This is a genomic window from Asanoa hainanensis (genome assembly GCF_900188485.1).
Taxonomy (GTDB): domain Bacteria; phylum Actinomycetota; class Actinomycetes; order Mycobacteriales; family Micromonosporaceae; genus Asanoa; species Asanoa hainanensis.
In genome coordinates this window covers 1-57671 of record NZ_FZPH01000029.1, presented here as the reverse complement: position 1 = coordinate 57671, position 57671 = coordinate 1, and the positions used below count along the sequence as shown (strand labels likewise).

Here is a 57671-nt window from a genome sequence, read left to right as displayed (position 1 = left end):
CGCCGACAGCGGTGGCCGCCGGCGCGCGCCCGAGCAAGAGGGCGTCGACCAGCCGGCGGGCGGACAGACTTCCTCCTGGGCGCAACGCAACCAGCCGGGTCGTCCGGCCGAGCCGGGTCCGGCCGCTCCCAGCGGCGGGCCGGCCCGCAGCCGTTTCGCGGGCGAACCGCCGGCGGGCGAGCACTCCGGTGGCTGGAACCTGCCCGGGGCCACCCCACCCGGGCGAGGTGGGCCGCCGCCGGGCGGACCGACAGCCACCGGCGGCCTGTCTCCGGTGATCACACCCCCGGTGGTGCCGGGCCGTGAGCCCGGACCGGGGCGTCGTGCCGCCCCAGACCGCCCGGCGGGTGCGCCGGAGACGTTCGGTGGGCGGCAGGGAGAACCCACTGACGGAACTTTCGCCGGTCGCGGTCGGCCTGGTGGTCCGGGCGCGCCGACCGGCCGTGGCGGCGTCGCGGGCCCTGATGCGCCGGGCGTCGGAGTCGCGGGGCAGCGGCCGGACGCGCCGGGCGGTCGCGGGCGACCGGGCGGTCCGGCGGGTCGCGGCGGTGTCCCGGGCGAGGTGCCGCTAGGCGACGGCGCTGTCGGGTCCGGCCCGGCCTTCGGTGGTCGCGGACGAGGCGGCGAGGTGCCGGTTGGCGACGGCGCTGCCGGGTCCGGCCCGGCCTTCGGTGGTCGCGGACGAGGCGGCGAGGTGCCGGTTGGCGACGGCGCTGCCGGGTCCGGCCCGGCCTTTGGCGGTCGCGGACGAGGCGGCGAGGTGCCGGTTGGCGACGGTGCTCCCGGGTCCGGCCCGGGCTTCGGTGGTCGCGGACGCGGCGGTGGCCCGGGTCCCGACGAGGCTGGTCCCGGAGGTGGGCGACCGGAGACATTTGGCTCTCGCGGTCGGTCCGGAGATCCGAGCGTGCCGCCGGGTGACGGTGCCGGTCGGCGTGGCCGACCCGCCGGCCCGGCTGACGGGCCGGGCCGCGCGGAGGCGTTCGGCGGCCGTGGTCGATCCGGCGGTGCGGGCGCACCGGACGGCACCGGTGACGTGGTCGCGGGTGATGGTCTCAGCGGGCCCTCGTTCGACGGTTTCGCCCGGCCCAGCGGTCCACTCGGGCAGGTCGAGCCGGCCGGCGGCGGCAATGCCCCGACCGCCCGGCCGGTCAGCGGCGCGCGCAGCCGGTTCCGTGCCGGTGCGGGCGACGAGTCCCCAGCCGGGCGGCGGGCCGCTCCTGACGACGCCCTGCCCGCCGGGCGGCGGGCCGCCCCCGACGACGCGCCGCCGGCTGGACGGCGAGCCGCTCCCGACGACGGGCCGGCTGGACGGCGAGCCGCTCCCGACGACGGGCCGGCTGGACGGCGAGCCGCTCCCGACGACGCGCCGGCTGCGGCAGCAGGTCCGCGCGGTCGGCACGGCAACGCGGCCGAGGTCGCCGGTGCGGCGTCGGGTGGTCTCCTGGGCCAGGACGGCGCCGGGCGGGGCAGCCGGCACGGCACGGCGAACGACGACGCGGTCAACGGCACCGGTGACGTGACCTCCGCGACGCCGGCCGGTGGCCGGCGGCGGCGAGCCGGCGAGACCGACACGGGGTCGCCGGCCGGTGCGCGAGGCAGATTCAGCGACGACGGAGACCCGGCAGCGGGTGGCGCGCGCGGCCGCTTCGGCGACGGAGCGCGTACGGCCGACGCGACCGGCGGACGGCGTGCCGCCCCGGACAGTCCAGCCGACGGTACGGGTGGCGCGTCCCGCCTCCGGGTGCCGGGTGGACTTGGTCGCCAGGGCCCGGCTGACGGTCCGGACGGCACAGGCGCCGTTCGTCCACCGCAGGGACTTGACCAGGGCGCCCGGAGTCGTCGAGGGGCACCGGACGGCCCCGACGGCACCGGCGCGGTGCGCCCGCCGCTAGGACCGGAACAGGGCGAGCGCGGTCGGCGCGGTGGCCCGAACGGTCCCGCGGGCTCGGACGGCCCGGGAGCGGTCCGCCCTGACCAGGCCGGCATGCCCAGCGGCCCCGGCGCTCGTGATGGCCGCCGTGGCCAACCTGACGCGGCCGACGGCACCGGGGCCGTGCGCCCCGGACCGGACCGGGCCGGATCTCCCCGTGGTTCGGGCAACCCCCGCCGTGGCGGCCCGGACCCGACCGGCGCCACCCGCCCGCCGACCGGACCAGCCGGACCGGGGGGACCAGCCGGACCAGCCGGACCGGCCGGCCCGCCCGGAGCCAACCCCGGCATGCCCGCGGGCCCAGGCGCGCCGACCGGACCGGCCGCACGCGGCGCGGTTCGCCCCGGCGGCGGGCGCCCTCCGCAGGCCGGCGGCCCAGGCACACCGGACGCGGCGGGCACCGCCCGCCCACCAGCCGCTCCCACCCAGCCAGGCCCCGACGGACCGACCTCGGGCTCAGGCGTACCCGGCGGCCCGGGTGGACCCGACGGCGCGCGTGGCCCCAGCGGCCCGGGTGGCCCCGGCGGCCCGGGTGGCCCTGGCGGACAAAACGGACCCGGCGGCCCGGGCGGACCTGGCCGGCCAACCGGCCCGGGTAGCCCTGGCGGACCCGGCGGCCCAGGCGGATCCAGCGGCCCAGGCGGACCCGGCCGGCCAGCCGGCCCAGCCGGCCCGGGCGCACCCACCGGACCCAACGGCCCGGGCGCCCGACCCGGCCGAGCCGGCGTGCCCGGCCCAGCCGACCCGACCCCGGACGCCCCCGGCATGCGCCCGCCGTCCCCACCCGTGCGCGCGGCGGCAGCCGCAGCGGTGGTCGCCCCACCCGGCGCCCGCCCACCGGCCGCCGCAGGCGCGGCCCGCCCACCGGCCCAGGCCGCCCCTCCGGGCGACCCGGTCCGCCGCTCGGCGTCCGTCCCGGTCGTCACCCCGGAGACCAGCCAACCGATCGAGACGGAAGGCCAACCGGAAGGCCCCCGCAAGAGCACCCGGGTGACTCCGGCCCAGCTCAAGGAGCAGTTCCGGGAGCCACGCAACATCCGGCTCGGCGTACTCGCGCTCGGAATTCTCCTGGTTCTGGTGGCTCTGCCGATCTATTCATGGTCCAAGGCCGAGGCGCGGGACCCCGTCTTCGCGTCGCTGGACACCCTCGCCGTGCCCGACTGGGCCAACACCAAGCCCGTCGACCAGATTGACGGCAACCGCTGGTGCCTGGAGGAGTGCCGGTTCCGGGAGCGCACCACCCACTCGGACAACGCGCCTGAGGAGACCGCCAAGGCGTACCACGATGCCCTGATCGCGAACGGTTGGCAGACCTGGAAGCCGGCCAAGTGCCCGGAGACCAAGGTCGACGGCAGCTACACGTGCTGGACCCGGGACGAGCTGACCATGGATCTGTGGGTACGCGCGCCCGCCTGCGGCAACGTGCCCATCGGCGTGCAGCCGGAGCCGGGTGCCACCCAGAGTGCCGCTCCGCCGGGGCTGAATCCCGAGGACTGCAAGGGTTCCGACGTGTCCATCAAGGTCCGCAACGCCATCGCGGACGAGCGCACCGGGCCGCAGCCCGACGTCAAGCCGGGCGAGGTGGGCGAGACGCCGTACGGGCTCGTCCCGACGGCCGCACCGTCGTGAGGCCGTAGGGCGTTACGGACGGTAGGGTCTGCACGTTGGCGCACGGGGTACGTCGTGGAGGAGGTTCGGGTGGACGGTGGAGAAGTCGCGTGGCTCGTCGTGGCCGGCGCGTTCCTGATGCTGGTGCTGGTGCTCGCGGTGCCCATCCTGCGGCTCCGTAAGACGATCGACGCCGCGACCAACGCGATCAACGATCTCAACGACCGCACCGCTCCGATCCTGGCCAACGCCAACACGACGATCGAGGGGGTCAACGTGGCGCTCAGCCAGGTGCACACCTCGCTCGACGGTGTCAACGTGCAGCTCGCCAAGATCGACACGATGACCGGGCACGCCCAGAACGTCACCGCCAACGTCGCCAACCTCGCCACGGTGGTCTCGGCCGCCGCGGCAAACCCGCTGGTCAAGGTCGCCGCCTTCGGCTACGGCGTGCGCCGGGCCGCCTCCGCCCGCCGCAACGCGGAGGAGGAGCGTGAGGTGCGCACCACGCTCAAGCAGCAGCGCCGCGCGGCCAAGCGGGCCACCACGCGCTGATCGTCGCGCCGCGAGGAAGGATGGAACCATGAAGCGTTTGCTCTGGCTGGGTGTCGGCCTCGCGGTGGGCGCCCTGGTCGTGCGCAAGCTGACCCAGAAGGCCAACGAGTTCACCCCGAGTGGCATCGCCGGCTCGGTGAGCCAAAGCGCCGGCGGCCTGGTCGAGTCCGTGCGGGCCTTCGTCGAGGACGTACGCGTCAACATGGCCGAGCGCGAGGAGCAGATCCACGAGGCCTTCGCCAACGGCGTCGCCTTCGACGACCAGTTCGAGGACCTGCGGGGCGACGACCTCGAGGTCCAGTTCGACGAGCCGATCAACGGCCCGCACCAGCGCCAGCGCCCCAACTGAAACGCCAGAACGCCATAACCGAGGAAGGCACCAGATGAAGACGGCGGAGATCAAGCGGCGGTTCCTCGCGCATTTCGAGGCCAACGGTCATGCCGTGGTCCCGAGCGCCCCGCTGCCCGCCATCGACGATCCGAACCTGCTGTTCATCAACGCCGGCATGGTTCAGTTCGTGCCCTACTTCCTGGGCCAGCGCACCCCGCAGTGGGACCGCGCGACGAGCGTGCAGAAATGCATCCGTACCCCGGACATCGACGAGGTCGGCAAGACCAGCCGGCACGGCACGTTCTTCCAGATGAACGGCAACTTCTCGTTCGGTGACTACTTCAAGGCCGGCGCGATCCCGCTGGCGTGGGACCTGGTCACCAAGCCGATCAGCGAGGGCGGGTTCGGGCTCGACCCGGAGCGCATCTGGGCCACGGTCTACCTCGACGACGACGAGGCGATCGAGATCTGGAAGCAGACCGGCATCCCGTCGGAGCGCCTGGTCCGCCGGGGCAAGAAGGACAACTACTGGTCGATGGGCATCCCGGGCCCGGCGGGTCCGTGCTCGGAGCTCTACTACGACCGCGGCCCGGCATACGGCCCCGACGGCGGCCCCGAGGTCGACGAGGACCGGTTCCTCGAGTTCTGGAACCTCGTGTTCATGCAGTACGAGATCACCAACGTGAAGAGCAAGGAGGTCTTCGACACTGTCGGCGAGCTCCCGGCCAAGAACATCGACACCGGCATGGGCCTCGAGCGAATGGCCTCGCTGCTGCAGGGCGTCGACAACCTGTACGAGATCGACGAGGTCAAGCCGATCCTCGACCGCGCGGCCGAGCTGACCGGCAAGCGCTACGGCGCAGGCAGCGGCCACGTCGCGGCGGAGTCGCACCCCGACGACGTGCGGCTGCGGGTGATCGCCGACCACGTGCGCACCTCGTTGATGCTGATCGGTGACGGAGTCACCCCGTCGAACGAGGGCCGGGGCTACGTGCTGCGCCGGATCATGCGCCGCGCGATCCGGTCCATGCGGCTGCTGGGCTGGCAGGAGCGCTCGCTGCCCGAGCTGCTGCCCGTCGCCCGGGACTGCATGGCGCCGTCGTACCCGGAGCTCGCCGCCGACTTCGGCCGGATCGCCGACTACGCGTACGCGGAGGAAGAGGCCTTCCTGTCAACGCTGCGGGCCGGCACGACGATCCTCGACACCGCGGTCGCCGAGACCAAGCAGGCCGGTGGCACGACGCTCTCCGGCGACCAGGCGTTCCAGCTCCACGACACGTACGGCTTCCCGATCGACCTGACCCTGGAGATCGCGGCCGAGCAGGGCCTGCAGGTCGACGCCGACGGCTTCCGCCGGCTGATGGCCGAGCAGCGCTCGCGCGCCAAGGCCGACGCCCAGGCGCGCAAGACCGGCCACGTCGACCTGTCCGCCTACCGCGCGGTGCTCGACGCGGGTGGCCCGGTCGAGTTCACCGGGTACGCCGAGGTGAGCCGCGAGTCGCGGGTCCGGGCGGTGCTCGACGGTGGCGGTCGCGCGGTGGAGGTGGCCGGCGAGGGCGACACCATCGAGCTCGTGCTCGACGTGACGCCGTTCTACGCCGAGGGCGGTGGCCAGCAGCCCGACATGGGCCTGGTCACGGTCGGCAGCGGCCAGGTCGAGGTCTTCGACGTGCAGTCGCCGGTGCCCGGGCTGGTCATCCACCGCGCCAAGGTGGTGCGCGGCGAGGTGCGGGTCGGCGAGGCCGGCTTCGCCGAGATCGACATCACCCGGCGCAAGGCCATCTCGCGCTCGCACACGGCGACCCACCTGGTCCACCAGACCATGCGCAACTTCCTCGGCGAGTCGGCGACCCAGGCGGGCTCGCTCAACGCGCCGGGCCGGCTGCGGTTCGACTTCAACACCCCGGCCGCGGTCCCGCCGAGCGTGCTCAACGACGTCGAGCAGCAGATCAACGAGGTGCTGCTCGGCGACCTCGAGGTGCACGCCTTCATCACCTCGCAGGCCGAGGCGCGCCGGCTGGGCGCGATGGCGCTGTTCGGCGAGAAGTACGGCGACGAGGTCCGGGTCGTCGAGGTCGGCGACTACGCCCGCGAGCTGTGCGGTGGCACCCACGTGGCGCGCTCCGGCCAGCTCGGCCTGGTCAAGATCCTTTCAGAGGCGTCGATCGGCTCCGGCGTACGCCGGGTCGAGGCGCTGGTCGGCATCGACGCGTTCCAGCACCTCGCCCGCGAGCACCTGCTCGTGGCGCGGCTGGCCGAGCTCTACCGGGTGCCCGGCGACCAGGTCGCGGAGCGCGTCGCGCAGACGATCAGCCAGCTCCGCGACGCCGAGAAGGAGCTCGAGAAGCTCCGCGGCCAGCTCGTGCTCGGCGGAGCGGCGGCACTGGCGGCGGGCGCGGTCGACATCCGCGGCGTCGCGTTCGTCGGCACCGAAGCGCCCGAGGGCGCCGCTGGCAACGACGTGCGTACCCTCGCGCAAGAGATCCGTGGCAAGATCGACCCCGCGCGGGCCGCGATCGTCGCGGTGGCAGCCAGGTCCGGTGGCAAGGCCTCGCTCGTCGTGGCGGCGAACGCGGCCGCCAAGGCGCGCGGCCTGTCGGCCGGCGATCTGGTCAAGGGCGCGCTGTCCGGGCGGGGTGGCGGCAACGCCGACCTGGCCCAGGGTGGCGGCGTGCCGGCGTCCGAAGCGGCCAACCTCCTGGCCGCCGTGGAAAAGGCTATTGACGGAGCGTGACTTTCTGAATGCCTTTCACCGGGGTGTACGACTCGGTGTCGATGTAGGTAACGTGCGTGTCGGGGTCGCGATGTGCGACCCCGACGGCATTCTCGCTACGCCGTTGGTGACCCTGCGTCGTGACATGGATGCCGGAGAAGAAGCTATTCCTGCAGATATCGCCGAACTTGCTCGACTTGTCGAGGAGCACGCGATCATCGAAGTGGTGGTCGGTCTGCCCGTCACGTTGGGTGGCAAGGACGGACCTGCGGCGGTCGGTGCGAGGGCCTATGCTCACCGGTTGGCGACGGTCATCGATCCGGTGCCCGTTCGGCTGGCGGACGAACGGCTGTCCACAGTCGTCGCGACCCGTAGGCTCGCCGAGCGTGGCGTGCGGGGCCGGCGCCAACGTGCGGTGGTCGACCAGGCGGCCGCAGTGGAGATCCTGCAGGGCTGGCTGGACGCGCACCGGAGGCGAACGTGACGATCGACGATCTTGACCTCGCGTTCGAGGACAGGGCCGACAAAGGTCGCCATCGACGTGGCTACCGAGAGAGAGCCGCCGGCAACGGCCAGAAGAAAAAGAAGCGCAAGGGCGGTGGCGGCAAGACCGCGGTCGCCTTCGTGATGGCCTTCGTGCTGTTGGGCGCGCTGGGCGCCGGCGCCTGGTACGGCTTCGACCGGATCCAGGGCTACTTCACCACCCCCGACTACGACGGCACCGGCACGGCCGAGAAGGTCAACGTCGAGGTCAAGCAGGCGCAGACCGCGACCGACATCGCCAACACCCTGGTCAAGGTCGACGTCGTGAAGAGCGCCAAGGCGTTCGTCGAGGCGGCCGACGCCGACAGCCGCAGCAAGAACATCCAGCCGGGCGTCTACGGGCTCAACAAGCAGATGAGCGCGAAGGCCGCCCTGGCCGTGCTCGTCGACCCGAAGAAGAAGATCGTCAACGGCGTCACCGTGCCCGAGGGCCTGACGATGCTGTCCACCTTCAAGCGGCTGTCCGAGCAGACCAAGATCCCGGTCAAGGACTTCCAGGCGGCGGCCAAGAACGTCGACTCTTTTGACATTCCGGACTTCTGGTTCAAGCGCGACGACAAGAAGCCCGTGGTCAAGTCGCTCGAGGGCTTCCTCTTCCCGGACACCTACGAGCTTCCCCCGAAGCCGACCGCCAAGCAGGTCCTCGACATCATGGTCGACCGGTTCCTGACCGTCGCCGGCGAGATGAAGTTCACCGACAACGTCGAGAAGGACCGCGGGATCTCGCCGTACGAGGCGCTGATCGTCGCGTCGCTCGCCCAGGCCGAGGCCGGCAACAAGGACGACCTCGGGAAGATCGCCCGGGTCGCCTACAACCGGGTGTACGTCAAGGACATGCCGCTCCAGTTCGACGTGACGCTCAACTACGGTCTCGAGATCGCGGGCAAGAAGACCAAGGCGTCCAAGGACATGGACGGCGATGACTACGCCGACGCGAGCAACAAGTACAACAGCCACTACTACAAGGGCCTGACCCCGACGCCGATCGACAACCCCGGCAAGGAGGCGCTGGAAGGCGCGATGAACCCGCCGGCCGGGCCGTGGCTGTTCTTCGTGGCGATCGACAAGGAAGGCCACTCGGCGTTCGCCGAGACCGACGCCCAGCACGAGGCGAACAAGGTCAAGGCACGCGAGGCCGGGATCATCAATTGACGCGTGCGGCAGTCCTGGGCAGGCCCATCGCCCACTCGCTCTCTCCGGTGATCCACAACGCCGGGTACGCGGCACTGGGCCTGACCGACTGGTCGTACACCGCGATCGAATGTGACGAGGCCGGCCTGCCCAGCCTCGTCGCCGGTCTCGGCCCGGAGTGGGCGGGCCTGTCGCTGACCATGCCGCTGAAGGAAGTCGCGCTGACGGTGGCGACGTCGGTGGCCCCGCTGGCCGCGACGGTGGGCGCGGCCAACACGCTGGTCCGCCGGGACGGCGGCTGGCACGCCACGAACACGGACGTCGACGGCATGGCCGACCTGCTCACGTCTTCGGGCGTCGACGGCGGCGCGCGCTTCACGGTCCTCGGCGCCGGCGGCACGGCCCGCGCGGCCCTGGCCGCGGCCTCCCGACTGGCGGCGTCGTCGGTCACGGTGGTGGCCCGACGCCAGTTCGCGATAGAGGAGCTCGCGGCCGCCGCGGCCGAGCTGGGCCTGCCGTTGGTACCGGCCCTGTGGCCGGACGCTCACACGGCCCTCGACGCCGACGTGGTCATCTCCACGGTCCCGAAGGGCGTCGCGGACCCCTTGGCGGTCGACGCGTCGTGGCGCGCGGACACGGTGTTCTTCGACGCCCTCTACGACCCGTGGCCCACGCCACTGGCCGACTCGGCCGAGCGGGCCGGTTGCCGCATCCTGTCCGGCCTGGACTTGTTGCTGGCCCAGGCACTGGGCCAGTTCCGCCTCTTCACGGGCGCCGAACCGCCGGTCGAAGCGATGCGCACGGCGCTCGCCCGGGCCAGATCCTGACGGCAGGATCACGAGCGAAGTCTTGGCTCGGGTCCGTGGCGGGCGAGACCGTCGCCCGGCCAGAGAACGCTCCGCTTGATTGCGCAGCCGTACCGGGTCGTGCCGGGACTGGATTGGTCCTGATTCGCACTGGCGGCAGGCGCGAACGTTGCCCGCCGGAGACAACTCCGCTTCGCTGCGCTGTCTGGCCCGCGTCGGGTCGCGCGGGGCAGATCTAGGAAATCAGTTGCTGCTAGAGCAGCGTGGAATTACCTAGATCTGCCAGCCGGCCGCAGGCGCGGCGGCGTTTCGCCGCGCGGCGCGCCGTAGCGGACCAGGGCCACGCCCTTGCCCGCCCTCCATCTCCGAAGATCAACAACCGCGCGGGCTGACCTAGGCAGGCGCGGCGCCCATCCACGATGGCCCGCGTCGCCTGGCGGGCTCCTGGCGCCGACGCTCCCCGGCTGACTGCGAAGCGCGGGTGTCATGCTTGATCCTGTGTAGTACATCGACAAGCTGGCCCGGTCTGCGCATGATCGGGTGCAGCAGGTCTGGGAGACACACCATCGGCTCTCCAGACCACGCGCACCCGATCATGGGAACGGGCGACCTGGTCCCAGATCTCGCGCACCCGATCACGAAGGCCGCCAAGGGGTTGAGGCTGTGCGCATTCGACCGGGTGCGCGGTGGGCTGGGTTGTAGGTCTCGTGGATCCGGTCGTGAAGGCGGCCGGCTGGTTGAGGTTGTGTGTCCTCGACCGGGTGCGCGGTGCGCTGGCCTGCGGGTCTCGCGTATCAGATCGGGCGGCGTTGTCGCCGCGGAGTATGCGAACTGACTGCCGCCTTCGCCTGAGTTGAGTCTGTGTGCGCTCGGCTGGTTTGCGGGTCTCGCGTACCCGATGGCGAAGGCGGTCCGCCGGCTTCCGGGCCAAGCGGGCCCATTCGGGAAGCGGGCGACCGCGTCCCAGGTCTCGGGTATCCGATCATGGAAGTCGGTCGGCGCGGGATGTCTCACCGGGTTCGTTGCCCGGGTTTTGGGACTGGGTGGCCGGATGGTGGGCGGTCCACGGCCGCGTGTCAGACTTGGGCCGTGTTGCGCTGGTTGACCGCAGGTGAATCGCACGGGCCCGCTCTGGTCGCTGTGCTCGAAGGCGTGCCGGCCGGGGTCGAGGTGACCACCGCGGAGATCGGTCGTCAGCTCGCTCGGCGGCGGCTCGGCTATGGTCGCGGTGCGCGGATGTCCTTTGAACAGGACGTTGTCGAGATCCTCGGTGGGGTGCGGCACGGGCTGACGCTCGGTAGCCCCGTGGCCGTCAAGGTCGGCAACTCGGAGTGGCCCAAGTGGGAGACCGTCATGGCGGCCGACCCCGTGGAACCCGAGATCCTCGCCAAGCTTGCCCGCAACGCGCCGCTGACGCGGCCTCGGCCGGGGCATGCTGATCTTGCCGGGATGCAGAAGTACGGGCACACCGACGCGCGGCCGATTCTCGAACGGGCCAGCGCGCGGGAGACCGCGGCCCGGGTCGCGGTCGGCACCGTCGCGAGGGAGCTGGTGCGGCAGGCGCTCGGCATCGAGATCGTGTCGCATGTCGTGGAGCTCGGCAGCGTCGCCGCGAAGCCGGGGTTGCACCCGCGGCCCGAAGACGCCGAGCGGATCGACGCCGACCCGCTGCGGTGCCTCGACCCGGACGCCAGCGCGCGGATGGTCGCCGAGGTCGACGCCGCCAAGAAAGACGCCGACACGCTCGGGGGCATCGTCGAGGTCCTGGCGTACGGCGTGCCGCCGGGGCTCGGCAGCCACGTGCAGTGGGACCGCAAGCTCGACGCCCGGCTGGCCACCGCCCTGATGTCGATTCAGGCGATCAAGGGTGTGGAGATCGGTGACGCGTGGACGCAGGCGCGGTCCCGCGGATCCAAAGCCCACGACGAGATCATTCCTACCGCCAACGGGGTCAAGCGGGTCACCGACCGGGCCGGTGGCCTGGAGGGTGGCATCACCACCGGCGAGCCGCTGCGGGTCAAGGCCGCGATGAAGCCGATCTCGTCGCTCAACCGGGCACTGTCCACCGTGGACGTCGTGACGGGTGAGGCGGCGACCGCGATCAACCAGCGGTCCGACGTGGCCGCGGTGCCGGCCGCCGCGATCGTGGCCGAGTCGATGGTCGCGCTGGTGCTGGCCGAGGCGGCCACCGAGAAGTTCGGCGGCGACTCGGTCGCGGAGATCCGCCGCAACCTGGCCGGCTACCTGGAAAACCTGGTGATCCGATGACCGGCCAACCGCGGGCGATCCTGGTCGGCGCGCCCGGCTCCGGCAAGACCAGCACCGGGCAGGCCCTGGCCGCCCGGCTCGGTGTCGCCTTCCGGGACACCGACGCCGACATCGAGCAGACCGCCGGCAAGCCGATTCCCGACATCTTCCTCGACGAGGGCGAGCAGCATTTCCGCGCACTCGAAAGGGCCGCCGTCGCGGCCGCGGCGAGCGACTTCGACGGCGTGCTCGCCCTCGGCGGTGGCGCGATCATGGCCGAGGAGAACCGCGCCGCGCTCGCCGGGCACCAGGTCGTGCACCTGGTGGTGAGCCTCGGCGAGGCGGTCAAGCGGGTCGGGCTCAACTCCGGGCGCCCGCTGCTGGAGATCAACCCGCGGGCCACCCTGCGGTTCCTGCTGGACCAGCGGATCCCGCTCTACGAGTCGGTCGCGACGATCACGGTCGAGACCGACGGGCGTACGCCGGACGAGGTGGCCGAGGAGATCGCAGCGTTGCTCAAGCCTTGAGCAGCTCCGCCAACCGGTCCGGTGCCGACAGCATCGGCCAGTGGCCGGTGGGCAGGCCCCGGATCACCACGTCGTCGTCCATCCCCGCGAAGAACGGGTGGCCGGCGGCCCGCAGCTCGGCGATCTGCTCGGGCGAGAACGTGCACGCGATCAACGTCGCCGGCGGGTTGAGGGTGCCGCCGCGGTGCAACGGCTGGGCCACCGACGCGTACGGGTGGGCCGTGGATCGCTTGCGCAGCAGGGCCAGCGCCTCCTCGTCCAATCCCGCGAGCAGCTCCGGATCGTTGGCCGGCTCCCACGGGCGGGGCGGCACCGGCTCGGTCGACGAGGGCGGCGGGCCCATGTCGATCTGCCGCGTCCCGTCCGGCAGCGGTCCACTGTCCACATAGATCACCCGCGCCACCGGGATCCGGGCGGCGGCCGCCGTCACCGGCAACCCGCCGTAGCTGTGTCCAACCAGGACGACGTTGTCGTGCCCTGCCGCGGCCTCGATGATGTCGGACACGTGCCGCTCCAGGTCGGCGTCCTCACCCGCCCGCTCGCCGACCCCGGTCAGCGTCACCGCGATGGCCTCGTCGCCGGCTGACCGCAACCGCTCCGCCACGCCGTCCCACACCCAGCCACCGAGCCACATACCTGGCACCAATACGAAGGTCTCCGTCATGTGCTGAAGCGTAAAGTGGCATCCGGACACTTTCGGTCCGGATAAGGAGCGTGACGGGTGTCACATCCAGCCTCGCGGGTGCTGGGCATGCTCGAGCTGCTGCAGACCCACCATCACCTGACCGGGGCCGACCTCGGCGCCCGGCTCGGCGTCGACGAGCGCACGGTCCGCCGCTACGCCACCACGCTGGCCGATCTCGGCATCCCGGTGGTCGCCGCCCGTGGCCGCTACGGCGGTTATCGGCTGAGCCCGGGCTACAAGCTGCCGCCGCTGATGCTCACCGACGACGAGGCGGCCGCGGTGGTGCTCGGGCTGATCGCGGCCGAACACCTCGGGCTCACCACCGAGGCGCCCGCGACCGGGCTCGCGCTGGCCAAGATCCGCCGGGTGCTGCCGACGAACCTGGCCGAGCGCCTCGCGGGCGTACAGGAAAGCCTCGGTTTCACCGTCGACCGCAGGGTGACGGAGGCGCGGCCGGCGACCACGACGTTGCTGACGCTGGGTGCCGCCGCGCGGTCCACCCGCCGGGTGAGTCTCACCTACCGGTCGTGGCAGGGTGCCGTCTCGTTGCGCGAGGTCGACCCCTATGGCCTGGTCTTCCACGCGGGCCGCTGGTACGTCACCGGGTTCGACCACCGGCGCGCCGAGGTCCGGACGTTCCGGCTCGACCGGATCACCGCCGTGGACATCGGGGAGGCCACCTTCGTGGTCCCGGACGGGTTCGACGCGGTCGGGCACGTCACCCGATCGTTGGCCGGCGTCCCGTACACGTGGGAGGTCGAAGTGCTCTTCGAGGCCGAGATCGCCGCGGTACGCCGCCGGGTGCCGGCGACTGTAGCGGAGATCACCGAGACGGGCGACGGCGTACTCCTGAAGGCCCGGGCCCAAAGTCTGCCCGGAATGGCGCAAATGTTGGCCGGTCTGGGGTGGCCGTTCCGGATCGTGGGCCCGCCGGAACTGCGGGATGCGGTGCGGGAGCACGCGGAGCGACTGACCGAGCACGCCCTGCGGTGAATCTCCACAGAGGACAGCCCTGACCCGATTGGGATCGAGCAAACGGGCGATCGGCGGCCCACGGGACGGGTGTTAAAATCTTTGGAGATTGGCGTAAAGCGGGCGCGTCCGACAATTCGGGCAGGGCTCTCTCATTCGAGGATCGAGGCGCATGGGCAACCAGCGGTCCATCACCGTCAACGGTGACCTGGGAAGTGGCAAGAGCACCGTGTCGGTCGGTCTGGCGGAGCGGCTGCACGTGCGCCGGATCAGCGTCGGAGACCTCTACCGCGACATGGCCCGCGAGCGTGGGATGACCGCGCTCCAGCTCAACCTGCACGCCGAGCTCGACGACGTGATCGACGGCACCGTCGACTCGATGCAGCGGGAGATCGCCGAGTCCGACGAGCGGGTCATCATGGACAGCCGCCTGGCCTGGTTCTTCTTCACCGACGGCTACAAGGTGCATCTGATCACCGACCCGACCGTGGCGGCCCGCCGGGTGCTCGGCCGGCCGGCCAGCGACGTGGAGAACTACGCCACCCTCGAAGAGGCCAAGGACCAGCTGCGCAGCCGCAGTGAGAGCGAGCGCCAGCGGTTCCTCACCCGCTACCACGCCGACAAGCACGCGCTGCGCAACTACGACCTCGTCCTCGACACCACCCGCGCCCGGCCCGACGAGGTGATCGACCTGGCGGTGGCGGCGATCGAGGGCCGGATCGGCGCCGAGACCACGCCGCTGCTGCTGCTCGACCCCGCCCGCATCTACCCGACGGGTGACATCGGCGCCCTGCGCGGCATGGACGACGCCGAGGCCGCGGCTTTGTCGGGGCCGGACGCGCTTTCGCCGATTTCGATCGGTTACGCCGACTCGCGTTTCTTCGTCGTCGACGGCCATCGCCGGCTCAGTGCGGCGTTGCGGGCCGGGTTCCGGCTCGTTCCCGGCACGCTGCTCGCGCAGGACAACGACCCGGTGGTCGGCGGGCTCACGGCCCGCGAGTTCTTCGCGTCGACGGTGACCATGAGCAAGGTGTACGACTGGCAGGAAGCGCACGGCACCGAGCTCGAGATGCCGGCGCACGCCCTGGGTGACCCGGCGCCGGTGCACTCCTGATTTCTGTCGTACCCGAGGCCTAAGGTCTTGGCATGACTGAGCGCGCCGATCTGCTGGCTTCCCTTCAGCGCCACCGTGGGTTTTTGCTGTTCACCGTTCGCGGGCTCAGCGACGAGCAGGCGCGGTCGACGCCGACGGCGAGTGCGCTCTGCCTAGGTGGGCTGCTACGGCACGTCGCCAACACCGAGCGGAGTTGGTGCGCGTTCGCAGCCGGTGGTGCTTCGGGGATGGCGGCGTTGCCGCAGGTCGACTGGGCGACCGCGTTCGAGATGCCTTCGGGTGCGACCTTGGCCGACGTGGTCGCCGTCTTCGAGGCCGCGGCGGCCGAGACCGACCTGCTGGTCGAGAAGCTCGATCTCGACCAGGCACACGAGCTACCCAAGGCGCCCTGGTTCGAGCCGGGCGCCTCCTGGTCGGTGCGCCGGGTGTTCCTGCACCTGATCGCCGAGATCGCCCAGCACTCCGGGCATGCCGACATCATCCGCGAGACCATCGACGGCCAGAAGACGATGGGCTGAGCCCTGGTGGACCGTGCTTTGTTCGCGGCGCGGTTCGCCGACGCCGCCGCCTTTGCCCGGGAGTTCGCGCAGCGTTACGTCATGGAGGAGCTGCCTTCGTCGCTGGTGTTCCGGGTGCGGCTCAACCAGTCACACGACGGCCATCCGCCGCGGGCCGGCGAGATGCGGTTCCCGGGCGACTCCGGGCTCGACCGGGCTCGCGCGCTGTTGCGGTGCGACGCGGAGACGGCGGTGGCCGAGTTGTGGCGCGATGGTCGCGTGCCCGAATGGGTCAACCTGGCCGTCGTCGGTGAGACCGGTGCCGCGACGGTGATCGAGGTTGTCTGTTGTGGTCGGTTCACCGCTGACGAGGCCGTGCTTTACCACGCCCGAGAAGGCTGGCCGCCGTTTCATGCGCTCGGGCCGGGTCTCCCGCGCGATAGGAGTTCGGTCAGCATTCATGATCGCTTCGAATGTTGGGATCGCCTCGATCTGGAGCAGTTGGCGGCTGTTGGCGACCGGGTGCGGTTCCTCACGGTGTGGACACCCGAGGTGGGCGCGGAGTCGTTGCCGGAGCTGCCCGAGATGGACGCCCTGCATCACAACGCGTTCGCCGACGGGCTGTCGGCATACAGCCGTTTTCCCGGGCTGAAGCACGTGACCATGCGGCTCGCGGCGCCGGAGTCGTTCCGGGTCGTCGACTCGGGCGAGCCGCTGCGGTCGCTGGGGTCGTTGACGGTCTCCAACCTGCCCGCGCACGACTGGGGGCACCCTTCGTTGGCCGCGGTCGCGCCGGCGGTGACCCGCGTCGAGCTGCACGGTGCGGGGCGGCTTCGGCTCGGCGCGTTCGGCGCCGCGGTCCGCTCGATCACGCTCAGCGGCGACACGGTCGGCGGCCCGGTCGAGCTGCCGCCCGGCCTCGACAGCCTCAGCCTGCATCTGCGCGACACCACCGACCGCGACGTCATCGCGCTGCTGGCCGCCGAGGTCGACTACCTGGACCTGAGCGGCACCACCGTCACCGACGCGATCCTGGCCGCGGCGGGCCGATCCGCGCGGCGACATCTCAACCTGGTGCGAACCGGGCTCGACCTGGATGCCGTGGCGCGGTTCCGGGCCGACCACCCGACGCTCGACGTTTTGCCGGCGGAGTTCCAGTACGACGCGACTATGCTCGGCGCCGATGGATGAGATCACCCGTATTCCGGTCGGTGGTGAGCAGGCCTACGACGTGGTCGTCGGTCGCGGGCTCACCGACCAGGTCAGTGCCCTGTTGCCGGGCGCCGACCGGGTCGCCGTGCTCGCCTCCGCGCCGCTGTCCGGCCGCGCCGACGCGGTCGAGGCCGCGCTCTCGGCTGCCGGGCGGCTGGTCACCCGCATCGAGATACCCGACGCGGAGAGCGGTAAGACCGTCGAGACCGCGGCCGAGTGCTGGGACCAACTCGGCGCGGCCGGCTTCACCCGGTCCGACGCGGTCGTGGCCGTGGGTGGCGGTGCGGCGACCGACCTGGGCGGCTACGTCGCGGCCGCCTGGCTGCGCGGGGTGCGCTGGGTGCCGGTGCCGACGTCGTTGCTCGGCATGGTCGACGCCGCGGTGGGCGGCAAGACCGGCATCAACACGGCCGCCGGCAAGAACCTGGTGGGTGCGTTCCACCCGCCGGTCGGCGTCCTCTGCGACCTCGACACCCTCGACACGCTGCCGCCCAAGGACCTCGCGGCAGGCCTGGCCGAGGTGGTCAAGTGCGGCTTCATCGCCGAGCCGGCGATCCTGGACCTGATCGAGCGCGACCCGCTCGCCGCCGCCGACCCAACGAGCCCGGCGGTCCGGAGCCTCATCGAGTACGCGGTCCGTGTGAAGGCCGACGTCGTCGGCGGCGACCTGAAAGAGTCAGGCCGCCGCGAGATCCTCAACTACGGCCACACCCTGGCCCACGCGATCGAGAAGGTCGAGTTCTACACCTGGCGCCACGGCGACGCGGTCTCCGTCGGGCTGGTCTACGCGGCGGAGCTCAGCCGGCTGGCCGGCCGCCTCGACGCGGCCACCGCGGCCCGCCACGGCGAGATCCTGTCGGCGCTGGGCCTGCCGACCCGCTACGCCGCCGGCGCCTGGCCCGACCTGCTCGCCGCGATGCGCGTCGACAAGAAGGCCCGCGGCTCCCGGTTGCGCTTCGTGGTGCTCAACCACCTGGCCGAGACCGACCTGCTCGAAGGCCCGTCCGACGACCTACTCGCCGAGGCCTACGCCGCGGTCGCCAACTGAAACCCAAGCGGCGCCGCCGCCGTGCGGTCAAACGACCATCACCTGGGTGTCGCCGTCGGGTCAGGTGGTCGGGGCCGGGACGTTCGATTTGCGCCGCGCGCGGTGCGGTGGCCTTGGCCGAGGCCCCCGTGGCGGTCGCCCATGGGGGCTGATCCGCAGCCACGCCGTCAGGTCGCCAGGGCAGGATCTTCGACTGCTGCGCGGGCCGGGAGCTGTGTGGTGGCGTGGTTGTCGAGGCTTACCCCGCGTTCGCCCACAGAGTCCGAGCGCGGCGCGGCCGGGATCTTCGATTGGCCACGCGGATCGCGCCGCGTTGCTCTGTCTTTCTTGTCGGCGTCGGCGTCGCCGGCTGAGGTCTTGGCCGCGGCACCGCCGTGCGGTCGGGTCTCCGGAGCCTGCCTCAACGGCCGCGTCGCGGTGTGATGCTTCTTCGTCGGTTCAGGTTGGTGATGGGGCGTCCCATATGAGTTGGGCGCACGTGCGGTACGTGTTGAAGTAATCGATCGCGTCCTGGCGCGGTAGTAGCGGGATCATGCGGTCGAGGTTGTCGAGGCAGCGGCCGAGTGCGTCCCAGCTTTTCGCGTCGAGTTGGCCGTCCCGCTCCAGCCATCCTTCGACACAGCCCGCGACGGAGGAGTCGACCAGGACCAGGTCTACGCCGCCGAAATCTGCTCCGCGGAGGCCGTCCGGGAACGGCAGTGCCCGGCAGTGCGCCCAAAGCTGGCGCACCTCTTCCACGTGCTCCACCTGTCGGATTGTCCGCGACCAGTCAGCCCGCGACTAGATCCTTTTCTTGCGGTTGGTGCTGCTCCAGGAGCGGTGCCGGATTGTGCGGGGTGATCGGTAGGAAGGCCAGCAGGGCCAGGGCGATCCAGACGTAGAGGTTGCTGCCGAGTACCGCCGCCAGTGAGCGGCCGCCGTCTGACCACAGCCACACCGCGCTCGTGCACAGCAGCACGTAGGCCGCGATGACCAAAATCCGAGCGCGGCCCGAGCGCCAGGCCAGGTAGAGGGCCGGCAGTAGCCAGACCAGGTGGTGGACCCAGGTGACCGGGCTGACGAGGCAGGTCGCTACGCCGGTCAGGGCGAAACCGGTCGTGTGGTCGCCCGCCCGGGCCGCCCGGCCCGCACGCACCATCCACAATGCACAGACGGCGAGCACCAGCAGAGCCCACGACCAACCCGGTAGGTCCGCTCGCGCCAGAACACCGCGCAGGGACTGGTTCGACACGTAGGACAGGTCGCCCACGCGGCCTGTGTTCCACAGCGCCTCGGTCCAGAACGTGCGCGACGCCGACGGGGCGATCGCCGCCGCCAGCAGGATCGCCCCAGCAACCGTCGAAACCGCGATCAGGAAGGCGCGCCACTGCCGGGCCAGCGCCAGGTACAGCACGAACAGGCCTGGCGTCAGCTTGACCGCCGTCGCTATGCCGATGCCGACACCGGCCCGCGGGCCCCGGCGCAGGTCCCACCAGACCAGGGCCAGCAGCACCAGGTTGACCTGGCCGAAGCTGACCGTGTCGCGGACCGGCGCGAGAAAGACACAGAGCAGGGCGACCAGCAGCCAAGGGCGCCCGAGGCAGCCGACCAGCCACCGGATGACCAGACCGCCGGCCACCACGTTGAGCACGATGCTCACCGCGATCGCCGTGTGCCAGGACAGCGGCGCCAGCGGCGTCATCAGCATCGCCGCGAACGGGGGGTAGGTGAACCCGTACACCGTGCCGGGGCGCAGGTAGTCGTAGAGATCCCCGCCGCCCACCCAGTGCTGGACCGCGCCGTAGTAGACGCCCACGTCGAAGAAGCCGCGCCGCCCGGGCACCAGCAGCACCCACAGGACAGCCAGCAGAGCCAACAGAGCCAGCGAGCGGCGGGACGCGGTCATCCCGCCAACCCCGGCGCCAGGTCGTCGTCCGGCGCGGTGGCGAAGGCCGCCATCACCAGCAGCGCGATCGCCAGCACCCCGCCGGTCACCGCGAAGCCGAGAGGCCCCAGGCCGTGCGGCGCGAAGCCGTCCGGCAGCACCACCAGGGCCAGCACGGCGGACGCGGCGGCGGCGAACCGGCCCGCCCGACCGAACGGCGCGGTGGCGGCCAGCGGAACCACAGCCCAGAGCAGGTACCAGGGCCGCACCGCCGGCCCGAACACCACGACGCCACCGAGCACCAGGCCCACCCCGTGCACCGGGCCGACCGACCGGCGCCGGTGCCAGACCAGCAGCGCGGCCGCCACCGCGGCGCACATGCCGGCAACGCGCCAACCCGTCATCGGCGCCGTGCCCAGCCCGGCGTCCAGCGCCGACAGCAACGACCCGGTCGCCCGGCCGAGCGCGCTGGTCAGCGACCAACTGTCGGCGGTAACGGGCGTGCGCAACGCACCCACCCAGCCGAATCCGGTGCCGGCGAGCCAGGTGACGCCGACCGCCGTACCCCCGGCGACCAGGATCGTTCCCCCGAGAGCGCGCACCCGCCCGGCGGAGGCGGCCCAGACGACCGCGACCGCCGCGAGCCCGACCGCCGCCGGCACCTTAACCAGCGCGGCGAGGGTGACCAGAACGGCGCCGAGCACGGGCCGACCGGCGACAGCCAAAGCCAGCCCAGCAGAAAGCAAACCGACCAGCACCGCGTCGTTGTGCGCGCCACCGACCAGATGCAGCAGCACCAGCGGGTTGAGCACCGCGAGCCAGAGCGCGGCCCCGGGCGCCACACCGAAGCGCCGGGCCAGCGGTGGCAACGAGTAAGCGAGCAAGGTCACCCCGCCCAGGGCGACCAACCGCATCAGGAGTACGCCCAGCGTCACGTGCCCGCCGACCAGGGTGGCCACCGCGGTGGCCAGGAGCAGGAAGGCCGGCCCGTACGGCGTGGCCGTGTGCTGCCAGATCGCCGGCACCTCGGCCGCGAACGGCCCACCCAGGACGGCCGGCCCGTCGCGGTAGACGTCGAGCCCGGCGCCGACCATCGCGCCCTGGGCCAGGTAGCTGTAGACGTCCCGGCTGAACACCGGCGGGGCGATCAGCAGCGGCGCGGCCCACATCAGCAGCGTGGCCAGCAACTCCTCGGACGAAGCGGAGGCCGGGCGCTGGCGCACCAGCCGACCCAGCCGCCACCAGGCGACCACCAGCAGCACCAGGCCGAAGTAGGCCACGGCGATCCCGGCGGTGAAGAGGTCGACGGGAAGATCGGGACGGGCCAACGGGCCCGACGCGGGCCCGGCCCCGGAGCCCAGACCGCCCAGGGCCACGCAAACAGCGCCGGCCACTCCCCAGGCGCGACATCGTCCCAGCTGGCCGGCATCAGGGTTGGTGAGGACCGGCGCGGACACCCGACGAGGATGGCAGTCGTTGATGGCCGGTAGACTCGTCTGGTCTGTCCGCCGAGTGAAGATCAAGGCAGGAAATGGCCACCACCAACGACCTGAAGAACGGTCTGGTTCTCAACCTCGACGGCGAGCTCTGGTCCGTCGTTGAGTTCCAGCACGTCAAGCCCGGCAAGGGTGGTGCGTTCGTGCGCACCACGCTCAAGAACGTGCTGTCCGGGAAGGTCGTCGACAAGACCTTCAACGCGGGCACCAAGGTCGATACCGCGACCGTCGACAAGCGCACGATGCAATACCTCTACGCCGACGGCGAAGACTTCGTCTTCATGGACCTGGACACCTATGACCAGATCCACGTCAACGGCGGCACGGTTGGCGAGGCGTCCAACTACCTGCTGCCCGAGGCCGAGGCGATGGTCGCGACCCACGAGGGCGTCCCGCTCTACGTCGAGCTGCCGACCAGCGTCGTGCTCGAGGTCACCTACACCGAGCCCGGCCTGCAGGGCGACCGCTCGACCGGCGGCAACAAGCCGGCCACGGTCGAGACCGGCGCGACCGTCAACGTGCCACTGTTCATCACCACCGGTGAGAAGATCAAGGTCGACACCCGCGACGGCCGTTACCTCGGCCGCGCCTGATGGCTGAGGGCCCCAAGACCTCGATGCCCGCGCGCCGCAAGGCGCGCAAGCGGGCCCTCGACGTGTTGTTCGAAGCCGACCTTCGGGACCGGCCGCCGGCTGACGTCCTCACGGACTACGTCGCGCGGCTGGAACGCCCGTTGCCCGGTCACCTGGACTACGCGATCGGCCTGGTCAACGGCGTCTCCGCGCACCTCGACCGGATCGACGAGCTGATCGCCAGCTACGCCGAGGGCTGGACGATCGACCGGATGCCGGTGGTCGACCGCAACCTGGCGCGGATCGCGGTGTACGAGCTGCTCTACGTCGACGAGATCGACGACGCCGTCGCGATCACCGAGGCGGTCGAGCTCGCCCGGCAGATGTCGACCGACGACAGCCCGCGGTTCCTCAACGGCCTGATCGGTCGAATCGCCGAGTACGCATCGCGCTAAAAGAGCCACACGTCAACAAAGGCCCCTCCCGCAACGGGAGGGGCCTTTGTCAACAGGAGATCAGGAGGCGAAGAACGCCCGCGGGTCGGCGACCAGGACGCCGTGCTCGTTGAGGCGCTCGATCAGGCCCGACGGCGACGAGTCGTAGACGATCGCGAGCGCGCGGAGGTCGTCCGCGCGGATCGAGAGCACCCGGCCGTTGTAGTCGCCGCGCTGCTGCTGGATGGCGCGCGCGTAGCGGGCCACGTAGGCGAGCTCCTCCGAGGCCTCGTCGTAGAGGCGCTCGAGGTCGAGCACGATCTTGTTGGTGGGCTCGTGGCGGACACCGCTGCCGTCGGGCAGCAGCTCCGAGACGGGCACCCGGTAGAAGTCGGCGAGCTCGGCGAGGCGGGAGACCGTCACGGCCCGGTCGCCGCGCTCGTAGGAGCCGACGACGACCGCCTTCCAGCGACCGTTCGACTTCTCCTCCACACCTTGCAGGGAGAGGCCCTGCTGCTGGCGGATGGAGCGCAGGCGCGCGCCCAACGACTTGGCGTACTCAGAAGGCATTGACGACTCTCCCAGTGCTGGCACCCGGGGTTCTCCCCAGCTATCGCTACGGAGCGTGACGGTACGGGGAATGAGAGAACTGGTCAAGTGCTCATTACCCATTACTTGGGATGACTGTCGTGTCTTGTCCGAATTTTCCTGCACCATGCATCAACGACTCGCGACAGTGTTACGCACGGCACGCTGCGCTTACGCGCACGGTCCCCGCTGGTAACGTGATCGACGGTTCGCCGAAGACATCCTTTAACGACCCGTCCCGTGAGGCGGGGAAGGAGGTCCGCCGTGGCCTATCCTCAGGCCGCTTCATCCTCGACGACGTCCGGTTCACCACCGACTGTGAAGGTCATCCTCACAGAGACGGATCTGCAGCGGGTCGTCGACCGCATCGCGCACCAGATTCTCGAGAAGACCGACGGTGCCGACGGCACTGTCCTGCTCGGCATCCCGACCCGCGGAGTCCCGCTGGCCCGCCGGTTGGCCGCCCGGATCGCCGCCTTCGAGTCGGTCGACGTCCCGGTCGGTGTGCTCGACGTCACCCTCTACCGCGACGACCTGCGGCTCAAGGCCACCCGCGCGATCGGCCCGACCGACCTGCCGCCCGGTGGCATCGACGGCCGGCGGGTCATCCTCGTCGACGACGTGCTGTTCTCCGGCCGCACCGTGCGGGCCGCGCTCGACGCCCTCTCCGACCTCGGCCGGCCCAGCTCCGTGCAGCTCGCCGTGATCGTCGACCGGGGGCACCGCGAGCTGCCGATCCGGGCCGACTACGTCGGCAAGAACATCCCGACCGCGCGCACCGAGATCGTCAAGGTGACGCTGGCCGAGACAGACGGCATCGACGAGGTCAAGCTGCTCGGCGAGGAGACGGGGACCAAATGATCAAGCACCTGCTGTCGGCCGCCGACCTCGACGCGCAGCACGCCACGCTGGTCCTGGACACCGCCGCCGAGCTGGCCGCCGTGTCCGGCCGCGAGGTCAAGAAGCTGCCCACCCTGCGTGGCCGCACCGTCGTCAACCTCTTCTACGAGGACTCGACCCGCACCCGGATCTCGTTCGAGGCCGCCGCGAAGCGGCTGAGTGCCGACGTCATCAACTTCTCCGCCAAGGGTTCCAGCGTTTCCAAGGGCGAGAGCCTCAAGGACACGGCGCTGACCCTGCAGGCGATGGGCGCCGACGCGGTGGTCGTGCGGCACCCGGCCTCCGGCGCGCCGCACCGGCTGGCCAGCTGGGTCGACGGCTCGGTGGTCAACGCCGGCGACGGCACCCACGAGCACCCCACCCAGGCGCTGCTCGACGCGTACACGATGCGGTCCCGACTGGGCCGGGTCGCCGGCCTGCACGTCGCGATCGTCGGCGACGTGCTGCACAGCCGGGTCGCGCGGTCCAACGTCCTGCTGCTCACCACGCTCGGTGCCAAGGTCACGGTGGTCGGCCCGCCGACGCTGATCCCGGTCGACGTCGGCCCGGCGCTCTCACCGGACCTGCGCGTCTCCTACGACCTCGACGCGGTGCTGCCGGACGTCGACGTGGTGATGATGCTGCGCGTCCAGCGGGAACGGATGAACGACTCCTTCTTCCCGTCGACCCGGGAGTACGCGCGCCGCTACGGCCTCGACGCGACCCGGATGCGCCGGCTGCCCGAGCACGCGATCGTCATGCACCCCGGCCCGATGGTCCGCGGCATGGAGATCACTCCGGAGGTGGCCGACTCGGCCCGCTCCACGATCGTCGAACAGGTCGCCAACGGCGTCTCCGTCCGGATGGCCGTCCTCTACCTGCTCCTGGGGGGCAAATGAGCAGCACCACGTACCTCATCAAGGGCGTCAGCGTCCTCGGCGCCGAGCCGACCGACCTGCTGGTCCGCGACGGCCTCATCGCCCCCGAAAGCGAGGCCCGTGGAGCACAGGTCATCGACGCCGACGGCCTGGTCGCGCTGCCCGGCCTCGTCGACCTGCACACCCACCTGCGCGAGCCCGGCCGCGAGGACGCCGAGACCGTCGAGTCCGGCTCGCGTGCCGCGGCGCTGGGCGGCTACACCGCCGTCTGCGCGATGGCCAACACCTCGCCGGTCGCCGACACCGCAGGCGTGGTCGAGCAGGTCTGGCGGCTCGGCCGCGAGGCCGGCCTGGTCGACGTGCAGCCGATCGGCGCCGTGACGGTCGGCCTGGCCGGTCAGCACCTCGCCGAGCTCGGCGCGATGGCCACCTCCGCGGCCAAGGTGCGGATCTTCTCGGACGACGGGCACTGCGTCTCGGACCCGCGCCTGATGCGCCGCGCGCTCGAGTACGTGAAGGCGTTCGACGGCGTGATCGCCCAGCACGCCGAGGAGCCCCGGCTCACCGAGGGTGCCCAGATGCACGAGGGTGAGGTCTCCGCGCGGCTCGGGCTGACCGGCTGGCCGGCGGTCGCCGAGGAGGCGATCATCGCCCGGGACGCGCTGCTCGCAGAGCACGTCGGCGCCCGGCTGCACGTCTGTCACGTGTCGACCGCCGGCTCGGTCGACGTGCTTCGCCAGGCCAAGGCGGCTGGGGTACGGGTGACCGCCGAGGTCACGCCCCACCACCTGCTGCTGACCGACGAGCGGGCCACCTCGTACGACCCGGTGTTCAAGGTCAACCCGCCGCTGCGTACGCAGAACGACGTCGCCGCGCTGAGGCAGGCTCTGGCCGAGGGCCTGATCGACATCGTGGCCACCGACCACGCGCCGCACGCGGTGGAAGACAAGGAATGCGAGTGGGGGTACGCACGCCCCGGCATGCTCGGCCTGGAGACCGCGCTGTCCATCGTGCTCGACGTGCTCGGGCCGGACTGGCCGCTCATCGCCGAGCGGATGTCCCGGACCCCGGCCCGGATCGCGGGGCTGACCGACCACGGGCACCTGCCCGCCGCCGGCGCGCCCGCGACGTTCACCCTGGTCGACCCGGCGGCCCGCTGGCAGGTCGACCCCACGGCGTCGGCATCCCGATCCCGTAACACCCCGTACGCGGGCATGACCCTGCCCGGCCGGGTCGTCGCGACGTTCCTGCGCGGCGAACCGACGGTGCTGGACGGAAAGGCAACGAAATGAGGCGCCCCGCGCTGCTCGTCCTGGAGGACGGGCGGACGTTTCACGGTGAGTCCTACGGCAGCGTGGGCGAGACCTTCGGCGAGGCGGTGTTCACCACCGCGATGACCGGCTACCAGGAGACGCTGACCGACCCGTCGTACCACCGGCAGGTCGTGGTGCAGACCGCGCCGCACATCGGCAACACCGGCGTCAACGACGAGGACGACGAGTCGTCCAAGATCTGGGTCGCCGGGTACGTCGTGCGTGACCCCGCCCGGCTCGCCTCCAACTGGCGGCGCACGGGCGACCTGGAGGACCGGCTGGCCGCCGAGGGTGTGGTCGGCATCAGCGGCGTCGACACCCGGGCGCTGACCCGGCACCTGCGCGACCGGGGTGCCATGCGGGTCGGCGTGTCCAGCGTGACCGACGACCCCGCCGCGCTGCTGCGCAAGGTCCAGGAGGCGCCGGAGATGGTCGGCGCCGACCTGTCGGCCCAGGTGACCACGGCCGCGCCGTACACGGTGCCGGCGGTTGGCACGCACGAGTTCACCGTCGCGGCGGTCGACCTCGGCATCAAGCGCAACGTCGCGCGGCGGCTGGCCGCCCGGGGCGTGACCACCCACGTGATGCCGGCCGGCTCGACCATCGACGACCTGCTGGCCACCGGCGCCGACGCCGTCTTCTTCTCGCCCGGCCCGGGCGACCCGGCCACCGCCGACGGCCCGGTGGAGCTCGCGCGCGAGGTGATGCGGCGGCAGATCCCGCTGTTCGGCATCTGCTTCGGCTCGCAGATCCTCGGCCGCGCGCTCGGCTTCGGCACCTACAAGCTGGCCTTCGGGCACCGGGGCAGCAACCAGCCCGTGCTTGACCGGACGACCGGCAAGGTCGAGGTGACCGCGCACAACCACGGGTTCGCCGTGGACGCGCCGCTCGACGGCACGGTCTCGACCGACTTCGGCGACGTCGCGGTGTCGCACGTCTGCCTCAACGACAACGTGGTGGAGGGCCTGCGGGCGCACGACGTCCCGGCCTTCACCGTCCAGTACCACCCGGAAGCGGCCGCCGGTCCGCACGACGCGGACTACCTCTTCGACCGCTTCGCGGAATTGATGGAGCGAACCGGCAAGCACAGTCGGGAGCTCAGCGCGGGGGAGAAGCACAGTGCCTAAACGGAGCGACTTGTCGCACGTGCTCGTGATCGGGTCGGGGCCGATCGTCATCGGGCAGGCGTGCGAGTTCGACTACTCGGGGACGCAGGCCTGCCGGGTCCTGCGGGCGGAGGGGCTGCGGGTCAGCCTGGTCAACTCCAACCCGGCCACGATCATGACGGACCCGGAGTTCGCCGACGCCACATACGTCGAGCCGATCACGCCGGAGTTCCTGGAGCTGGTGATCGCCAAGGAGCGGCCGGACGCGATCCTGCCGACCCTGGGCGGCCAGACCGCCCTCAACGCCGCGGTCGCACTGCACGAGATGGGCATCCTCGAGAAGTACGGCGTCGAGCTGATCGGTGCCGACATCGAGGCGATCCAGCGGGGCGAGGACCGGCAGAAGTTCAAGGAGATCGTGGCCAAGGCCGGGGCGGAGACGCCGCGCTCGCGGGTCTGCGACTCCATGGAGTCGGTGCGCTCAGCCGCTGCGGAGCTCGGCCTGCCCGTGGTCGTCCGGCCGTCCTTCACCATGGGCGGCCTCGGTTCCGGCATGGCGCACACGGCCGAGGACCTGGAGCGGATCGCGGGCGCGGGCCTGACCGAGTCGCCCGTGCACTCGGTGCTGATCGAGGAGAGCGTGCTCGGCTGGAAGGAGTACGAGCTCGAGCTGATGCGCGACAAGCACGACAACGTCGTGGTCGTCTGCTCGATCGAGAACCTCGACCCGATGGGCGTGCACACCGGCGACAGCGTGACGGTCGCACCGGCGATGACGCTGACCGACCGGGAGTACCAGAGCCTGCGTGACGTGGGCATCGCGGTGCTCCGCGAGGTCGGCGTCGACACCGGCGGCTGCAACATCCAGTTCGCGGTCAACCCGCGCGACGGCCGGCTCGCGGTCATCGAGATGAACCCGCGGGTGTCGCGCTCGTCGGCGCTGGCGTCCAAGGCGACGGGCTTCCCGATCGCGAAGATCGCCGCCAAGCTGGCCATCGGCTACACGCTCGACGAGATCCCGAACGACATCACCCTGGAGACGCCGGCGGCGTTCGAGCCGGCGCTCGACTACGTGGTGGTGAAGATCCCGCGGTTCGCGTTCGAGAAGTTCCCCGGCGCCGACCCGGAGCTGACCACCACGATGAAGTCGGTCGGCGAGGCGATGAGCCTGGGCCGCAACTTCGCCGAGGCGCTCAACAAGGCGATGCGCTCGATGGAGACCGGCGCGGCGGGCTTCTGGACCACGCCCGACCCGGCCGGCGCCACGCTGGCGTCCACCTTGGACGATCTGGGTACGCCGCACGACGGCCGGCTCTACACCGTCGAGCGGGCGCTGCGGCTGGGCGCCACGGTGGCCGAGGTCTCGGCGGCGTCCGGTGGGATCGACCCGTGGTTCCTCGACCAGATCGCCGAGCTCGTCGACCTGCGCGCCGAGATCGTCGCGGCGCCGGTGCTCGACCTGCCGCTGCTGCGCCGGGCCAAGCGGGCCGGCCTGTCCGACCGCCAGCTCGCCGCCCTGCGGCCGGAGTTCGCCGGCGAGGACGGCGTGCGCCGGCTGCGGCACAGCCTGGAGCTGCGGCCGGTCTACAAGACCGTCGACACGTGCGCGGCCGAGTTCGCCGCTAAGACGCCGTACCACTACTCGTCCTACGACGAGGAGACCGAGGTGGCGCCGTCCGACCGGCCCAAGGTGCTGATCCTGGGCTCGGGGCCGAACCGGATCGGGCAGGGCATCGAGTTCGACTACTCGTGCGTACACGCGGTGATGGCTCTGCGTTCCGCGGGTTACGAGACCGTCATGGTCAACTGCAACCCGGAGACGGTGTCGACGGACTACGACACCGCGGATCGGCTCTACTTCGAGCCGCTGACGTTCGAAGACGTGATCGAGGTCGTCAACGCCGAGGACTCGTCGGGGCGCGCGGCCGGTGGGCCCGGCGTCGTGGGTGTCGTCGTGCAGCTCGGCGGACAGACGCCGCTCGGGCTCGCGCAGCGGCTCAAGGACGCCGGCGTGCCGATCGTCGGCACGACGCCTGAGTCGATCAACCTGGCCGAGGACCGGGGCGCGTTCGGGGCCGTGCTGACGAAGGCCGGCCTGCGAGCGCCGGCACACGGCACGGCGACCTCCTACGAGGACGCCAAGGCGATCGCCGACGAGATCGGCTACCCGGTGCTGGTGCGGCCCTCGTACGTACTCGGTGGTCGGGGCATGGAGATCGTCTACGACGACCCGACGCTGTCCGCCTACATCGGCCGGGCCACGCAGATCTCGCCGGCCCACCCGGTGCTGGTCGACCGGTTCCTGGACGACGCGATCGAGATCGACGTGGACGCGCTCTGCGACGCCACCGGCGAGGTCTTCCTCGGCGGCGTGATGGAGCACATCGAGGAGGCCGGCATCCACTCCGGCGACTCGGCCTGCGCGCTGCCGCCGATCACCCTGGCCGCGTCGCACCTGGCCGAGGTCCGCCGCTACACCGAGGAGATCGCCCGGGGCGTCGGGGTGCGCGGCCTGCTGAACGTGCAGTACGCGCTCAAGGACGACACGCTGTACGTGCTCGAGGCCAACCCGCGCGCGTCGCGGACGGTGCCGTTCGTGTCGAAGGCGACCGCGGTGCCGCTGGCCAAGGCGGCCGCCCGAATCATGCTGGGTGCGACTGTCGCGGAACTGCGTGGTGAGGGCCTGCTGCCGGCCGTCGGTGACGGTGGCGACCTGCCGGCCGACGGTCCGACCGCGGTCAAGGAGGCGGTGCTGCCGTTCAAGCGGTTCCGCACGCCGGCCGGGCGCGGCGTCGACTCGCTGCTGGGCCCCGAGATGAAGTCGACCGGCGAGGTGATGGGCATCGACCCCGCCTTCGGCAACGCGTACGCGAAGTCGCAGGCGGCCGCGTACGGGTCGCTGCCGACCTCGGGCCGGATCTTCGTCTCGGTCGGCAACCGCGACAAGCGCAGCATGATCTTCCCGATCAAGCGGCTGGCCGACCTGGGCTTCCAGATCGTGGCGACCGAGGGCACCGGCCAGGTGCTGCGCCGGCACGGGATCACCTGCGAGATCATCCGGAAGCACTGGGAAGAGGCGGGCTCCGGCCCGGACGCGGTGACGCTGATCCGCAACGGCGAGGTGGCGCTGGTCGTCAACACGCCGCAGGGCTCGGGCGCCTCGGCGCGCTCGGACGGCTACGAGATCCGCAGCGCGGCGGTCACCGCCGACATCCCGTGCATCACGACGGTGCCGGGCGCGGCCGCCGCGGTGATGGGCATCGAGTCGGCGATCCGCGGCGAGATGACCGTGCGGCCGCTGCAGGACCTGCACCGGGCGCTGCGGGCGGGTGGCGGTCGTGCTGTTTGAGCGGGTCGTCCGCCCCGCCCTGTTCCGAATCGGCTCCGGCGACGCCGAGACCGCACACGAATGGACGCTGAAGCGGCTGGCGGGCCTCCCGCCGGCCGCTCGGCGGCTGCTCGCCCTGCGCTATGCGGTCCGCCGGCCGACGACGGTCTTCGGGGTCGAGTTCCCGAACGCCGTCGGGCTGGCGGCGGGCGTCGACAAGAACGGCCTGGCCCTGGACGCGTGGCCGGCCCTGGGGTTCGGCTTTGTCGAGGTCGGCACGGTGACCGCCCACGCACAGCCGGGCAACCCGAAGCCGCGCCTGTTCCGCCTGCGCGGCAGCGACGCCATCGTCAACCGAATGGGCTTCAACAACGAAGGCGCGGCCGCACTCGCGCGGCGCTTGGAAGGGCACCTTGCGCTGCGGAAAGCGTTAACAAGGGGCCCTTCCTTCCCGCTGGGGATCTCGCTCGGGAAGTCCAAGGTCACGCCGCTCGACGAGGCCGTCGACGACTACCTCGCGTCCTACAAGTTGCTGCGCGACTACGGCGACTACTTCGCCGTCAACGTCTCCTCGCCCAACACCCCCGGGCTGCGGTCGCTGCAGGACCGGGATTCCATCGACGCGCTGCTCGGCGCGTTGGTGGGGGAGAAGCCGATCCTCGTGAAGATCGCTCCGGACCTCACCCAGGCCGCCATCGCGGAGCTTCTGGAGGTCTGTCTGGCGCGTGGCGCCGCCGGGGTCATCGCCACCAACACCACCCTCTCCCGGGACGGCCTGGCGGCCGCTGACGTGGCCCTCGGGGCCGAGGCCGGCGGGCTCTCCGGTGGGCCGCTCACCGCCAAGGCCCGCGACGTCGTGCGGTTCGTGCACACCGAGACCGGTGGGCAACTGCCGATCATCGGGGTCGGTGGGCTGATGACCGCCGACGACGCCGAGCGGATGTTCGATGCCGGCGCGAGCCTCGTGCAGGTCTACAGCGGGTTCATCTACCACGGGCCGGCGCTGGTCCGGCGGATCGCGTCTGCGAAGAAAGGACAATCGTGACAAAAGCCTTTGGGGCGCGGCTGTACGAGGCCCTCGCGACCCGTGGTCCGCTCTGTATCGGCATCGATCCTCATCCAAGTCTGCTGGCGTCCTGGGGGCTGCCGGACGACGCCGACGGGCTGGCCCGATTCTGTGCGACCGTGGTCGAGGCGCTCGGCGACCGGGTCGCCGTGGTCAAACCGCAGTCGGCGTTCTTCGAGCGACACGGCTCCCGAGGGGTCGCCGTGCTTGAGTCGGCTATCCGACAGTTGCGCGATGCCGGCGCACTGGTACTCCTCGATGTGAAGCGCGGCGACATCGGATCGACGGTCGCCGCTTACGCGTCCGCCTACCTCGACCCGGCGTCTCCGCTGCGTGCTGACGCGATCACCGCGAGCCCGTACCTCGGCGTCGGATCGTTGGCCCCGATGTTCGACGCGGCGCGTGCGCATGATGGCGGCGTGTTCGTCCTGGCGCTCACCTCGAACCCGGAAGGCGCCGAGGTGCAACGCGCCGTCGGTCCCGGCGGTCGGACTGTCGCCCAGGGCGTGATTGACGAGATTTCCCAGCTCAACGCGGGTGCGGAGCCGCTCGGCAGCTTCGGATTGGTGGTCGGGGCGACGATCGGGGATACCGGCCACGATCTTTCGCGCGTCAACGGCCCGATTCTCGCGCCCGGGCTCGGCGCCCAGGGTGCGACCGCTTCCGACCTGCGTACGGTTTTCGGCAATGATCTTGCTTGGGTGGTTCCGTCCTACTCGCGGGAGATCCTCGCTCGGGGGCCATCGGTGTCCGATTTGCGAGCCGCCACGGCCGACGTTCTGGCCCAGTGCCGGGCGGTTTTGGCCCCTCGAACGAGGTGACACGGGGGATCAAGATTTCGTGATCAAGGCGCGCCGACGTTGCCGAAAACCAATCGGGCCGCTAGTTTTCCCGGCGCTGGGAACCACATGCCCCTTTGGTTCACGGCCACCCCACGTTTCACGACCGCGGCGGAATTTCCCGATCGCGGTAGGACCTGAGGAGAACTGGTGCCGCTCCCGTCACTGAGCCCCGAACAGCGCGCGGCAGCGCTGGAAAAGGCAGCGGAGATCCGCAAAGCCCGTGCTGACCTGAAAGAGCAGCTCAAGCAGGGCAAGACCACCCTCGCCGCGGTGCTCGACCGGGCCGAGGGCGACGATGTCGTCGGCAAGCTCAAGGTTTCGGCCGTGCTGCAGGCGATGCCGGGCATCGGCAAGATCCGGGCTACCCAGATCATGGAGAAGCTCAAGATCGCCGACAGCCGCCGGCTGCGTGGTCTGGGCGACCAGCAGCGCAAGGCGCTCCTTGGAGAGTTCGCCGGCAGCTGACCCGGCACCCGGGTAAAAACGAGTTGTGACCATGCATGACGAGGCGCGCCCGGCGGCTCGGCTCACGGTCCTGACCGGTCCTTCGGAAGCCGGTCGGGCTGCCGTGATCCGGTTGGTCCGGGCGCGCTCGCCATGGGTGCGGATGCCCGTCCTGGTCACGACTCGCCGGCGCCGCGACCACGAGGTCGACGGCGTGCACTACACGTTCGTCGACGAGGCCGCGTTCGACCGGATGGTCGACGAGCGGGGCCTGCTCGAGTCCGCGGCGATCCGGCACCACCGGTACGGCACCCCCCGCCGCCCGGTGGAGGACTGGCTCGCCGCCGGTGAACCGGTCCTGCTGTCCATCGACCCGCGCGGCGCCGAGCTCGTGAGCCAAGCCGTCCCGGACGCCCGGCTGGTCCTCCTGCTGAACCCCACCGACCGCGTCAGCGCCGGAGACGGGATCGACGGAGCGATCATCAACCACGCCGCCGGGCGCGCCGCCGATGAGCTGGTAGGATTGCTCGGTTCGACCTTCCTGACCCCGGCCCGACCGCCGCGCGGCGGTTGAGAACTTTGAGGTTTGTTTTCCGTGGGATCCATCGCCACCAACCCTGAAGGCATCACCAACCCGCCGATCGACGAGCTGCTCGAAAAGACCACGTCGAAGTACGCGCTGGTCATCTTCGCGGCCAAGCGCGCTCGCCAGGTCAACGCCTACTACAGCCAGCTCGGCGAGGGCCTCCTCGAATACGTCGGCCCGCTGGTGGAGACCACTCCCCAGGAGAAGCCGCTCTCGATCGCGATGCGCGAGATCAACGCCGGCCTGCTCACGGCCGAGCCGACCGACAACCCCTGAGGTCATGACCACCCGGGTCGTTCTTGGCGTCGGTGGCGGTATCGCCGCCTACAAGGCCGCCGAGCTGCTCCGCCTGTTCACCGAGTCGGGGCATTCGGTCCGGGTGATACCGACCGCGTCCGCGCTGCGCTTCGTCGGCGCGCCGACCTGGGCCGCGCTGTCCGGCCAGCCGGTCGCCGACGACGTGTGGTCCGACGCGCACGAGGTGCCGCACGTACGCCTCGGTAAGGAAGCGGATCTGGTGGTGGTGGCTCCGGCCACCGCCGACCTGATCGCCAAGACCGCGCACGGCCTCGCCGACGACCTGCTCACCAACACGCTGCTCACCGCGCGCTGCCCGATCATCCTGGCGCCGGCGATGCACACCGAGATGTGGGAGCACCCGGCCACTCAGGCCAACGTGGCGCTGCTGCGCTCCCGCGGGGTGCTGGTCGTCGAGCCGGCGAGCGGTCGGCTGACCGGCTCCGACACCGGCAAGGGCCGACTGCCCGACCCCAGCGAGATCTTCGCGTACGCCCGCCGGGTCCTGGCCCGTGGCCCCGACGCACCCCTCGACCTGAGCGGCCGGCATGTCGTGGTCACCGCCGGTGGCACCCGCGAGCCGCTCGACCCGGTGCGCTTCCTCGGCAACCGCTCGTCCGGCAAGCAGGGCTACGCGTTCGCGCGTACCGCCGCCGCCCGTGGCGCCCGGGTCACCCTGGTCAGCGCCAACCCGACGCTGCCGGCCCCGGCCGGTGTCGATGTCGTCGTCGTGGGCACCACCGAAGAGCTGCGCAAGGCGACCGTCGAGGCGGCCGCCGACGCCGACGCCGTGGTGATGGCCGCCGCGCCCGCCGACTTCCGCCCGGCCGTGTACGCCCCGCAGAAGATCAAGAAGGTGCCCGGTGCAGGCCCGGCGCCGATCGCCCTGGCGCTCAACCCGGACATCGCCGCCGAGCTCGGCGAGCGCAAGCCGGCCGGCCAGGTGCTGGTGGTCTTCGCGGCCGAGACGGTGGACACGCAGGACGCGCTGGCCAACGCGCGACAAAAACTTCTTGCCAAGAACGCGGACCTGATCGTCGTCAACCAGGTCGGCACCGATAAAGTCTTCGGGTCCGACGCCAACACCGCGACGGTGCTGGGAGCCGACGGCACGGAGACGGATTTCCAGCGGCAACCCAAGGAAGACCTGGCCGACGCCGTCTGGGATCTGATAACAACACGCTTGACCAGTACGTCTTAACCAGGGCGCGGTCGCCGGAGGCTTACGGCGCCGCGAGGACCTGGGGCCGGACCCGAGATTTTGAGGAGCACCGTGGCACGTCGCCTGTTCACGTCCGAGTCGGTCACGGAGGGCCACCCGGACAAGATCGCTGACCAGATCAGCGATGGGATCCTCGACGCGCTCCTGGCGCAGGACCCGCGCAGCCGGGTCGCGGTCGAGACCCTGATCACGACCGGCCAGGTCCACGTCGCCGGCGAGGTGACCACCCAGGCCTACGCGGACATCCCGACCATCGTCCGCGAGACGATCCTCGGCATCGGGTACGACTCGTCGAAGAAGGGCTTCGACGGCGCGTCCTGCGGCGTCAGCATCTCGATCGGCTCGCAGTCGCCCGACATCGCGCAGGGCGTCGACACCGCCATCGAGCTCCGCGACGGCGAGAGCGCCGGCGACGCGCTGGACCGCCAGGGCGCCGGCGACCAGGGCATGATGTTCGGCTTCGCGTGCTCCGAGACGCCCGAGCTCATGCCGCTGCCGATCGCGCTGGCTCACCGCCTGGCCCGTCGCCTGTCCGCGGTGCGCAAGGACGGCACGGTTCCCTACCTGCGTCCCGACGGCAAGACCCAGGTCACCATCGAGTACGACGGCCTGCGCCCGATCCGCCTCGACACCGTCGTGGTCTCGTCGCAGCACGCCGCCGACATCTCGCTCGAGTCGCTGCTCACCCCGGACGTCCGCGAGCACGTGATCGCGCCGGAGCTGGAGAGCCTCGGCCTCGACACCGAGGGCTACCGCCTCCTGGTCAACCCGACCGGCCGCTTCGAGATCGGCGGCCCGATGGGCGACGCCGGCCTGACCGGCCGCAAGATCATCGTTGACACCTACGGCGGCTACGCCCGCCACGGTGGCGGCGCGTTCTCCGGCAAGGACCCGTCCAAGGTCGACCGTTCCGCGGCGTACGCGATGCGCTGGGTCGCCAAGAACGTCGTCGCCGCCGGCCTGGCCGAGCGCTGCGAGGCCCAGGTCGCCTACGCCATCGGCAAGGCCCACCCGGTCAGCCTGTTCGTCGAGACGTTCGGCACCGAGAACGTCCCGGTCGACCGCATCGAGAAGGCCATCGGCGAGGTCTTCGACCTGCGCCCGGCCGCGATCATCCGCGACCTCGACCTGCTGCGCCCGATCTACCAGCAGACCGCCGCGTACGGCCACTTCGGCCGCGAGCTGCCGGACCTGACCTGGGAGAACACCGACCGCGCGGCCGACCTGAAGAACGCCGCCGGCCTCTGATCGGGTTCTGACGCAAGAAAGCGGGTCCGCTCCGGCGGGCCCGCTTTCGCGTTTCCGCCCGGTAGCCGGGCCGCTTTCCCGCCCGGTGGCAGGATGGTGCGGTGGCGAACCGGAGCAACCGTGCGGAGCGCGTGCCCGCGCCCGAGCTTCCGGTCGCCCGCGTGTGTGTCGACGTGCCCCTGCCGCACCTCGACCGGCTCTTCGACTACCTGGTGCCGGCCGACCTGCACGAGACCGCGCAGCCGGGCACCCGGGTCAAGGTCCGCTTCGCCGGCCAGCTCGTCGACGGCTGGCTCATCGAGCGCGCGGCCGAGTCGGCGGTGCCCAAGCTGGCCTATTTGGACCGGCTCGTCTCGCCGGAGCGGGTGCTGACCTCGGAGATCGCGGGCCTCGCCCGCGCGGTGGCCGACCGCTACGCGGGCAGCCTGGCCGACGTCCTGCGCCTGGCCGTCCCACCCCGCCACGCGCGCGCCGAACAATCACCGCCACCCGAAGCCGACGCGCCGCCCGAAACCGACGCGCCGCCCGAAACCGACGCGCCTCCGGTGACCGGCACCGGGTGGTCTGAGTACCAGGCGGGGGAGGGGTTTCTGCGGGCGCTGCGGGACGGGAAGAGACCCCGGGCCGTCTGGTCCGCGCTGCCCGGAGAGGACTGGCCCGCGCGGATCGCCGAGGCGGCCGCCGTCACGGCCGCCGCAGGCAAGGGTGTCGTCGCCGTCGTGCCGGACGCCCGTGACCTCGACCGCCTCGACGCCGCGCTGACCAAGGTCCTCGGGAAGGACCGGCACGTCACCCTGGCCGCCGGGCTCGGCCCGGCCAAGCGCTACCGCGCCTTCCTCTCCGCCAGCCGTGGCCAGGTCAAAGTGGTTGCCGGCACCCGGGCCGCCACCTTCGCCCCCGTCCACGACGTCGGCCTACTGGTGATCTGGGACGACGGCGACGACCTGCACGCCGAGCCGCGGGCCCCGTACCCCCATGCCCGCGAAGTGCTCCTCACCCGGGCCCAACGCGCCGGTGCGGCCGCCCTCGTCGGTGGCTTCAGTCGCACCGCCGAGGCGCAGCTCCTGCTGGAGACCGGCTGGGCCCGGGAGGTCGCCGCGGACCGGGCCACCCTGCGGCGCCGCATGCCGACGATCACGCCGACCGGCGACGACCCGCAGCTGGCCCGCGACCCCGGCGCCGCGACTGCCCGGCTGCCCAGCCTGGCCTGGGAGGCCGCCCGCGCGGCGCTGAAGGCCGACGCGCCGGTGCTGGTCCAGGTGCCACGGCGCGGCTACCTGCCATCCGTCTCGTGCGCCACCTGCCGGGCCCCGGCCCGCTGCACCGCCTGCTCCGGCCCACTCGCGCTGCGCTCCTCGCACGCGGTGCCGGCCTGCCGTTGGTGTGGCCGCGTGGCCGGCGACCACGTCTGCCCGCACTGCGGCGGGCGGGGGCTGCGGGCCTCGGTCACCGGCGCCCGCCGCACCGCCGAAGAGTTGGGCCGGGCGTTCCCCGACATCCCGGTCCGCACGTCCGGCCGTGACGAGGTGCTGACCGAGGTGCCGGCGACGGCCGCGGTCGTGGTCGCCACGCCGGGCGCCGAGCCGGTCGCCGAGGGCGGCTACGGCGCCGTGGTGCTGCTCGACACCTGGGCGTTGCTCACCCGGGCCGACCTGCGGGCCGGCGAAGAGGCGCTGCGCCGCTGGATGACCGCGGCCGCCCTCGCGAAGTCCGGCGGGCGCGTCGTCGTGGTCGCCGACGGCAGTGTGCCGGTGGTCCAGGCCCTGCTGCGCTGGGACCCCGGCTGGTACGCGGAGCGCGAGCTGTCCGAGCGCCGCGAGCTGCGGTTCCCACCCGCGGCCCGGATGGCCAGCCTGACCGGTGCCGCGACCGCCGTGGCCGACCTGCTCGACGCCGTCCACCTGCCGCCGGACGCCGAGCTGCTCGGCCCGGTGCCGGCCGACCAGGGCCAGGAGCGCTACCTGGTGCGCGCTCCCCGCGCCAAGGCCGCCGAGGTGGCCGCCGCACTGCACGCCGCCACCGGCGTACGCAGCGCCCGCAAGGCTCCGGACCCCGTGCGCGTCCAGGTGGACGCCACAGACCTGTTCTGACGTCACAACAGCACCGGTCAGGGCGGTTCCGGGCGGGGCTCCGTAGACTTGTCGGGATTGCGCTCGCGTGCCCCGCGCGAAGCGACCCGAACGAGGAGTTCCACGTGACCGTCCAGCCCATCCGTCTGTTCGGCGACCCGGTGCTGCGCACCCCCGCCGACCAGGTCGTCGACTTCGACGCTGAGCTGCGCAAGCTGGTCGCCGACCTGGTCGAGACCATGCAGGAGCAGTCCGGGGCGGGGCTGGCCGCGCCGCAGCTCGGCGTCGGGCTGCGGGTGTTCACCTTCGACGTCGACGAGGTGGTCGGGCACATCGTCAACCCGACGGTCAGCTTCCCCGACGACGAGGAGCAGGACGGCCCCGAGGGCTGCCTGTCGATCCCGGGGATCTACGTCGACACCAAGCGCCGCCAGAACGTGGTGGCCACCGGCTTCAACCAGTGGGGCGACCCGATCAAGCTGGTCGGCAGCGGCCTGATGGCGCGCTGCGTGCAGCACGAGACCGACCACCTCGACGGGGTGCTCTTCCTCGACCGGCTCGACGCCGCCGCGCGCAAGGAAGCGATGAAGGAGATCCGCCAAGCCGAGTGGTACGACGCCGGCGCGCCGCCGGTGATCAAGGCCGACCCGCACAGCGCCTTCGGTCTGGGCGGGGTGCGCTGATGCGCCTGGTCTTCGCCGGCACGCCGGCGGTCACGCTGCCCGCCCTCGACGCTATCGCCGCCTCCGGCCACGAGCTGCTGGCCGTGGTCACGCGGCCCGACGCGCCCGCCGGCCGCGGCCGCAACCTGGTCCGCTCGCCCGCCGGGGCGTGGGCCGACGAGCACGGCGTCGAGGTGCTGACGCCGGCCAAGCCGCGCGAGCCCGAGTTCCAGGAACGGCTGCGCGACCTCGCGCCCGACTGCGTGCCGGTGGTCGCCTACGGTGCCCTGGTGCCACCGTCGGCGCTGGAGATTCCCCGGCACGGCTGGGTCAACCTGCACTTCTCGCTGCTGCCGGCCTGGCGGGGCGCCGCACCGGTGCAGCACGCGGTGCTGCACGGTGACGAGATCACCGGGGCCAGCGTCTTCGAGCTCGAGGCGGGTCTCGACACGGGCCCGGTCTACGGCACGCTGACCGACGAGATCCGGCCCACCGACACCTCGGGCGACCTGCTCGGCCGGCTGGCCGAGTCCGGTGCCGGGCTGCTGGTCGCCGTGCTCGACGCGATCGAGCAGGGGACGGCCCGGGCCGAGCCGCAGCCCGCCGACGGGGTGAGCCTCGCGCCGAAGCTGAGCGTCGAGGACGCGATGGTCCGCTGGGACGAGCCGTCCTTCGCGGTCGACCGCCGCATCAGGGCCTGCACACCGGCGCCGGGCGCCTGGACCACGTTCCGCGAGGACCGGGTCAAGCTGGGCCCGGTGCGGCCGGTCGCCAACGGTCCCGCGCTCAAGCCCGGTGACCTGCTGGTCGAGCGCACCGGCGTGCTGGTCGGCACGGCCACCACCCCGGTCGCCCTCGGTGAGGTGCGGGCCGCGGGCAAGCGGGCCATGCCGGCCGCCGACTGGGCGCGCGGCGTCCGGGTCGAGTCCAACGAGCGTTTCGCGTGAGCGCCCCGGTGCGCGGCGGCGGCCGCGGCGAAGGGGGACGCGGCCGCGGTGAAGGTGGCCGCGGGCCCGGCCGCGGCCCGTCCAACCGCGATCGCCGGCCGACGGTCGACCCCGCCCGGTTCGCCGCCTACGAGGCGATCGCGGCGGTGCACCGCGACGACGCGTACGCCAACCTGGTCCTGCCGCACATCCTGACCGACCGGGACGTGCGCGGCCGCGACGCGGCGTTCGCCACGGAGCTGACCTACGGCACGCTGCGCTCGCTCGGCACCCTCGACGCGATCATCGCCCACACGGCCGGCCGCGAGGTCGACCGGATCGACCCGCCGGCCCGCGACGCGCTGCGGCTCGGCGCGTACCAGATCCTGAACATGCGGGTCCCGGCCCACGCCGCGGTGTCGTCCACCGTGGACCTCGTGCGGATCGTCGCGCCGGGCGCCACGGGCTTCGCCAACGCGGTGCTCCGCGAGATCACCACCCGCGACCTCGACGCGTGGGTCGAAGAGCTCGCACCGGCGTACGAGACGGACCCGATCGGCAACCTCGCCCTGACCAACAGCCACCCGCAGTGGATCGTGCGCGCGTTCCAGGAGGCGCTCGGCGGTTCGCTCGAGGAGACCAGCCGGCTGCTGATCGAGGACAACCAGGCGCCGTCCGTGGTGCTCTGCGCCCGCCCGGGTCGGGTCGACGCGGTCGACCTGGCCGAGGAGGTCGGCGGTTCCCCGGGCGCGTTCTCGCCGTACGCGGTCTACCTGCCCGGCGGCGCCCCCGGCGACCTGGCGGCGATCCGCCACGGCCGGGCGCACGTGCAGGACGAGGGCTCGCAGCTGGTCGCGGCCGCGCTGGTCGACGCCCCGATCGAGGGCGACGACACGCGCTGGCTCGACCTGTGCGCCGGCCCGGGTGGCAAGGCGGGCCTGCTCGGCGCGCTCGCCGCGCAGCGCGGCGCCCACCTGACCGCGGTCGAGGTGACCGAGCACCGGGCCGGGCTGGTGTCCAAGGCCGTGGCCGGCTACCCGGTGACGGTGCTGCACACCGACGGCCGCAACGTCGGTCGCGAGACCGACCTCCCGGAGCAGGGCTTCGACCGGGTGCTGGTGGACGCGCCGTGCACGGGGCTGGGCGCGCTGCGCCGCCGCCCGGAGGCCCGCTGGCGCCGCCAGCCGAGCGACCTGCCGCCGCTGACGAAGCTGCAGCGGGAGCTGCTGACCGCGGCGCTGCGCGCGGTCCGCCCGGGCGGGCTGGTCGGCTACGTGACCTGCTCGCCGCACACGGTCGAGACGCACGTGTCGGTCACCGAGGGCACCCGCCGCGCCGACATCGAGGTCGACTTCGTCGACGCCCGCCCGCTCCTCCCGGCCGGCATGCCCGGCCTGGGCACGGGCCCGACGGTGCAGCTCTGGCCGCACCGCCACGGCACGGACGCGATGTTCCTGGCGGTGCTGCGCCGCACAAGCTGATCCGCTCCAGGAGGGTGCCGTGGCAACAGGTCAGGACAGGATCTGGGGCGGTGTGCCCATCCGCAACCGGCACTTCACGGGTCGCGAGAGCCTGCTCGAACGGCTCGAGGAGGCGCTCGGAGGCACCTCCAAGGTGTCGGTCCTGCCGCACACGTTGCAGGGCCTGGGCGGTGTCGGCAAGACGCAACTCGCTGTCGAGTACGTCTATCGGCAGGTCGACCGGTACGACCTGGTCTGGTGGATCGCGGCGGAGCAGCCGTCGGGTGTGCTCCGCTCGCTGACCGAGCTGGCGGAGCGGCTCGGTCTGCCCACCACCGAGGACAGCGAGCGGAACGCGCGCGTCGTACTGGACTCGCTCGCGGGAGGTGGCCTGACCTGGCTGCTGGTCTACGACAACGCAGGCGATCCTGAGACGCTCGACCAGTTCGTTCCGTCTTCGGGCGGAGATGTCATCGTCACGAGCCGCACCCGGGAATGGGCCGCGGTCGGGCCGTCGATCGAGGTCGACGTCTTCGAACGCGCCGAAAGCGTGGAGTACCTCCAGCGGCGCGGTGCCGGAGAAACAAAGATCCCCGCGTCGGAGGCGGACGCCCTTGCGGAGAAGCTCGGCGACCTGCCGTTGGCGCTGGAGCAGGCCGCGGCCTGGCACCTGAGCACCGCCATGCCCGTCCAGGAGTACATCGCGCTGCTCGATACGCACGCCACCGACCTCCTGGCCGAGGGCAAGCCGTCCCACTACCCGTTCTCGGTGGCGGCATTCGTCATCCTCGCCATGGAGCGCCTGCGGAACGATGAGCCGGCGACGGCGGAGTTCTTCGAGCTGTTCGCGTTCCTGGGCGGCGAGCCGGTCCCGGTGTCGCTGCTCGTCAACGGGCGGCACGCCGAGCTGAGCGAGCCGCTGTCGGGGTTGCTCCGGGATCGGGTCCGGTGCGGCCGCGCCATTCGCGGCCTCGTCCGGTTCGGCCTGGCGAAGGTCGACGCGGCGCAGCGGATCCAGGTGCACCGGCTGGTGCAGCGGGTCCTGCGCGACGAGATGTCTTCCGATCGGGCGGCGGCGGCGCTGCGCAACGTCCGCGCGATCCTCGTCGGGGCCAGCCCGGGCAACCCCGACGAGTACGCCGATCTGGAGCGGCACGCCGCTCTCGGACCACATCTCGACCCGGCAGACCTGACGAACGCCGACATCCTCGACGGCCGCGTGGTGGTGCTCGACCACGCCCGTTATCTGTTCATCGTCGGCGACTACGAGAACAGCCGACATCTCGCCGAACGGGCAGCCCGGACCTGGGAGAGGGAGACGTCCGACTCCCGGCTCGGCCCGGACGGCGAGCTGACCCTGCTGGCGCGCGCACACCTGGCGAACGCCCTGCGGGCCCTGGGCGACAGCGCGTCCGCCGCCGCCCTCGCGCGGGACACCTACCGACGCTTCCGCGACAGCTCGTTGATCGGCCCGGATCACGAGTTCACGCTGATCACCGGCAACCAGATCGGTGCGGACCTGCGCATCGCGGGCAGATACCCCGAGGCGCTGGAATTCGCTCAGGCGTCCGTGGCGGCGCACCGCACCGTCTTCGGCGCGGACGGTACCTATCCGCTGCGCGCGAAGCTCGGCCTGGCCGCCTCCCTGCGCCTGGTCGGCGACTTCCGAGGCGCGGCCGGGCTCGACGAGGAGGTCGTCGAATCGGCCGGGGACGGCCGGCAGTCCCTCGAGGCGCGGATGAACCTGGCCCTCGACTACTACGGTCAGGGCGAGTACGCGGCCGGACTCCAGCTGGTAGAGGCATGGCGCGAGCCGCTCCGGCACGTCGTCGGTTCGCACCACCGATTGGCCCTGCTGGCCGACCGCACCTACGGGATCCTCCTGCGCAAGGCGGGTCGCCTGGCCGAGTCCGTCGAGCTGCTCCAGGAGGCCCACGCGCGTACGCTCGCGCGGTTCGGCCCGGACCACGAGCACGCGGTCGCGGTGGCCGTGAGCCTCGCCAACGCGTTTCGCCAGGTCGGGCAGGTCGACGTGGCCGAGGATCTGATCTCCGAAGCACTGCGCAGATACGGATCCACCTTCGGTGCGACACATCCCCTGACCCTGGCGGCCACCGTCAACGCCGCGATCGTCAAGCGCGCCGTCGGCCAGTTGGACCACGCCACGGCCCTCGACGAGCGCGCCTACGAGAAGCTGGCCGAGGTGCTGTCGCCCGACCATCCGTACACCCTCTGCGCCGGTGGGTCGGTCGCCGCCGACCACGCCCTCGCTGGTGACCACCGGTCGGCGCTGGCCCGCTCCACCTCGATCCTGGAGACCTCGGCGCACCCCGACGCGTTGCTGCGCGCGATCAACCGGTCCCACGACCTGCGCGCGACCGGATCGGTCCAGGAAGGCGAAGCCCTGTTCGCCAGGTCTCTCGAGGGGCTACGCGCGTCGCTCGGGCACGAACACCCTGAGGTGGTCGCCGTCGCCGACGGCCGGCGGGCGGAGGTCGACCTGGAGCCGATGCCTAGTTGACCGGCATCAGGGACGTGCCGCCGCCCTTGATGGACCTCGTGTACGTGCGGCCGCTGTCCCAGGAGAAGCACTTCACGCCCCGGTTGCCCTGGTCCCATTCGGCGGCTGTGGGGTAGTAGTAGATCGTGCCTGTGCGGAACGCCAGGTTGTCGTCCTTCGGCAGTTTCGCGTACGTCGCGACCGTGTTCAGGCAGGCCTTGTGGATCGCCTCGCCGTCGTCGATGAACGTCTTGTACGGCTTGTTCGGCGCCTCGTAGATGCCGACGAACTCGCTGCGGTGCGACTTGGTGCAGGCGATCGCCACCATCTCCTGCACGATCTCTTTGGAGATCTTCGGCGTGAAGCAGCCGTACTGGAGCCCGCCCGCCTTCGTCAGCGCGCCCTTCAGCGACGCCGACCGGTTGGCGATGCTGGTGTCGTCGAGCGAGGTCGTCTCGCCGACGTCGCAGCGGTACCAGCGCGAGCCACCCTGCCAGGCCTCCGGCGCGGGCAGGGCGAGCGTCAGGGAGAGCCGGGCCGTGCGCCAGTCGCCGCCCAGGTAGTCGTCGGCCTGCTCGCCGCAGTCCGCGTACGCCGCCTGGTAAGTCTTCTCGCCGGGTTTCGGCAGTTTGTTGCCCGCGTCCGTGAACGATCCGACGTGGACCGTCTCGACCAGGTGGGGCGAGGCGCAGTCGACCGGCGCGTACGCCGCCAGGTAGCCGGACTCCACCGCGGAGGCGTGGCAGACCTCGGCGTCGGGCACGAACGGCTTGGGCTCGCTCATCGGACGCCAGTCGTCGCCGATGTCGCCGTCGACGCCGGCCGGGTTGCCGCCGCACCCGGTCAGGGCCACGGTAGCCACCAAGCTCGCCAGGCCCACTGCCCACCACCGTCGCATCTGTGCATCCCTCCACAGGGCCCGGGTTGTGGGCAACCCTACGGGGATCGGCCTCAGGTTCGTACACTGGCCCGGTGACCCGACCGTCGCCGATCGTCGCCCCCAGCATCCTCGCCGCTGATTTCGCCCATCTCGCCGACGAGGTCCGCCTGGTCGAGCAAGACGCCGACTGGTTGCACATCGACGTCATGGACAACCATTTCGTGCCCAACCTGACGATCGGGCTGCCGGTGGTGCAGAGCCTCCGTCCGATCACGCAGCTCCCGTTCGACGTGCACCTGATGATCGACGAGCCGCGCCGCTGGGCACCCGCCTACGCCGACGCCGGCGCCTACAACGTCACGTTCCACGCCGAGGCCTGCGACAACCCGGTCGCGCTGGCCAAGGACCTGCGTTCGGCGGGCGCCAAAGCCGGGCTGGCGATCGACCGGGACACCCCGATCGAGCCGTACCTGGAGCTGCTGCCCAGCTTCGACACGCTGCTGGTGATGACCATCAAGGCGGGATTCGGCGGCCAGCGCTTCGTGCCCGAGCTGCTCGACAAGGTCCGCCAGGTGCGCGCCGCGCAGGAGAGCGGGCACCTGGAGCTACGCATCGAGGTCGACGGCGGGATCGCCGCCGACACCATCGAGCAGGCGGCGGAGGCGGGCGCCGACGCGTTCGTCGCGGGCACCGCGGTCTACGGCGCCGACGACCCGGCGGCCGCGATCAGACGGCTGCGGGGCCTTGCCGCAGGTCGGGGCGGGCATCGATGAGCGAGCGGTCCGAGGTCAGCCTGGAGACCTCCAACAAGCTCGGGCTCATCCTGATCGTCGACGACGACGAAGACATCGCCCGGTTCGTCGGGATCAGCCTCAAACTGCACGGTTTCGACGTGATGCGCGCGGCCGACGGGCTGGAGGCGCTGGAGCTGATCGAGCGGGCCCGCCCCGACCTCTGCGTGGTCGACCTGATGATGCCGCACATCGACGGCGTCGAGCTGACCCGCCGGCTGCGCGCCAACCCGATGACCGCCGCGCTGCCGATCATCATGCTGACCGCCAAGGGCCTGACCGTCGACAAGGTCTTCGGCCTGACCGCCGGCGCCGACGACTACATGGTCAAGCCGTTCGACACCTCGGAGCTCTGCGCCCGGGTCGAGTCGACGCTGCGCCGCAACCGCGAATACCGCGAGGTCTCGCCGCTGACCGGCCTGCCCGGCAACACCCGGATCGGCCGGGAGATCACCGACCGGGTCCGCAGCGGCACCGACTACGCGGTCGCCTACATCGACATCGACCGCTTCAAGAGCGTCAACGACGTGTACGGCTTCGGCCGCGGCGACGAGTTCATCAGCGCGCTGGCCCGCAGCCTCCACCGGGCGGTGATCGAGGCCGGCCTGCCACCGGCCTTCCTCGGCCACATCGGCGGCGACGACTTCGTGATCGTCTGCTCCCCGCAGCAGGTCCGGCCGCTGTCCGAGAAGGCGGTCCTCGACTACGAGAAGACCACCGACGGGTTGTACGACGAGCGCGACGCGGCCCGTGGCTACGTCGAGGTCCGCGACCGCCGCAACAACATCCAGCGGGCGGCCCTGGTCACGCTGTCGATCGGCGTGGCGCTGTCCAGCGGCGACCGCCGCTTCTCGGACCCCCGCGAGATCATCGCGCTTGCCAACGAGATGAAGGGCGTCGCGAAGAGCCAACCCGGCTCGTACGTGGCGGTCGACCGGCGCCTATCAGCGGGCTGACCGGCTCGCTGTCCGGTTTGCCCGGCCGTGTCCGTGAGCGGCGCCGCGTGTGAGGTAGGTCGCCTGTCGATCGCTGTTCCGCGGATTGCGTGTAAGACTGGACCGTACCCACCACGCGCTGGCGGGACTCGGTGAAATTCCGAACCGGCGGTGATCCGGGAGCCTGGCTCCTGGTAAGCCCGCGACCCGGTCGAGGAACCTCTCGAACGGTGGACCTGGTGAGAATCCGGGGCCGACGGTTGGGCAGCCCCCATGGCCGCCCAGACAGTCCGGATGGGAGACAGCGCGAGGGCGGATGGCCGCGCCGTTCCCTGGCGCCGCCGTCGGGGCGGCTTGGCGATGCCGCCGTCCCGAGCCGCGCTCCCGTCTGACCTTCCCCGCCGCGCGTGACCACGGCGAACGGGAAGGAACGGGCATGGCGAGCGGCGGCGTCTCCATCGACGAGGCGATGCGACGCGCGATCGCGCTGGGCGCGCGCGGCCTCGGCACCACGAGCCCCAATCCGATCGTGGGCTGTGTGCTGCTCGACGCCGCGGGCGAGGTGGTCGGCGAGGGCTTCCACGCGTACGCCGGCGGACCGCACGCCGAGATCGTCGCGTTGGCGCAGGCCGGCGAGCGGGCCCGCGGTGGCACCGCGATCGTCACCCTGGAGCCCTGCAACCACACCGGCCGCACCGGCCCCTGCACCCGCGCGCTGATCAACGCGGGCGTGGCCAAGGTCGTCGTCGGCGTCGCCGACCCGGACCCGGTCGCCCGGGGTGGCGCCGAGACGCTGCGCGCCGCGGGCGTCGAGGTCGAGATGGGCGTACGCGAGGACGAGGCCGAGGCCGGCAACATCGCCTGGCTGACCAGCGTGCGCCGGGGCTGGCCGTACGTGACCTGGAAGTACGCGGCCACCCTCGACGGCCGGTCCGCCGCCGCCGACGGCACCAGCATGTGGATCACCTCCGAGGCCGCCCGGATGGACGTGCACGCGCTGCGCTGCGCCAGCGACGCCGTCATGGTCGGCATCGGCACCGTGCTCGCCGACGACCCCCGGCTCACCGCCCGCAACCTGCGCGACGGCTCGCTGGCGATCCGGCAGCCGCTGCGGGTCGTGGTGGACAGCGCCGGGCGTACCCCCGCCGGTGCGAAGGTCCGCGACAACGCCGCCGCGACCTGGGTCGCGACCGCCGCCCAGGTCGGCACCGGCCCCGACGGCCAGGTCGACCTGCAGGCGCTGCTCGCCGCGCTGCACGTACGCGGCGTCCGGTCCGTGCTCCTGGAGGGCGGCCCCCGACTGGCCGGCGCGTTCCTCGCCGCCGGGCTGGTCGACAAGGTGGTCGGCTACGTCGCGCCGAGGCTGCTCGGCGCCGGTGCGTCGGCGCTCGTCGACGCGGGCGTGTCGACCATCTCCGAGGCCATCGACCTCGATCTCACCGATGTCACGCGGGTCGGCCCTGACCTGCGGTTCACCGCAGTGCCACGCAAGAAGGAGGGCTGACCCGCATGTTCACCGGCATCATCGAGGAGCTCGGCGAAATGGTCGGCTGGACGGCGACCGGCGACGACTCCGGCCTGATCGCCATCCGGGGCAAGGTCGTCGTCGACGACCTCAAGCACGGCGACTCGATCTCGGTCAACGGCGTCTGCCTGACCGCCGTCGAGATCTCCGGCGAGGGTTTCACCGCAGACGTCATGGGCGAGACGCTCAGGCGTTCGTCGCTCGGCGAGCTGCACCCGGGTGACCCGGTCAACCTCGAGCGCGCGGCCCGGCTGGACAGCCGGCTCGGCGGGCACCTGGTGCAGGGGCACGTCGACGGCGTCGCCCGGATCGTCGGGCGGGAGGCGGCCGAGCAGTGGACCACGGTCCGGTTCGAGCTGCCCGCCGCCATCCGCCGCTACGTCGTGGAGAAGGGCTCGATCACCGTCGACGGTGTCTCGCTGACCGTGATGGAGGCGGGTGACGACACGTTCGCCGTCGGGCTGATCCCGACCACGCTGTCGCTCACCACGCTCGGGCACAAGCAGGTAGGCGACCTCGTCAACCTCGAGGTCGACGTGATCGCCAAGTATGTCGAACGGCTCCTGGGGGAGAGGTCATGACGCTGTCCACTGTGGAAGAGGCCGTCGCCGCGATCGCGGCCGGCAAGCCGGTCGTGGTCGTCGACGACGAGGACCGCGAGAACGAGGGCGACCTGATCTTCGCCGCCGAGCTGGCGACGCCGGAGCTGCTCGCGTTCACGGTGCGCTACACCTCGGGCTACATCTGCGCGCCGATCACCGAGGAGGACGCGGACCGCCTCGAGCTGCCGCCGATGTACCACACCAACCAGGACCGGCGCGGCACCGCGTACACGGTGACGGTCGACGCCCGGGCGGGCGTCGCGACCGGCATCTCGGCCGCGGACCGGGCGCACACGATCCGGCTGCTGGCGTCGACCGACACGCGTCCGGACGACCTGTCGCGCCCCGGGCACGTCGTGCCGCTGCGGGCCAAGGCCGGCGGCGTGCTGCGCCGGCCGGGCCACACCGAGGCCGCGATCGACCTCGCGGTGCTGGCCGGCCTGCGCCCGGCCGGCGTGCTGTGCGAGCTCGTCAACGACGACGGCACGATGATGCGCCTGCCCGACCTGGAGAAGTTCTCGGCCGAGCACGATCTGGCGATCATCTCGATCGCCGACCTGATCGCCTACCGGCGGCACCACGAAAAGCAGGTCGAGCGGGTAGTCGAGACGCGCATCCCGACCGACCACGGCGTGTTCACCGCCATCGGCTACCGCGCCGAGCACGACGCGGCGGAGCACGTGGCGATGGTCTACGGCGACATCGGCGACGGCGCCGACGTGCTGGTCCGGGTGCACTCCGAGTGCCTGACCGGCGACGTGTTCGGCTCGCTGCGCTGCGACTGCGGCCCGCAGCTCAACGCGGCGCTGGCCCGCGTGGCCGCCGAGGGCCGCGGCGTGGTGCTCTACATGCGGGGCCACGAGGGTCGCGGCATCGGCCTGCTGCACAAGCTGCAGGCCTACCAGCTGCAGGACATGGGCCGCGACACCGTCGACGCCAACCTCGACCTGGGCCTGCCGGCCGACGCCCGCGACTACGGCACCGGCGCGCAGATCCTCTACGACCTGGGCGTGCGCTCGATGCGCCTGCTGACCAACAACCCGGCCAAGCGGGCCGGCCTGGAGGGCTACGGGCTGACCATCGTCGGCCGCGAGGGCCTGCCGGTGCGCCCGCACCCGGAGAACGTCCGCTACCTGCGGACGAAGCGTGACCGAATGGGACACCTGATCGACGCCCTCGACGACGTCGACCTTGCGGAGGGATTCTGATGGCCGGTTTCGGCGAACCTGACGTGGCCGCTGTGGACGCCTCAGGCCTCACGGTCGGCATCGTCGCCGCCCGTTGGCACGGCGAGCTCACCGACCACATGGTCGACCGGGCGGTGGCGGCGGCGAAGGCCTCGGCGGTCTCCGACGTGGCGGTGGCGCGGGTCGCGGGCTCCGTGGAGATCCCGGTGGTCGCGCAGGCGCTGGCGAAGAAGTACGACGTCGTGGTCGCCCTCGGCGTGGTCATCCGCGGCTCGACGGCGCACTTCGACTACGTCTGCCAGTCGGTGACCGAGGGGCTGACCCGGGTCGCGCTCGACTCGGGCAAGCCGGTGGCGCACGGCGTGCTGACCGTGAACACCCTGGAGCAGGCGCAGGACCGCGCGGGCCTGCCGGGCTCCGCCGAGGACAAGGGCTGGGCGGCGACCCAGGCCGCCCTCGACGCGGCCCTGGCCATCCGGGCGATTTAGGGCCTGTCTCGTGGATCATGCCGGCACCCCGTCGGGCCCAGACGACGACCGACCGCACGCGGAGCCGGGCCGGATACAACACCGGTATCCGACCCACCTCGGCGCACGCCCGGACGCCGCCTGGACCTCGCCGGGGCACCACCCTGATCCACGAGAAAGGCCCTAGAGATCCAGCACCACCTCGCCGCGGGGGCGGGAGCAGCAGATCAGCGTGTTGCCCGGCCCCGCGGGTTCGAGGGGCTCCGGGTCGAAGGCGACCTCGCCCGAGAGCAGGCCTGTCTCACACGTGTGGCAGACGCCCGTGCGGCACGACCAGCGGGTCGGCACGTCGCAGCTCTCGGCCAGCTCCAGCAGCGAGCGGCGCTCGTCGGACCACGGCACGCTCAGGCCGCTGCGGGCGAAGGTGACCTGCGGGCCGGTGCCGGGTGGGCCCTCCGGCGGATGCGGCTGGCGGCGGGTCTTGTCGGTGATGCCCGGGTTGATCGCCGAGCGGGCGGCGAACAGCTCCGTGCGTACCTTGGCCGGGCTCATGCCGTAGTCGACCAGCGCTTTGCTGATGTCGTCCATGAAGGACTCCGGGCCGCACACGTACGCGTCGGCGCCCTTCGGCGGTGCCAGCGCGTCCAGCACCGACCCCGTCAGCCGCGTCTCGGTCGACCAGTAGACGTGCTCCCGCGCGTTCGGCAGCTCGGCCAGCAGGCTCCGGGTCTCGTCCGCGAAGGCCTCGTGGTGCGCGTCGTGCGCCGTGTGGATCCACCAGATCTCGCGCCGGTCGCGGTTGGCGGCCAGCCGGTGCAGCATCGCCAGCACCGGGGTGACGCCGATGCCGGCCGAGATGAGCAGGACCGGGTCGGTGCCGTCGGCCAGCAGGAACTCGCCCCGGGCGGGCGCCACCTCGATCAGCGCGCCCGGCCGCAGGTGGTCGGCCAGGAAGCCGCTGACCGCGCCGTGTGTCTCGCGCTTGACGCTGATCCGGTACGCGACCGGGTCCGAGAGCGAGTAGGAGCGCACCGGCACGGGGTCGCCCGCCTCCGGGACCCGCAGCGTCAGGTACTGGCCGGGCTGCACGGCCGGCAGGGCCTCGTCGTCGGTCGGGGCCAGGTAGTAGGACGTGATCGAGGCGTTCTCCGGCACGATCCGGTCGACCCGCAGCTTCTTGAAGCCCTTCCAGGCCGGCTCGTGACCGACGGGGATCGGGGCGAGCCCCCCGCCGCCGGCCAGCACCTCGTGGAACGACGCCTGCCACCCCGGGCTGAGCGCCGGAATGTCGAGGGCGTCGCGGATCCGGTCGTGGTCGGGGTTCGGCAGGTAGAGCAGCGCGTCGACCTCGGCCACGGTGACCCGGTGCGGCCCGACCCGGGTGCGGACGATCTCGTCGCCGGCGCCGACCTCGCCCTCGGTGATCACCCGCAGGTAGAAGCCGGGACGGTGATGGCCGACCAGCAGCGCCGGCAGCCGCGGCTCGCCCAGCCGCAGGCCGACCCGGAAGCAGGTGACCCGGGGCTGGGTGACCTCGAACTCGGCCTGGCCGATCCGGTAGCGGTCGCCGATGTGCACCTCGTCGTCCGGCAGCCCGTCGACGGTGAAGTTCTCACCGAAGGCGCCGTGCCCGCCGAGGTCCTTGTCGAAGAATTTGGACCAGTGTGCGTACGAGTCGGTCTGGTAGACCAGCACCGCCCGCATCTCGCCGCCGTGGCCGTCCTTGTCGCCCTGGCCGTCGCCGTCGAGGTTGAGCCGGCGGGCCATCGTGCGCCCCGGCACCGGTGTCTTGAACACTCCGGTGTAGACGGTCCGACCCTGCCACTGCACGTCCTTGGGCATTCCGACGTTCACCGACAACAGCGTCGCCATGGCTCCCCCTCTCGCCAACGTAGATCGGCGGCAGCGGGCCGACAACGGGCGTCACCGCGGCCGGGCCGCTGAACCGCTCGCCACGCATGTCACACCAGCCTCTCGCCGCCGTCGATGCCCAACGACACCCCGGTCAGGAAGGTGTTGGTGAGCGCGAAGACGACCGCCTGGGCCACGTCGTCGGCCGTGCCGACCCGGCGGGCCGGGTTGGTACCACTCCGGCCGGCGAACAGGGCCTGCTTCTTCTCCGGGCCGAGCGCGTCGTACGCGCCGGTGTCGATCGTGCCGGGTGAGATCGCGTTGACCCGGATCGGCGCGAGCTCCACGGCGAGCGAGCGCACGATCGCGTCCACGGCGCCGTTCGTGGCCGCGACCGCCAGCATCCCGGCCGCCGGCTTGACCGCGGTGGTGCCCGAGAACAGCAGGAACGAGCCGTCCGCCGGCATCCGGTTGGCGAAGTGCTTGGCCAGCAGGATCGCCCCGAGCGCCTTGGTGCGCAGCGACAGCTCGACGACGTCGGGGTCGAGCCCGCCCACCGGCCCCCGGGCCCGCGCCGAGGCGGTGGTGACCACGTGGTCGACGGTGCCGAGGCGCTCGGCGAGCCCGGCGATGCTGGACTCGTCGGTGAGGTCGACGGTCTCGGCGGTGATCGCTGGGTCGTCGTAGGCGAGGGCGAGCTTGGCCGGGTCGCGCCCGGCGACCACGACCGACGCACCGGCCTCCCGCACGGCGTCGGTGGTGGCCCGGGCGATCCCGCCGCCCCGGCCGATGACCAGCACGGTCCGGTCCTTGAGTGTCATGGTCCTGCTCCTCCCTAATGCATAACTCGACGCTAGAAGCATTAGGCGCGGAGGCGCAAGCGGTTCTCGCGATCGTCCCAACTAATGGATAGGGTGGGTGGGTGAGCATCAGTCTGGCCGAGGTCCAGGCGGCTGGTTTCCCGATGGGCGGCGAGCCGGTGGTCGCGCTCGACCTGGTCGACACCAAGATGCTCGTGACCAACCCACCACAGGACCTGATCGCAGACCCGGCGGCGGTGGAGGCCTGGTGGCGGCTGCAGTCGTCGCGCCTGCCCGCCGGCCCGACCCCGGACCTGGCCGGCACCCAGCGGCTGCGCACGGCGATCCGCGACCTGTTCGACGCCCACCTGGAGGGCCGCCGGCCAGGCCCGGGCAGCCTCGACGAGGTCAACGCCGTGGCCGCCGCGGTCCCGACCAGCCTGCGCCTGGTCGGTGTGGACGGGGGCTACCGCGAGGAGACCGACTGGCACACCGAGCACGGCGGCAACGCGGCCCTGGCCGCCACCGCGCGCGGCGCGATCGAGCTGCTGGCCGACGAACAGCGGCTGGCCCGGCTACGCCGATGCGCCAACCCCGCCTGCTCGATGCTGTTCCTGGCCGAGACCACCCGCCGCCAGTGGTGCACCCCCAACATCTGCGGCAACCGCACCCGCGTCGCCCGCCACTACGCCCGCACCCACCCCAAGGACTAGCTCCGCGGGGAGCGGCTCGCGGTGGAGGACGACCAGGCCCGCGACCGCTCGGGTCAGGGTCACGTAGAGGCGGGCCAGGCCGCGGGGCTCGGCGGCGACGATTTCGCCGGGCTCCAGGACGATCACGTGGTCGTACTCGAGGCCCTTGACCATGCTGGCCGGGACGACGGTGGCTCCGGGGATCGCGCCGAGGGTCTGCGCCAGGTTGTCGGCCGCGATTACCGCCACCGTCGCCTCGGCCGGCATCCTCGTGATCTCCTCCCGGGCCGCCGCGGCCAGGTCGTCGACCTGGCGCACCTCCAGCTTTCCGCCCGGCTGGTACGAGCGGGTCGGTTCGATGCCCGGGGCCAGCGCGCGGGCCGCGTAGTCCGCGATCGTCTGTGGCACGCGGTAGCCCGTGTGCAGGTCAAGCGCGCGCACCTCGTGCTTGCCGAGCCGGGAGACCAGGTCCGCCCACGAGTCCGCGGCCAGTGGGTGGGTCGCCTGGCCGAGGTCACCGACGATGGTCATCGACGCGTACGCCGCCCGCCGCGCGATCATCCGGCACTCCATCGGCGACAGGTCCTGCGCCTCGTCGACGATTACGTGGAGGTACGGCTCCTCCACCGGCGTGTCGTCGGTCTCGGCGACCGGCAGCGGCTCGGCGAGCACCGGCACATAGCCCTCCTCGCCGTGCGGGTCGAAGCCGTCCGTCCAGCCCACCACCTGGTGGCCCTCGCGCAGGATGACCGCCTCGGCCCACCGCTGGGCGAGGCCGGCCGCGTCGTTGTCGATGCCCGGGCCGGCCAGCGCCATCGGCGTCGCCAGCCCGGGGGCGTAGAGCTCCCAGCCCTCCTGGAGCCCGCAGCTCAGCACGAAGGTCTCCCCGAGCCGCCGTTCGGTGGTCAGCTCGCGGAGCTGCCACTCCGGCTTGGGGGCGCGCGGCGGCGGTGGTGGGTCGCCGAGCAACCCGGTCAGCTCGTCGAGCAGCGGCACGTCGTCGACCGAGAAGCCGTCTCCGTAAGAGGCGGACAGGGTCTCGGCGTCCGGGCCGGCCACGCGGGACGGGTCGGCCAGCCACGCCAGCACCGCCGTCGGGGTCAGGGGCGGCCACCACGCGCGCAGGAACCGCTGGAACTCGCTCCGGTCGCCGACCTCGTAGAGGAACAGCTCGCGGTCGAGGTGGTCGGCGTCCACGGTGGACCACAGCTCGTCGAGCAGGACCGCGGCGGCGGCCCTCCGGGCGGAGTTGGGCAGCGTGCCGTCGGCCTCGCAGCGGGCGCGGACCCGGGTGCGGGCGGCCGACAGGTCTCCGGCGCCGATCGTGAGCACCTGACCGGCGTACACGATGCGCAGTTTGTCTGGTGCTCCCGGCGGTGTCTGCCACATCAGCTCGGTCAGCACCTCGCGCATGTGCTCGCTGCCTTTGATCCGGGCGACCTCGGCGCGGTCGCGGCGGGTGGCGGTCACCCCGTCGAACAGCTCGCCGATGGCCCGCAGGTGCACGCTGTCCTCGCCGAGCGACGGCAGCACCCGGCCGATGTAGTCCGTGAACACCGTCGACGGGCCGACCACCAGGATGCGGCCGCCGGTGAACCGGCCCCGGTCGGTGTAGAGCAGGTACGCGGCACGGTGCAACGCCACCTGGGTCTTGCCGGTGCCCGGGCCGCCGGTGATCAGCGTGACGCCGCGGGCGGGCGCCCGGATGGCCTCGTCCTGCTCGCGCTGGATGGTGGTGACGATGTCGCGCATGTGCGGGCCCCGGGACCGGCGCAGCGCGGCCAGCAGGGCGCCCTCGCCGAGCACGCGCAGGTCGCCGGCGGCGGTGGCTTCGGGGGACAGCAGGTCGTCGTCGAGGTCGACGACCCGCTCGCCGCGACAGAAGATGACCCGGCGCCGAACCACGCCCAGCGGGTCGCCGGTGGTCGCGCGGTAGAACGGCGCCGCCGCCGGCGCACGCCAGTCGACCAGGAGCGGCTCGATGCCGTCGCGGACGCCCAACCGTCCGATGTGGTACGTGTCGCCGTCGGTGAAGTCCAGCCGCCCGAACACCAGGCCGTCGGCCTCGGAGTCGAGCTCGTGCATCCGGGTGGCGGCCCGGTGGACGATCGCGTCCCGCTCCACCAGCCCGGTCGCCGACCTCGTCGTCGCCCTCTGGTGCCCTTCGCCTTCGAGCGCCCTGGCCTGCTCGCGCAGCACGTCGAGGCGCTGGTGGATCCGATCGACAACCTGCTGCTCAGCGGCGATTTCCTGTGTCCTGACTGCGGGCACGATGCTCCCCCGGGTATCCGCTCGTAGTGGGTCCCGACGAGCATATGAGCAGGTCAGAGCGGGAAAATCAGCATCCTGGTCGATTCGTAGGGGTTGCGCCGCACGTATAGTTAAAGGGGATGAGGGACGAGCTCGACGAGATGGCGCGCCAGATCATCGACGCCAACAGCTATCTGACGCTGGGCACCGTCGGGCCTTCCGCGCGGCCGCGGGTCTCGCCGGTCTACTTCACCCACGTCGGCTATCGCGACTTCTACTGGGTATCCTCGCCGGTGGCCCGGCACTCGCTCAACGTCGCCGAGCGGCCCGACGTCGCCATCGTCGTCTTCGACTCCAGCGCCGCGATCGGTCGCGGTCGCGCCGTGTACGTGGACGCGGTCGCGGCCGAGGTGCCTTTCGAAGAGCTGCCCCGCCGGTGTGCCGAGGCGTTTCTTGACGTGGCGCCCGGCGCGGTCGCCTTCACCCCCGCCGAGCTGTCGGGTGCCGCGGAGCTGCGGCTCTACCGCGCCCGGGCGACGGCCCTCGACGTGCACATCCGGGGGAGCGACCCGAAGTACGGCGCTCCCAACGGGATCGACTCGCGCCGCGCCGCGCAGCCCTGGGCGTGACGCGCTGGCGCCCGGTGGTCGCCGGTCATGACCGTGGGCGTTACGGGTTCGCGGTGGGCTGGTCGGTCGCCGGCCTGGTGCCGACGGTCGCGCCCGCGCTGACCGGTCGCCCGGTCGTCGCCCTGGTGGCCCTCCCGTTCGTGCTGCTCTGGCAGGTGGTGCTGTGGCGGACCGTGCTGGTCGGGGTGTACGTCGGCGCGGGCGGGATCAAGATCCGATCGGTCGCGCGTACCCGCGTCGTGCCCTGGCCCCGGGTCGACCGGGTCTGGACGGGCCAGGCCGACGGCTACGACGCGTGGCAGATCTGGGTGACGACCCGCGAGCCGCAGCGCCACCTCCCGACGCCGATCTGGCGCCGCGGCTCGCAGTCGTTCCATTTCAACCGGATCGTCCTGCCGGCCGACCAGTTCAGCGCGGTCCTGGCCGCTTTGGAGCCGCGTCAGCTCGGTGCGGTGTAGCAGAGGATGTAGGCCGTTCCCGCGTGCACCTCGTCGGTGGTGTTGGTGAAGGTCGCCTGCCAGCCCAGCAGCCCGCTGCCACCTGGGCCGACCAGCGGGACGCTGCCGATGACGGTGAGGTCGGGGGAGTCGACCTGGAAGCCGCCGCCGGTCGGCACCAGCCCGTCGGGGCATTCGACGCTGACGTTCTGGAACGCGCTGTTGGCCGGAATGTCCTCGGTCTCACTGAGCACCTGGCTGGGCCCGGTCAGCCCGGCGGGTCCGGGGGGACCCTGCGGACCACGCGGGCCGCGAACGTTCCAACGGATGCTGTGCTCGAACGGCCCGCAATCCGGCCGGTACGAGGTCGGGATGCGCACGTCACCGGTCGCCTTGTTGACGCAGGCGTCGATGACCCGCGCCCCGCCGCCCTCGGGCTCGGCCTGAGCCAAACTGCCGACAGCCAACAGTGTCGCGACAGCAAGCCCGCTCACGCTCAGCACCCGCACGGCGCGGCGTCGACTTAAAGGTTCCACGTCTCTCCTCGATGAAAGCCGAAATTCCTCCTCATTGGAGACCCATCGGTTATATCGCGAAGAAAGTCCGTGATTCAGGGCTTTCAGCCCATCCGCTCCCACCTGTCGACGCGCAGGGCACGAACACCTGCCCGCCGTTGGGTGTGTCGCCACCCGCGTGTCGGTCGGCGCCCAAACCCGCCGGAATCCCGGGGGGCGGACCAGTGACCGGGCGACCGGCAACGTCGAGGCGGAAGTGTGTGTGGGGCGTGCGGGTCGAAACGTGCCGGTTCTTCCGCGGCCGCGACTGGGTGTCGGGTGGCGCGGAGGCTGGGGTCGGAACCGGAGTCCGTGGAGGTGTGCGGGTTGGAACCCGGCCGGTTCTTGCGCGGGCGTGACCCGGTGTTGGGT

The 57671-nt window shown here is 71.9% G+C and carries 53 protein-coding genes, 1 pseudogene and 1 riboswitch; of the genes and pseudogenes, 43 read left to right on the top strand and 11 right to left on the bottom strand.

Translation table 11 applies throughout. The annotated features are described in order from the left end of the window. Window positions 1-302 precede the first annotated feature (302 nt). Window positions 303-572 (top strand): hypothetical protein, encoded by a 270-nt coding sequence (locus tag CHC05_RS38610; protein ID WP_089255616.1) that lies wholly within the window; start codon window positions 303-305, stop codon window positions 570-572. On the opposite strand, the gene CHC05_RS38605 is transcribed toward CHC05_RS38610, so the two are convergent. Further along, a complete protein-coding gene (locus tag CHC05_RS38605) occupies window positions 569-1477 on the bottom strand; it encodes a hypothetical protein (protein ID WP_089255615.1) in 909 nt (302 codons plus the stop codon). The two genes, CHC05_RS38610 and CHC05_RS38605, sit on opposite strands and share 4 nt — an antisense overlap. A gap of 1179 nt (window positions 1478-2656) precedes the next feature. Here CHC05_RS38605 and CHC05_RS38600 point away from each other — a divergent pair. From CHC05_RS38600 to CHC05_RS38560, 9 genes are all read left to right on the top strand, one after another. Beyond that, on the top strand, window positions 2657-3559 hold the full coding sequence (locus CHC05_RS38600) for a hypothetical protein (RefSeq protein WP_144022976.1): 903 nt from the start codon (window positions 2657-2659) through the stop codon (window positions 3557-3559). A gap of 69 nt (window positions 3560-3628) precedes the next feature. Continuing rightward, complete coding sequence (locus tag CHC05_RS38595) at window positions 3629-4093, top strand: DUF948 domain-containing protein (protein WP_089255623.1); 465 nt, start codon at window positions 3629-3631, stop codon at window positions 4091-4093. A gap of 28 nt (window positions 4094-4121) precedes the next feature. Then, window positions 4122-4442 carry a hypothetical protein gene (locus CHC05_RS38590; RefSeq protein ID WP_245871442.1) on the top strand — a complete coding sequence of 107 codons (321 nt, stop codon included), beginning with the start codon at window positions 4122-4124 and terminating at the stop codon, window positions 4440-4442. 34 nt (window positions 4443-4476) lie between these two features. Further along, complete coding sequence (alaS, locus tag CHC05_RS38585) at window positions 4477-7158, top strand: alanine--tRNA ligase (protein WP_089255613.1); 2682 nt, start codon at window positions 4477-4479, stop codon at window positions 7156-7158. A 4-nt stretch (window positions 7159-7162) separates the two neighbouring features. Then, a complete protein-coding gene (ruvX, locus tag CHC05_RS38580) occupies window positions 7163-7621 on the top strand; it encodes a Holliday junction resolvase RuvX (RefSeq protein ID WP_089255622.1) in 459 nt (152 codons plus the stop codon). Continuing rightward, window positions 7618-8832: an endolytic transglycosylase MltG gene (mltG, locus tag CHC05_RS38575; RefSeq protein ID WP_245871441.1), complete on the top strand. Its 1215-nt coding sequence runs from the start codon at window positions 7618-7620 to the stop codon at window positions 8830-8832. The genes ruvX and mltG overlap by 4 nt, the downstream gene beginning before the upstream one ends. After that, entirely contained in the window at window positions 8829-9638 is an 810-nt protein-coding gene (locus tag CHC05_RS38570) for a shikimate dehydrogenase (RefSeq protein WP_089255612.1), read from the top strand. The genes mltG and CHC05_RS38570 overlap by 4 nt, the downstream gene beginning before the upstream one ends. Before the next feature lie 1068 nt (window positions 9639-10706). Further along, the gene (aroC, locus tag CHC05_RS38565) at window positions 10707-11885 is read left to right on the top strand and encodes a chorismate synthase (RefSeq protein ID WP_089255611.1); all 1179 of its coding nucleotides are present in this window, start codon (window positions 10707-10709) and stop codon (window positions 11883-11885) included. After that, a complete protein-coding gene (locus tag CHC05_RS38560; protein WP_089255610.1) occupies window positions 11882-12391 on the top strand; it encodes a shikimate kinase in 510 nt (169 codons plus the stop codon). Before aroC ends, CHC05_RS38560 begins: the two co-directional genes overlap by 4 nt. Here CHC05_RS38560 and CHC05_RS38555 read toward each other — a convergent pair. After that, window positions 12381-13055, bottom strand: a complete 675-nt coding sequence (locus tag CHC05_RS38555; RefSeq protein WP_089255609.1) for an alpha/beta hydrolase — start codon at window positions 13053-13055, stop codon at window positions 12381-12383. The genes CHC05_RS38560 and CHC05_RS38555 overlap by 11 nt on opposite strands. A gap of 57 nt (window positions 13056-13112) precedes the next feature. On the opposite strand from CHC05_RS38555, the gene CHC05_RS38550 reads away from it, so the two are divergent. The 5 genes from CHC05_RS38550 (at window position 13113) to aroB (ending at window position 17919) form a co-directional block, all read left to right on the top strand. Next, on the top strand, window positions 13113-14069 hold the full coding sequence (locus CHC05_RS38550) for a helix-turn-helix transcriptional regulator (RefSeq protein WP_089255608.1): 957 nt from the start codon (window positions 13113-13115) through the stop codon (window positions 14067-14069). A 151-nt stretch (window positions 14070-14220) separates the two neighbouring features. After that, window positions 14221-15162 carry an AAA family ATPase gene (locus CHC05_RS38545; protein ID WP_089255607.1) on the top strand — a complete coding sequence of 314 codons (942 nt, stop codon included), beginning with the start codon at window positions 14221-14223 and terminating at the stop codon, window positions 15160-15162. 32 nt (window positions 15163-15194) lie between these two features. Continuing rightward, window positions 15195-15680 (top strand): DinB family protein, encoded by a 486-nt coding sequence (locus tag CHC05_RS38540; RefSeq protein ID WP_089255606.1) that lies wholly within the window; start codon window positions 15195-15197, stop codon window positions 15678-15680. Between the two features lie 6 nt (window positions 15681-15686). Then, window positions 15687-16850, top strand: a complete 1164-nt coding sequence (locus CHC05_RS38535) for a hypothetical protein (protein ID WP_144022975.1) — start codon at window positions 15687-15689, stop codon at window positions 16848-16850. Continuing rightward, window positions 16843-17919 (top strand): 3-dehydroquinate synthase, encoded by a 1077-nt coding sequence (gene aroB, locus CHC05_RS38530; protein ID WP_089255604.1) that lies wholly within the window; start codon window positions 16843-16845, stop codon window positions 17917-17919. The genes CHC05_RS38535 and aroB overlap by 8 nt, the downstream gene beginning before the upstream one ends. Window positions 17920-18357: 438 nt before the next feature. On the opposite strand, the gene CHC05_RS38525 is transcribed toward aroB, so the two are convergent. Genes CHC05_RS38525 through mptB form a run of 3 tightly spaced genes read right to left on the bottom strand, consistent with a single transcriptional unit; the run spans window position 18358 to window position 21240 of the window. Then, complete coding sequence (locus tag CHC05_RS38525; protein WP_089255603.1) at window positions 18358-18666, bottom strand: hypothetical protein; 309 nt, start codon at window positions 18664-18666, stop codon at window positions 18358-18360. 22 nt (window positions 18667-18688) lie between these two features. Then, on the bottom strand, window positions 18689-19804 hold the full coding sequence (locus tag CHC05_RS38520) for a glycosyltransferase 87 family protein (protein WP_089255602.1): 1116 nt from the start codon (window positions 19802-19804) through the stop codon (window positions 18689-18691). Next, window positions 19801-21240 carry a polyprenol phosphomannose-dependent alpha 1,6 mannosyltransferase MptB gene (gene mptB, locus CHC05_RS38515; protein WP_179266576.1) on the bottom strand — a complete coding sequence of 480 codons (1440 nt, stop codon included), beginning with the start codon at window positions 21238-21240 and terminating at the stop codon, window positions 19801-19803. The genes CHC05_RS38520 and mptB overlap by 4 nt, the downstream gene beginning before the upstream one ends. Before the next feature lie 74 nt (window positions 21241-21314). On the opposite strand from mptB, the gene efp reads away from it, so the two are divergent. After that, on the top strand, window positions 21315-21872 hold the full coding sequence (gene efp, locus CHC05_RS38510; RefSeq protein WP_089255601.1) for an elongation factor P: 558 nt from the start codon (window positions 21315-21317) through the stop codon (window positions 21870-21872). A gap of 23 nt (window positions 21873-21895) precedes the next feature. After that, complete coding sequence (nusB, locus tag CHC05_RS38505) at window positions 21896-22306, top strand: transcription antitermination factor NusB (protein ID WP_179266578.1); 411 nt, start codon at window positions 21896-21898, stop codon at window positions 22304-22306. 60 nt (window positions 22307-22366) lie between these two features. Here the strand turns inward: nusB and bldD are convergent, their stop codons facing one another. Then, on the bottom strand, window positions 22367-22855 hold the full coding sequence (gene bldD / locus CHC05_RS38500; protein ID WP_089255599.1) for a transcriptional regulator BldD: 489 nt from the start codon (window positions 22853-22855) through the stop codon (window positions 22367-22369). Between the two features lie 282 nt (window positions 22856-23137). Between bldD and pyrR the strand changes: the two genes are divergently transcribed. From pyrR to fxsT, 17 genes are all read left to right on the top strand, one after another. After that, window positions 23138-23734 (top strand): bifunctional pyr operon transcriptional regulator/uracil phosphoribosyltransferase PyrR, encoded by a 597-nt coding sequence (gene pyrR / locus CHC05_RS38495; protein ID WP_089255598.1) that lies wholly within the window; start codon window positions 23138-23140, stop codon window positions 23732-23734. Beyond that, entirely contained in the window at window positions 23731-24651 is a 921-nt protein-coding gene (locus CHC05_RS38490) for an aspartate carbamoyltransferase catalytic subunit (protein ID WP_089255597.1), read from the top strand. The genes pyrR and CHC05_RS38490 overlap by 4 nt, the downstream gene beginning before the upstream one ends. Beyond that, a complete protein-coding gene (locus tag CHC05_RS38485) occupies window positions 24648-25922 on the top strand; it encodes a dihydroorotase (protein ID WP_089255596.1) in 1275 nt (424 codons plus the stop codon). Before CHC05_RS38490 ends, CHC05_RS38485 begins: the two co-directional genes overlap by 4 nt. Next, window positions 25919-27070, top strand: coding sequence for a glutamine-hydrolyzing carbamoyl-phosphate synthase small subunit (carA, locus tag CHC05_RS38480; RefSeq protein WP_089255595.1), 1152 nt, complete (start codon window positions 25919-25921; stop codon window positions 27068-27070). The genes CHC05_RS38485 and carA overlap by 4 nt, the downstream gene beginning before the upstream one ends. Then, on the top strand, window positions 27063-30398 hold the full coding sequence (gene carB, locus CHC05_RS38475; protein ID WP_089255594.1) for a carbamoyl-phosphate synthase large subunit: 3336 nt from the start codon (window positions 27063-27065) through the stop codon (window positions 30396-30398). The genes carA and carB overlap by 8 nt, the downstream gene beginning before the upstream one ends. Then, a complete protein-coding gene (locus CHC05_RS38470) occupies window positions 30388-31422 on the top strand; it encodes a quinone-dependent dihydroorotate dehydrogenase (RefSeq protein ID WP_089255619.1) in 1035 nt (344 codons plus the stop codon). The genes carB and CHC05_RS38470 overlap by 11 nt, the downstream gene beginning before the upstream one ends. After that, the gene (pyrF, locus tag CHC05_RS38465) at window positions 31419-32264 is read left to right on the top strand and encodes an orotidine-5'-phosphate decarboxylase (RefSeq protein ID WP_089255593.1); all 846 of its coding nucleotides are present in this window, start codon (window positions 31419-31421) and stop codon (window positions 32262-32264) included. The genes CHC05_RS38470 and pyrF overlap by 4 nt, the downstream gene beginning before the upstream one ends. A 168-nt stretch (window positions 32265-32432) precedes the next feature. Further along, window positions 32433-32750 (top strand): integration host factor, actinobacterial type, encoded by a 318-nt coding sequence (gene mihF / locus CHC05_RS38460; protein ID WP_089255592.1) that lies wholly within the window; start codon window positions 32433-32435, stop codon window positions 32748-32750. Between the two features lie 25 nt (window positions 32751-32775). Continuing rightward, window positions 32776-33303, top strand: coding sequence for a guanylate kinase (locus CHC05_RS38455; protein ID WP_089255591.1), 528 nt, complete (start codon window positions 32776-32778; stop codon window positions 33301-33303). 21 nt (window positions 33304-33324) lie between these two features. Continuing rightward, window positions 33325-33591: a DNA-directed RNA polymerase subunit omega gene (rpoZ, locus tag CHC05_RS38450; protein ID WP_089255590.1), complete on the top strand. Its 267-nt coding sequence runs from the start codon at window positions 33325-33327 to the stop codon at window positions 33589-33591. A gap of 4 nt (window positions 33592-33595) precedes the next feature. Continuing rightward, entirely contained in the window at window positions 33596-34813 is a 1218-nt protein-coding gene (gene coaBC, locus CHC05_RS38445; RefSeq protein ID WP_089255589.1) for a bifunctional phosphopantothenoylcysteine decarboxylase/phosphopantothenate--cysteine ligase CoaBC, read from the top strand. A gap of 72 nt (window positions 34814-34885) precedes the next feature. Continuing rightward, the gene (metK, locus tag CHC05_RS38440) at window positions 34886-36082 is read left to right on the top strand and encodes a methionine adenosyltransferase (protein WP_089255588.1); all 1197 of its coding nucleotides are present in this window, start codon (window positions 34886-34888) and stop codon (window positions 36080-36082) included. Between the two features lie 161 nt (window positions 36083-36243). Further along, window positions 36244-38172: a primosomal protein N' gene (locus CHC05_RS38435; RefSeq protein WP_245871443.1), complete on the top strand. Its 1929-nt coding sequence runs from the start codon at window positions 36244-36246 to the stop codon at window positions 38170-38172. A 104-nt stretch (window positions 38173-38276) separates the two neighbouring features. Continuing rightward, window positions 38277-38834 carry a peptide deformylase gene (def, locus tag CHC05_RS38430; RefSeq protein ID WP_089255587.1) on the top strand — a complete coding sequence of 186 codons (558 nt, stop codon included), beginning with the start codon at window positions 38277-38279 and terminating at the stop codon, window positions 38832-38834. Next, the gene (gene fmt, locus CHC05_RS38425) at window positions 38834-39760 is read left to right on the top strand and encodes a methionyl-tRNA formyltransferase (RefSeq protein WP_089255586.1); all 927 of its coding nucleotides are present in this window, start codon (window positions 38834-38836) and stop codon (window positions 39758-39760) included. Before def ends, fmt begins: the two co-directional genes overlap by 1 nt. After that, window positions 39757-41220, top strand: a complete 1464-nt coding sequence (locus tag CHC05_RS38420) for an RsmB/NOP family class I SAM-dependent RNA methyltransferase (RefSeq protein WP_245871440.1) — start codon at window positions 39757-39759, stop codon at window positions 41218-41220. The genes fmt and CHC05_RS38420 overlap by 4 nt, the downstream gene beginning before the upstream one ends. A gap of 19 nt (window positions 41221-41239) precedes the next feature. Continuing rightward, window positions 41240-43720 (top strand): FxSxx-COOH system tetratricopeptide repeat protein, encoded by a 2481-nt coding sequence (gene fxsT, locus CHC05_RS38415; protein ID WP_144022974.1) that lies wholly within the window; start codon window positions 41240-41242, stop codon window positions 43718-43720. Here the strand turns inward: fxsT and CHC05_RS38410 are convergent. Beyond that, on the bottom strand, window positions 43713-44597 hold the full coding sequence (locus CHC05_RS38410) for a septum formation family protein (protein ID WP_089255583.1): 885 nt from the start codon (window positions 44595-44597) through the stop codon (window positions 43713-43715). The two genes, fxsT and CHC05_RS38410, sit on opposite strands and share 8 nt — an antisense overlap. 74 nt (window positions 44598-44671) lie before the next feature. Here CHC05_RS38410 and rpe point away from each other — a divergent pair, with 74 nt between their 5' ends. From rpe to ribH, 6 genes are all read left to right on the top strand, one after another. Then, the gene (gene rpe / locus CHC05_RS38405; protein WP_089255582.1) at window positions 44672-45352 is read left to right on the top strand and encodes a ribulose-phosphate 3-epimerase; all 681 of its coding nucleotides are present in this window, start codon (window positions 44672-44674) and stop codon (window positions 45350-45352) included. Then, complete coding sequence (locus tag CHC05_RS38400) at window positions 45349-46326, top strand: GGDEF domain-containing response regulator (RefSeq protein WP_089255581.1); 978 nt, start codon at window positions 45349-45351, stop codon at window positions 46324-46326. Before rpe ends, CHC05_RS38400 begins: the two co-directional genes overlap by 4 nt. A 113-nt stretch (window positions 46327-46439) precedes the next feature. Further along, window positions 46440-46615, top strand: a riboswitch (FMN riboswitch). Window positions 46616-46741: 126 nt separating this feature from the next. Continuing rightward, window positions 46742-47809: a bifunctional diaminohydroxyphosphoribosylaminopyrimidine deaminase/5-amino-6-(5-phosphoribosylamino)uracil reductase RibD gene (ribD, locus tag CHC05_RS38395; RefSeq protein ID WP_089255580.1), complete on the top strand. Its 1068-nt coding sequence runs from the start codon at window positions 46742-46744 to the stop codon at window positions 47807-47809. Window positions 47810-47814: 5 nt separating this feature from the next. After that, window positions 47815-48411 (top strand): riboflavin synthase, encoded by a 597-nt coding sequence (locus tag CHC05_RS38390; protein WP_089255579.1) that lies wholly within the window; start codon window positions 47815-47817, stop codon window positions 48409-48411. Further along, window positions 48408-49640, top strand: a complete 1233-nt coding sequence (locus CHC05_RS38385) for a bifunctional 3,4-dihydroxy-2-butanone-4-phosphate synthase/GTP cyclohydrolase II (protein WP_089255578.1) — start codon at window positions 48408-48410, stop codon at window positions 49638-49640. Before CHC05_RS38390 ends, CHC05_RS38385 begins: the two co-directional genes overlap by 4 nt. Next, on the top strand, window positions 49640-50107 hold the full coding sequence (gene ribH / locus CHC05_RS38380; RefSeq protein ID WP_089255577.1) for a 6,7-dimethyl-8-ribityllumazine synthase: 468 nt from the start codon (window positions 49640-49642) through the stop codon (window positions 50105-50107). Before CHC05_RS38385 ends, ribH begins: the two co-directional genes overlap by 1 nt. Window positions 50108-50269: 162 nt before the next feature. Here the strand turns inward: ribH and CHC05_RS38375 are convergent, their stop codons facing one another. Together CHC05_RS38375 and CHC05_RS38370 are read right to left on the bottom strand one after the other, a co-directional pair. Further along, a complete protein-coding gene (locus CHC05_RS38375; protein WP_089255576.1) occupies window positions 50270-51958 on the bottom strand; it encodes an MOSC and FAD-binding oxidoreductase domain-containing protein in 1689 nt (562 codons plus the stop codon). A gap of 89 nt (window positions 51959-52047) precedes the next feature. After that, window positions 52048-52758 carry an SDR family oxidoreductase gene (locus tag CHC05_RS38370; protein WP_089255575.1) on the bottom strand — a complete coding sequence of 237 codons (711 nt, stop codon included), beginning with the start codon at window positions 52756-52758 and terminating at the stop codon, window positions 52048-52050. 143 nt (window positions 52759-52901) lie between these two features. On the opposite strand from CHC05_RS38370, the pseudogene CHC05_RS38365 reads away from it, so the two are divergent. Next, window positions 52902-53375 (top strand): annotated as a pseudogene (locus CHC05_RS38365) (CGNR zinc finger domain-containing protein); the annotation flags it as partial. Here the strand turns inward: CHC05_RS38365 and CHC05_RS38360 are convergent. Next, complete coding sequence (locus CHC05_RS38360) at window positions 53313-55700, bottom strand: HelD family protein (RefSeq protein ID WP_245871439.1); 2388 nt, start codon at window positions 55698-55700, stop codon at window positions 53313-53315. The pseudogene CHC05_RS38365 and the gene CHC05_RS38360 sit on opposite strands and share 63 nt — an antisense overlap. A gap of 119 nt (window positions 55701-55819) precedes the next feature. On the opposite strand from CHC05_RS38360, the gene CHC05_RS38355 reads away from it, so the two are divergent. Continuing rightward, window positions 55820-56308, top strand: a complete 489-nt coding sequence (locus CHC05_RS38355) for a pyridoxamine 5'-phosphate oxidase family protein (RefSeq protein ID WP_089255574.1) — start codon at window positions 55820-55822, stop codon at window positions 56306-56308. Next, window positions 56305-56766 (top strand): hypothetical protein, encoded by a 462-nt coding sequence (locus CHC05_RS38350; protein WP_089255573.1) that lies wholly within the window; start codon window positions 56305-56307, stop codon window positions 56764-56766. The genes CHC05_RS38355 and CHC05_RS38350 overlap by 4 nt, the downstream gene beginning before the upstream one ends. On the opposite strand, the gene CHC05_RS38345 is transcribed toward CHC05_RS38350, so the two are convergent. Continuing rightward, complete coding sequence (locus tag CHC05_RS38345; RefSeq protein WP_144022973.1) at window positions 56748-57239, bottom strand: hypothetical protein; 492 nt, start codon at window positions 57237-57239, stop codon at window positions 56748-56750. The genes CHC05_RS38350 and CHC05_RS38345 overlap by 19 nt on opposite strands. Between the last annotated feature and the right edge of the window lie 432 nt (window positions 57240-57671).

What these genes read in the sequence shown, in the direction of transcription:
- CHC05_RS38590 (WP_245871442.1), top strand. Translation starts at nt 4,122, where the DNA reads ATGAAGCGTTTGCTCTGGCTGGGTGTCGGCCTCGCGGTGGGCGCCCTG.
- alaS (WP_089255613.1), top strand. Translation starts at nt 4,477, where the DNA reads ATGAAGACGGCGGAGATCAAGCGGCGGTTCCTCGCGCATTTCGAGGCC.
- CHC05_RS38560 (WP_089255610.1), top strand. Translation starts at nt 11,882, where the DNA reads ATGACCGGCCAACCGCGGGCGATCCTGGTCGGCGCGCCCGGCTCCGGC.
- CHC05_RS38555 (WP_089255609.1), bottom strand. Translation starts at nt 13,055, where the DNA reads ATGACGGAGACCTTCGTATTGGTGCCAGGTATGTGGCTCGGTGGCTGG.
- CHC05_RS38545 (WP_089255607.1), top strand. Translation starts at nt 14,221, where the DNA reads ATGGGCAACCAGCGGTCCATCACCGTCAACGGTGACCTGGGAAGTGGC.
- CHC05_RS38540 (WP_089255606.1), top strand. Translation starts at nt 15,195, where the DNA reads ATGACTGAGCGCGCCGATCTGCTGGCTTCCCTTCAGCGCCACCGTGGG.
- aroB (WP_089255604.1), top strand. Translation starts at nt 16,843, where the DNA reads ATGGATGAGATCACCCGTATTCCGGTCGGTGGTGAGCAGGCCTACGAC.
- CHC05_RS38520 (WP_089255602.1), bottom strand. Translation starts at nt 19,804, where the DNA reads ATGACCGCGTCCCGCCGCTCGCTGGCTCTGTTGGCTCTGCTGGCTGTC.
- efp (WP_089255601.1), top strand. Translation starts at nt 21,315, where the DNA reads ATGGCCACCACCAACGACCTGAAGAACGGTCTGGTTCTCAACCTCGAC.
- nusB (WP_179266578.1), top strand. Translation starts at nt 21,896, where the DNA reads ATGCCCGCGCGCCGCAAGGCGCGCAAGCGGGCCCTCGACGTGTTGTTC.
- bldD (WP_089255599.1), bottom strand. Translation starts at nt 22,855, where the DNA reads ATGCCTTCTGAGTACGCCAAGTCGTTGGGCGCGCGCCTGCGCTCCATC.
- CHC05_RS38490 (WP_089255597.1), top strand. Translation starts at nt 23,731, where the DNA reads ATGATCAAGCACCTGCTGTCGGCCGCCGACCTCGACGCGCAGCACGCC.
- CHC05_RS38485 (WP_089255596.1), top strand. Translation starts at nt 24,648, where the DNA reads ATGAGCAGCACCACGTACCTCATCAAGGGCGTCAGCGTCCTCGGCGCC.
- carA (WP_089255595.1), top strand. Translation starts at nt 25,919, where the DNA reads ATGAGGCGCCCCGCGCTGCTCGTCCTGGAGGACGGGCGGACGTTTCAC.
- coaBC (WP_089255589.1), top strand. Translation starts at nt 33,596, where the DNA reads ATGACCACCCGGGTCGTTCTTGGCGTCGGTGGCGGTATCGCCGCCTAC.
- fmt (WP_089255586.1), top strand. Translation starts at nt 38,834, where the DNA reads ATGCGCCTGGTCTTCGCCGGCACGCCGGCGGTCACGCTGCCCGCCCTC.
- CHC05_RS38410 (WP_089255583.1), bottom strand. Translation starts at nt 44,597, where the DNA reads ATGCGACGGTGGTGGGCAGTGGGCCTGGCGAGCTTGGTGGCTACCGTG.
- CHC05_RS38400 (WP_089255581.1), top strand. Translation starts at nt 45,349, where the DNA reads ATGAGCGAGCGGTCCGAGGTCAGCCTGGAGACCTCCAACAAGCTCGGG.
- ribD (WP_089255580.1), top strand. Translation starts at nt 46,742, where the DNA reads ATGGCGAGCGGCGGCGTCTCCATCGACGAGGCGATGCGACGCGCGATC.
- CHC05_RS38390 (WP_089255579.1), top strand. Translation starts at nt 47,815, where the DNA reads ATGTTCACCGGCATCATCGAGGAGCTCGGCGAAATGGTCGGCTGGACG.
- CHC05_RS38385 (WP_089255578.1), top strand. Translation starts at nt 48,408, where the DNA reads ATGACGCTGTCCACTGTGGAAGAGGCCGTCGCCGCGATCGCGGCCGGC.
- ribH (WP_089255577.1), top strand. Translation starts at nt 49,640, where the DNA reads ATGGCCGGTTTCGGCGAACCTGACGTGGCCGCTGTGGACGCCTCAGGC.
- CHC05_RS38375 (WP_089255576.1), bottom strand. Translation starts at nt 51,958, where the DNA reads ATGGCGACGCTGTTGTCGGTGAACGTCGGAATGCCCAAGGACGTGCAG.
- CHC05_RS38370 (WP_089255575.1), bottom strand. Translation starts at nt 52,758, where the DNA reads ATGACACTCAAGGACCGGACCGTGCTGGTCATCGGCCGGGGCGGCGGG.
- CHC05_RS38355 (WP_089255574.1), top strand. Translation starts at nt 55,820, where the DNA reads ATGAGGGACGAGCTCGACGAGATGGCGCGCCAGATCATCGACGCCAAC.